The organism is Vibrio sp. B1REV9 (assembly GCF_905175395.2).
Taxonomy (GTDB): domain Bacteria; phylum Pseudomonadota; class Gammaproteobacteria; order Enterobacterales; family Vibrionaceae; genus Vibrio; species Vibrio alfacsensis.
This window is the reverse complement of the sequence record NZ_HG992745.1, coordinates 978,936-1,036,606: the sequence shown is the minus strand read 5'-3', so window position 1 is coordinate 1,036,606 and position 57,671 is coordinate 978,936. Positions and strand designations below refer to the sequence as shown.

Below are 57,671 nucleotides of genomic sequence, written 5' to 3'. Positions count from 1 at the left end.
CGTTACTCGCCGCGCTCACGGCTTAGATAAAACTCGGCTAACGCGAGATCTTCTGGCTGAGTGATTTTTATATTGTTCGCATTACCTTGAACCAGTGCCGGTTTTTCACCTAACCACTCCAAAGCCGAAGCTTCATCGGTAATGGTTACACCTTGTTCTAATGCGTCAGCCAGCGCTCGATTAAGTTGCTGAGTTCTAAACATTTGTGGGGTCAGTGCATGCCACAGTGCTTCTCTGTCTACCGTATGGTCAATATCTTGTGCTGCGTTCGCTCGCTTCATTGTATCTCTGACTGGAGATGCAAGGATGCCACCAGTTGGATGTTGACGACAAACCGCAATCAAACGGTCAATATCGGAAATTGAAACACAAGGTCTTGCGGCATCGTGTACCAATACCCAATCACACTCAAGCTGTGTATCTACATAGTTTAGCCCTGATAGCACAGAGTCCGCCCTTTCTTTGCCACCCGCGACTCGAATCACGTCCGGATGATGAGCAATCGGCAGTTCAGGGTAGTATGGATCGCCGTCAGTAATCGCGACAACAACCTTAGAAATTTGGGGGTGAGAAAGGAGTTTCTCTACAGTATGTTCAAGAACCGTTTTATCAGCAATCAACAAATACTGTTTAGGGCGATCGGCTTTCATGCGGCTACCAACTCCAGCCGCAGGAACGATGGCCACATAAGACGATGAGCAATTAGACATCAAATTACTTTTCCTCACCAATCATCCGATAGAACGTTTCGCCATCTTTGACTAACCCAAGTTCATGGCGAGCGCGCTCTTCAATCGCATCTAGACCTTGTCTCAAATCATCGATCTCAGCAAACATTTCATTATTGCGGGCTTGAAGCTTACTGTTCACTTGCTGTTGAACTTCAATCTCATTCTCTACTGTGTAGTAATCTGATACCCCATTTTTGCCAAACCAAAGGGTATATTGAAGCCAGCCAAACAGTAACGTAAGGGCTATTACAAAGATTCGCATATCGCAGCTAACATTCTGTTCCGGAGGGGGTTAATAAGGAGACATATATAGCACAAATGCGAAGTTGCCTCTAGGGGAGAAGAAGATAACTCAGTATCTCTTCCTAAATCAAAAACAAAACACTCTACACAATCGAGGTGTTTTTTAAAGCGTTAGTGCATTACTAATAGATCGGTATGATGGGCCTTTCACTTCTTTAAGACCACTTCTTTGCAATCATTCGTGGGAAGATAGAAACGCGCCCACAGTAAGCTTTGTTTCATAATAAAAACAGATAAAAAAACACCCCGCCAAAGCAGGGTGTTTTTAAAAGCTTTAAGTTAAGCAGTTAATTCAGTTAAGAATTAAGCTTGACCTTTCACTTCTTTAAGACCGTTGAAAGGAGCGCGCTCACCTAGAGCTTCCTCGATACGGATTAGTTGGTTGTACTTAGCAACACGGTCAGAACGGCTCATAGAACCAGTTTTGATTTGACCTGCAGCTGTACCTACCGCTAGGTCAGCGATAGTTGCATCTTCAGTTTCGCCAGAACGGTGAGAGATTACAGCTGTGTAACCTGCGTCTTTAGCCATCTTGATTGCAGCTAGAGTCTCAGTTAGAGAACCGATTTGGTTGAACTTGATTAGGATAGAGTTAGCGATGCCTTTCTCGATACCTTCAGCTAGGATCTTAGTGTTAGTAACGAATAGGTCGTCACCAACTAGTTGAAGCTTGTCACCTAGTAGTTCAGTTTGGTGCTTGAAGCCAGCCCAATCAGACTCGTCTAGACCGTCTTCGATAGAAACGATTGGGAACTTGCTAGCTAGGTCAGCTAGGTAGTGGTTGAACTCTTCAGAAGTGAAAGTTTTACCTTCGCCTTTCATGTTGTAGATGCCAGCTTCTTTGTCGAAGAACTCAGATGCTGCACAGTCCATAGCTAGAGTCACGTCTTTACCTAGTTCGTAACCAGCAGCTGCAACAGCTTCTGCGATAACTTCTAGCGCTTCAGCGTTAGACTTAAGGTTTGGAGCGAAACCACCTTCGTCACCAACTGCAGTGCTGTAGCCTTTAGACTTAAGAACTTTAGCTAGGTTGTGGAATACTTCTGCACCGATACGTAGAGCTTCTTTAAGAGTCTTAGCACCAACTGGTTGGATCATGAACTCTTGGATGTCAACGTTGTTGTCAGCGTGCTCACCACCGTTGATGATGTTCATCATTGGTAGAGGCATAGAGAACTGACCAGCAGTACCGTTTAATTCAGCGATGTGCTCGTATAGAGGCATGCCTTTAGCAGCAGCTGCTGCTTTAGCGTTTGCTAGAGAAACCGCTAGGATAGCGTTAGCACCGAATTTAGATTTGTTTTCAGTACCGTCTAGTTCGATCATCACTGCGTCGATTGCAGCTTGGTCTTTAGCGTCTTTACCAACTAGAGCTTCAGCGATTGGGCCGTTTACAGCTTCAATAGCTTTAAGAACACCTTTACCTAGGAAACGTGATTTGTCACCGTCACGTAGCTCAAGAGCTTCGCGAGAACCAGTAGATGCGCCAGATGGAGCTGCCGCCATACCTACGAAACCGCCTTCTAGGTGTACTTCAGCTTCTACAGTTGGGTTACCACGTGAGTCGATGATTTCACGACCTAGAACTTTAACGATCTTAGACATTGAATGTTTCCTTCTCGTTGAATATATAATGTCAAAATTAAAGGCAGCAACACAGCTTACGTTACTGCCCGTATTCCTTACTTACTTCTCGAAATCGCCGCGCTGGTATTCACCAGCTGCTTTCACGAAACCTGCGAACAATGGGTGACCATCACGCGGAGTTGACGTGAACTCTGGGTGGAATTGAGCCGCTACGAACCATGGGTGAGCTGGGTTCTCAATTACTTCTACCAGTTTCTTGTCTGCAGATAGGCCTGATACTTTCAGACCCGCTTTTTCGATTTGCGGACGAAGATTGTTGTTCACTTCATAACGGTGACGGTGACGCTCATGGATTGTCGCGTTGCCGTATAGTTCACGAGCTTTTGTGTCTTTTTCTAGGTGACACAGCTGTGAACCAAGACGCATAGTACCACCAAGGTCAGATTTTTCGGTACGTTCTTCAACTTTACCTTCGCCATCAACCCATTCAGTGATCAAACCTACCACAGGGTACTTCGTGTCTTTGTTAAATTCTGTTGAATGTGCACCTTCCATACCCGCTACGTTGCGCGCGTATTCAATCAGTGCCACTTGCATACCCAAACAGATACCTAGGTAAGGTACATTATTTTCACGAGCGTATTGTGCTGCGCGAATCTTACCTTCGATGCCACGATCGCCGAAGCCACCAGGAACAAGGATTGCGTCTAGACCCTCTAGGATCTCAGTGCCTTTGTTCTCTACATCTTGAGAATCAACGTACTGAATCTTAACATTCAGACGGTTCTTAAGACCTGCGTGTTTCAGTGCTTCGTTTACTGATTTGTATGCATCAGGTAGTTCGATGTATTTACCGACCATACCGATAGTTACTTCACCAGTTGGGTTCGCTTCTTCGTAAATTACTTGTTCCCACTCAGACAGATCAGCTTCTGGCGCATTGATACCAAAGCGAGCACACACAAGATCATCTAGACCTTGAGCTTTGATTAACTGAGGGATCTTGTAGATAGAATCTACGTCTTTCATTGAGATAACTGCTTTTTCTTGTACGTTACAGAAAAGCGCAATTTTCTTACGTTCGTTCGCTGGGATCATACGATCTGAGCGACAAACAAGAATATCTGGTTGGATACCGATAGATAGCAGCTCTTTAACAGAGTGCTGAGTTGGTTTCGTTTTCACTTCACCTGCAGCTGCTAGGTAAGGAACGAGTGTTAGGTGCATGAACATTGCGCGTTCACGGCCTAGCTCTACAGCAAGCTGACGAATCGCTTCCATGAATGGTAGTGATTCAATATCACCAACTGTGCCACCCACTTCAACGATAGCAACATCATGGCCTTCAGAGCCTGCAATTACACGGTCTTTGATAGCGTTAGTGATGTGAGGGATAACCTGAATGGTTGCACCTAGGTAATCACCGCGACGTTCTTTACGAAGTACGTCTGCGTAAACACGACCAGCAGTGAAGTTGTTACGCTTGGTCATCTTAGTGCGGATGAAACGCTCGTAGTGACCAAGGTCAAGGTCAGTCTCTGCGCCATCTTCCGTAACGAACACTTCACCGTGTTGAGTTGGGCTCATAGTGCCTGGATCAACGTTGATGTAAGGGTCAAGCTTCATCATAGTCACTTTAAGACCACGAGCTTCTAGAATAGCCGCAAGAGATGCTGCTGCAATACCTTTACCTAGAGAGGATACAACCCCGCCAGTAACAAAAATGTAATTTGTCGTCATGTTTAACCTGAAATTGGTTGAATGAGGGAAATGGAGTGCTTCTGGACGGGACGAAAATATACCAGAAGCTCCTTAACGCCACAACGTGAAATCTATCACACCGCAATTTTTTATTTTTTGCTTCAAATCAAAGTCGAGTGTTCATGCGAATTTCGCCCTATTCTTCCCTTTTAACTTCATCCCACATTGAATCTAGCTCAATCAAGCTGAAGTCCGTTAGTTGCTTACCTTTTTTGGCCACTTTAGCTTCTACACTTTTAAAACGCTTTGAGAACTTCAAATTTGCTTTCGCCAAGGCCACTTCGGGATCTTTACCTAAGTGCCGAGATAGGTTTACCGTTGCAAATAACAAATCCCCTAACTCAAGTTCAACCTTGGCTTCATCAGGCGTAATTTGAAGTGCCTCTTCCATGACCTCTTCAATTTCTTCCTGAACTTTTTCTACCACTGGTCCCAACGAGTCCCAATCAAAACCATACTTCGCGCATTTTTTCTGAATTTTTGTAGCACGAGAAAGCGCAGGTAGAGAGTTTGGTATTGAGTCTAGAATACTTTCTTCCGCTTTGCCTACTTGTGCTTTTTCTTTTGCTTTTTCCGCTTCCCAGTTGGCACTAATTTCGTCTTCAGAGGCAAACTCAACTTGAGAAAAAACATGCGGATGACGACGAGTCAGCTTTTCATTCACGGTATCGACCACATCCGAAAAATCGAACAGATTCTGTTCTTTTGCTAACTGACTATAGAAAATAACCTGATAAAGCAAATCCCCAAGCTCTTCTTTGAGGTTGTGCCAATCTCGATTTTGAATGGCATCCACCACTTCATAAGTTTCTTCAATGGTGTGAGGAACAATGGAGTCGAACGTCTGCTTCAAGTCCCAAGGACAGCCGCTCTCTGGATCCCGCAGCTTCACCATGATTTGTTCTAACTGTTCAATTGGATGACTCATTTTCTGTTCCTTTAAACCTTTCTATCTAAAGAAAAAGGTGAGCAGTAAAAACCACTCACCTTCTACATTATTTTATTTTCTCAGCGGCTTTCACTAAGTTATTGTTACTTTAACAAGGCAACAAGTTTTCGCGACTCCTGAGCATAGCTCGCCTATGTGATGGAGCAAGAAAATGCAGTTAACGCAGTAAAAGTGACAAGTACGACGTGAAAGTTAGCCTAAGCGTTTCACCGACATGACATCCTTGATCTGCTCGACTCGTTTCGAAACGCGCGAGAACACTTCCAAGTTTGTTACTTCGAGATCGAAGTCCATGATCGACATTTGCGTGCGGTAATCAACACGACTCTTCATACTGGTGACTTTGATTTTCTCGTTAGCAAACAGAGTGGTGATGTCTTTTAGTAAACCACCACGTTCCATCGCTTCTACGCGAACGGTTAGGATGTATGAACCAACATACCCTCCCCCCCATACGGTATCAATGATACGTTCCGGCGCGTGGTGACGAAGTTCTTCAAGCTGTTCACAATCACTTCGGTGCACTGAGATACCTCGACCTTGGGTGATGTAACCTGAGATCTCATCACCTGGGATCGGCTGGCAACAACGCGCTAGATGCGTCATCAGGTTATCAACCCCCTCTACGACAACCGCATCTTTTTGTGGTCGGCTTTGAGCGGGTGCTTTACTCTCTGCTTCTTGCAGCTTTTCAAGCGCTTGCTTATCCTCTTCCTCTGCGGTCGGCTTGTTAACTAATGCATTGATGTGATTGACAATTTGGTTGATACGCAAATCACCACTACCAATCCCGACATAAAGTTCATCGGCACTGTTCACATTAAAACGCTTAACCGCGTAATGCTCCGCGTCTTTAAGCGTCGCACCAATTTTCACCAGCTCATGTTCGAGAATTTCACGGCCTGCTTCTAGGTTCTTCTCACGGCTTTGCTTACGGAACCATGCGTTGATCTTCGCACGCGCGCGGCCTGAAGTAACAAAACCTAACGATGGGTTCAGCCAATCTCGAGATGGGTTAGGTTCTTTCTGAGTGATGATCTCGACTTGATCGCCCATTTGCAGTTTATGGGTAAACGGAACGATACGGCCCGCTACTTTTGCGCCGATACAACGGTGGCCCACTTCTGAGTGAATGTGGTAAGCAAAATCAAGCGGTGTCGCTCCCATAGGCAGATCAACAACATCACCGCGTGGGGTAAAGGCATAGACACGGTCATCAAATACCTGACTACGAAGCTCATCCAACATCTCACCGGAATCAGACATCTCTTCTTGCCAATCGAGCAGTTTACGCAACCATGTGATCTTCTCATCGTAACCACTGCGAGTGCTCGCACCTTCTTTGTATTTCCAGTGCGCAGCAACACCAAGCTCCGAATCTTCGTGCATCTCTTTGGTACGAATCTGGATCTCAATGGTCTTGCCTTCGGGGCCAAGAATCACGGTATGGATAGATTGGTAGCCGTTTGGCTTCGGGTTCGCAACGTAATCGTCGAACTCACTTGGTAAGTGTTTGTATTTGGTGTGAACTACACCTAGAGCGGCATAACAGTCTTGAAGTTTGTCAGCGATGATACGTACCGCACGTACGTCAAATAATTCATCAAACGCCAAACTCTTCTTCTGCATTTTGCGCCAGATACTGTAGATGTGCTTTGGACGACCACTGACTTCTGCGTTGATGCCGCATACGGTCATTTCTTGAGTAAGGTCGTCGACAAAGTCTTTGATGTATTGTTCACGGACAATACGACGCTCAGCCAATTGCTTCGCGATTTGCTTGTAGGTTTCTGGTTGTTGGTAGCGGAAGGCGTAATCTTCGATTTCCCATTTCAGCTGACCAATACCAAGGCGGTTTGCCAGAGGAGCATAAATGTTTGCACACTCTTTTGCCGCTGCACGACGAACTTCGTCCGGCGCTTTTTTTACTTCAATCAGGTTGCAGATGCGTTCTGCCAGCTTGATGACCACGCAGCGGAAATCATCCACCATCGCGAGCAACATTCGACGAACGTTATCCACTTGAGAGGATGCAGCCCCCCCTTCCATGGTGACGTTCAGTTGGCCGATGGCGGCCATTTCTTCAACACCATCGATCAGCTTCATGATCTCTTTGCTGTACTTTTCTTCTAGCAACTCTCTATCAAAAGCACCGCTCGAAACCAAAGGAAACAGTTGCGCAGCGACTAAGGTCGCTTTGTCCATGGATAAGGTGATCAATATTTCGATCATCTCTCGTCCACGCCATAACAAAAGCTCAGCCTGTTCGCTGTCTGCCAACATCGATTGGCAGTCACGATACACTTCTATTAAACGTTTTGATATGTTCTTGTCTTGTCCTAGGCTAGCCACCCAGCTTTCAAGTTCAAACTGTTCATTTTGGTTTAAATGCGCGCTTCTTACCGCAACCATCTCATCATCCTAATTATTATATTTGTGTGGTTTGACTAACACCATCCAGGTTAGTTCTAGTGCCCCGCGTTATGCGTTGGCTTTTTGGCCACTCACCACAAGTAAGTAACCAAAAGATTAAAAGTTATAACTTTTCAAATAGCGCCATCGATTCTAGATGACTGGTATGAGGGAACATGTCCAGCATACCTAATTTGGTTAATGTGTAGCCTTGCTCTAGTAAGCTCTGGCTATCCCTAGCAAGGGTAGCAGGATTACAAGAAACATAAACTACACGCTGTGCGCCAAGTTTTGAAACTTGATCAATGATCCCGCTCGCACCCGCGCGTGCAGGGTCTAGCAGTACTTTATCAAACTGTTCCGCTGCCCACGCTTGCCCCTCAAAATCTTGCTCAAGGTTAGCGTGATAAAATTGAGCGTTATTGATTTGGTTCAATGATGCGTTATTTGCCGCCTTTTCTACCATTTCAGCCACACCTTCAACACCAACCACATGCTTCGCTTTTTTTGCGATTGGTAAACTAAAATTACCCAGGCCACAGAACAAATCTAACACTCGCTCATCATTTTGAGGCTCTAACCACGCTACCGCTTGTGCAACCATTTTTTGATTCACAGTTTGGTTTACTTGAATAAAGTTATTTGGCGTGAATGGCACTTTTACACCCGTTTCTTGATAAAAAGGCGTGTCACCCTCAACCAAATCTAGCTGATCTGTTTCAGGCATCAGATAAAACGATGCATGATGACGCTTTGCTAATTCCACCAGCGTATTGGTTTCTTCTTCTGTCAACTTGCTCAAATGACGTAGCGTAATGCATGGGCCACTGTCACCTAGAACCAATTCGACGTGACCAAGTTTTTCTGGCTTCTTAAACGCCTTTAACGCCGAGTATATTTCAGGCAGTAACACATTCAATTCTGGAGCCAAAACTGGGCAGTCGGTCACTTGAGCGATTTGCTTACTTTGCTTCTTTCTGAAACCAAAATGCAGCTGGCGTGTCTTTTTATCGACGAATAAACTCACACGAGCACGACGACGATAACCCAGTGAAGCACCTAAAATTGGTTGTTCTAACTCGATATCACTGCCCGCGAATTTTCGCATCAACTGACGCAATGTTTGCTGCTTATGCGTCAATTGTTGGTCATAATTCAGATGCTGTAAGTCGCAGCCACCACATTCATGATAGTGCGGGCAAAATGGCTCTACACGCGCATCGCTTGGTTTAAGCACTTTGATCAATTTGCCTCGAGCAAATTTACTCTTTTCTTCGACCAATTGAGCGACCACTTCTTCGCCTGGCAACGCACCATCAATAAATACGGGTTTCTTATTAATGTAGGCAATGCCTGCGCCATGATGATCCAAACGCTCCACGCTCACCGCTTGGTGACGAGTATTCAGTTGCGTTTTCTTTTTAGGTTGAAAGATTCGTGCCATGCTTTGTGCCTGATTTTTATCTAATTGCCCAACAGCTTCACTATTCTTGATTGAGGCCGTTGTGTGATGCGAATGACTTGATTATGCTTACCGTTTATCCGGTAACGTCAATTTTTCTCGTATTGCTAATGAAAGCTTGAGAGTTATGTCGTTATTTTCCCATATCCAGACCCCAATGTAATCAGATAACATGACCAGATATGGCTTACGAGCTCGTGTAATTACCCTAACTCTCGCTCCGACACTTATAATTGGCTTATTACTAAGCGGATTTTTTTCATTTAATCGCTATCAAGATCTCGAGAAGCAAGTCATCACCACAGGTAATAGCATTATCGAACCACTTGCTATTGCCAGTGAAACACACCTTTTATCCGAAAGCCGAGAAGCAGTCCGCCGATTGATCAGTTATGCACACCGGAAAAATTCTAATTTAGTTCGTAGTATTGCGGTCTTCGATGAAAATCACGAACTCTTCGTTACTTCAAACTTCCATCCAAATTTTGAAGCACTGACATTCCCAAAAGATAAGCCTATCCCTCAATTGGGCAACTCAGAAATATTTGAACACTCACTGATTCTGCGCGTGCCTATCTTATCTGAAGGTCATTATCTATCAGAACTGTCTGCCGACAATCAAGGTACGAAAGCCATCGGTTATATTGCTGTTGAGATGGATCTATCTTCACTTCGTCTTCAGCAATATCAAGAAGTATTCTCCGCTTTTCTCGTTCTCATTTTAGGGCTTGGTTTAGCGAGTGTGTTTGCCTCTCGCTTGATGCACGACGTCACTCAGCCGATCACTCATATGAAGAATGTCGTGGATAGAATTCGTCGAGGTCATCTGGATGTGCGAATTGAGGGGAAAATGCACGGCGAGCTCGATCAACTTAAAAATGGCATCAACGCCATGGCCGTCTCGCTGTCGGAATACCACGTAGAGATGCAACACAGTATCGATCAAGCGACCTCAGACTTGCGTGAAACCCTTGAGCAACTTGAAATCCAAAACGTGGAGTTAGACATCGCGAAAAAACGCGCTCAAGAAGCTGCGCGGGTAAAATCGGAGTTTTTGGCAAACATGTCTCACGAACTTCGTACGCCACTCAACGGTGTGATTGGCTTTACTCGTCAGATGCTCAAAACTCAGCTATCTAATAGTCAAACCGATTACCTGCAGACGATAGAGAAATCTGCAAATAATCTACTTAATATCATCAACGACATACTCGATTTTTCAAAACTCGAAGCGGGGAAACTGGCGCTAGAAAATATTCCTTTCAACTTCCGTGAAAGTTTAGAGGAAGTGGTGAACTTGCAAGCCACCAGCGCTCATGAAAAAGGGTTAGAAATTACGCTGAAAGTGGATCCAAAAATTCCACCGGGCGTCGTTGGCGACCCTCTACGAATTCAACAGATTTTAACCAACTTAGTCGGAAACTCGATTAAGTTTACTGAACGCGGCAATATTGATATCAGTGTAGAGATGCGCTCACAGTCTGGTGACTCGGTCGAATTACAATTCATGGTGCGCGATACCGGTATTGGTATCTCCGAACGCCAGCAAGCGCAGTTGTTCCAAGCGTTTAGCCAAGCGGATGCGAGTATTTCACGTCGCTATGGCGGTACAGGGCTTGGTTTGGTGATTACCCAAAAATTGGTTAGCCAGATGGGCGGTGAAATCAGCCTAACAAGCCGTCTTCATCAAGGGTCTACGTTCTGGTTCACCTTGCGCTTAAACGCAACCGACATGCCAATGAACGATTTGATCGAAGTTGAATTGCTTTCTGGTAAGCAATTGCTCTTGGTTGAACCAAATATGCAAGCGGCTTCTATCACTCAGCAAATATTGAGTGAAGAGGGAATGATGGTTACCTATCGTTCATCACTGCCTGAAAACCATGAATACTATGACTACGTCCTTCTCAATTTGGCAGCAAACCAAACTTACGACGAGCAATCTGTAACCGCGTGGATTGAGCAAGCTAAAACAATGGCTCCAAGCGTAATCATGGCAACACCAAGTACTGAACTGGCGTTGGCTGACCAAATCATGAACGACTATCCAATTCAATGTCTAACCAAACCACTATCACGTCGTAAATTGCTGCAAAGCCTGATAACCGACCATGTTGAAACGCCTCAGGCTCCTGCGCCGATCGTCGAAAACATTGAAAATGAACGACTTCCGCTGTCTGTATTGGCAGTAGACGATAACCCTGCAAACTTGAAGCTGATCTCTGCCCTGCTCAAAGAGCGCGTCGAAACGGTAACCGCATGCAGCAATGGCCAGCAAGCCGTGAACCTTGCAACAGAAAAAAAATACGACCTGATCTTTATGGATATCCAAATGCCATTAATGGATGGCGTGACGGCTTGTCAGCACATTAAAGAACTTGAGTTAAATAAAGAAACCCCCGTGATTGCTGTCACCGCCCACGCAATGGCAGGCGAACGCGACAGATTGTTGGCCGCAGGTATGGATGACTACCTCACTAAGCCTATTGAAGAGCACGTGCTTCAACAAGTGCTCGTACATTGGAATCCGAATACATGCTCAGAACAAGTAGAGAAACTGACGCCATCTTATTTAGACATCGCAGAGTCTCTTGACCCCCTGCCCGCTCCTGAACCAAAAGATGTGATCATCGACTGGCAAGCGGCACTAAAACAAAGTGCCAATAAAGAAGACTTAGCCAAAGACATGCTGAGCATGCTAGTTGGCTTTATCCCGGAGGTTGAAGAAGTCGTCGATCAAGCGTTAGAGCAAGAAGACTTTTCTCGAGACGATCTTATCCATGTAATTCACAAGTTGCACGGCAGTAGCTCCTACTGCGGCGTGCCGAGATTGAAAGCGCTGTGTGCGACGCTAGAGCAAGCGCTACGTTCAGGAGCCAGTCTTGAAGAAGTCGAACCGGAAATGTTTGAGTTACAAGATGAGATGATTAAGGTCACTACAACCGCGAAGCTCTATCTCGAACAGTAAGCGGCAATTTAGCAAAACGCACCGATAAAAAAGCCAGAGCATCGACTCTGGCTTTTTTATCTTCAAATTTTATCCGCAATCAAGCGAGCTAAGATTCCAAAATCACGGTCGCTACGGCGTAATGACGTTCATCAGAAATCGATAGGTGGACGTGATGTACCCCCATTGACTCTGCGATTTGCTTGGCAACGCCAGATAACGTCAACACCGGTTTACCAAACTCATTATTCGAAACCGTAAAGTCATGGAAAGTCACACCGTTTGCGATACCGGTTCCCAAGGCTTTGGATGCCGCTTCTTTCGCTGCGAAACGCTTCGCGAGATAACGACCTTGTTGTTTCAGCTCTGCAAATCTTGCCATTTCTTGCTCAGACAATATACGTTTTGCAAACGGCTCACCAGTTCGACTTAGCGCTTTCTCAATACGCTCAATCTCAGCAATGTCTGTGCCTAGTCCTAAAATTGCCATGCTTAAATCTGATTATTTACGCGCAGCAACCATGATGGCTTTCATTTCTGCCACCGACTTTTCTAGACCATCGAATACTGCACGCCCAATGATCGAGTGACCGATGTTTAGCTCGTAGATTTCTGGCAGTGCCGCGATTGGTGCTACGTTGTGGTAAGTCAGACCATGACCTGCGTTTACGATGATACCAAGATCGTGTGCGTAGCTTGCACCTGCCGCAATTTTCTTAAGTTCATCAAGCTGATCTTCTTCTGTAGTCGCATCAGCGTAGTGACCCGTGTGAAGCTCAATGTACGGTGCGCCACAGGCTTTTGCCGCATCAATCTGTTGACGGTCAGCATCAATAAACAGAGAGACTTTGATGCCCGCATCGGTTAGCTTTTGCGTTGCCGCTTTCACTTTCTCAAGTTGGCCGACCACATCCAAGCCACCCTCTGTTGTCAACTCTTCACGTTTTTCAGGTACCAGACAAACGAACTCAGGCTTAGTTTGAAGTGCAATCTCAACCATCTCATCCGTCACTGCCATTTCAAGGTTCATTCGAGTCTGAATGGTTTCACGTAAGATACGTACATCACGATCATTGATATGACGACGATCTTCACGTAGGTGGATGGTAATACCGTCAGCACCTGCACGCTCTGCGATCTCAGCAGCATGAACTGGATCTGGGTATTTAGTACCACGTGCATTACGTAGAGTGGCAATATGGTCGATATTAACGCCTAAGTAGATTGAGCTCATTTTCCGTTACTCCGTGCTCGATATGTCTGAATGAATAATTCGCGACTTTTTAAAGGTTTGCCGCCAAGATACGGCTTTAATGCCAGTCGTGTAAAGCGTTTCGCCGCTTTTAATTGCTCTTTAGTGACAAATCGCCGTTCACTGATCGCAATCAATTCATTACCTAAAAATGTAAGGTTGTCGCGCCTTACTGAAGCGATGAATCCCTTTTGCTCACGATAACGGTAAGTCATCTCAGGATCGACTGGCTCACCAGTCCCGGCACAATGAAGAAAATCGACGCCATACCCCATCGCTGATAGAAGTGCCAATTCAAAACGGCGTAATCCGGGCTCTGGATTATCACACTGAGCAAGCTCTGTCAGTGCATGTAGATAATCGTGAAATAGAGCGGGCATTGGTACTTCTGCCATCAGCACACGACCAATTAACTCATTCACATACATCGCAGAATAAAGATGGATTCCACTCAAAGGTAAACCAAGGCTAATGGACTCTGCTTGACGCAAAGTCTTCATTGAGCCCTTACCTGACCATTTAAGCAATAAAGGGGTAAAAGGCTGTAATGCCCCTTTCAAATTTGAACGCTTACCTCGGGCACCTTTTGCCATCAAAGTGACACGACCATACTCCTCACTGAAAACATCAAGGATCAAGCTTGATTCACTGTATGGGCGACGGTGCAATACAAAGCAACGTTGGAACCCCTCTGAAGACAGGTTGCTCATTTCAATCTGTGTGCCTACAAATGTGGAATAAAAAATAAGGAGCCAAATGGCTCCTTATTCTAATCGATATTACATTTTAGTCGATGTTGGAACGAAGTGTCTTCGTTACCAAGCTACCGAGTAACCAAGCTTATAGGTCGTCAATGTAACCGAGTGAGCGCAATGCACGTTCGTCATCCGCCCAACCTGATTTCACTTTAACCCAAGTCTCAAGGTAAACCTTACGCCCGAACAACTCTTCCATATCTAGGCGTGCTTCACGACCAATGGTCTTGATCTTCTCACCACCTTTACCAATCACCATTTTCTTCTGACCGTTACGCTCAACAAGAATCAAAGCATTGATGTGGAAGCCGTCGGTTTCAGGGTTGTAATCGAAGCGTTCGATTTCAACTGTTACCGAGTAAGGGAGTTCTTCACCAGTAAAACGCATCAGCTTTTCACGTACGATTTCTGACGCCATGAAACGCTGAGAACGGTCTGTTACATACTCTTCTGGGAAGTGATGCGTCGCTTTCGGTAAGTGTTCACGCACATGCTTACGCAGTACGTCGATGTTCTTACCTTGCTTCGCAGAGATTGGCACAACATCAACAAAATCCATTTTCTTGGACATGTCTGCCATGTGCATCATCACTTCGTTACGATCTTGCACGTTATCGACTTTGTTTACACAAAGCACAACTGGGAAGTTCGATTTTTGAAGCTTAGTCAGAACCATCTCGTCGTCTTTGGTCCAATGCGTACCATCAACCAAGAAGAACACCAAGTTTACATCACTCAGAGAGGAGTTTGCCGCACGGTTCATCAAACGGTTAATGGCACGCTTTTCTTCAATGTGAAGTCCTGGTGTATCAACGTAAATCGCTTGGTAATCACCGTCCGTATCCACGCCCATAATTCGGTGACGTGTCGTTTGCGGCTTACGTGACGTGATCGAAATTTTCTGACCCAAAATTTTGTTCAGAAGCGTCGATTTACCTACGTTAGGGCGGCCAACAATAGCAATGAAGCCACAATGTTGGTTCTCTGGTGAACTTTGCTCACCAGGTGATGCAAAATATGCATCGATATCGAATTCGTTATCAGCCATTTGTTAATTGCTCAAGTGCTGTTTCTGCAGCCGCTTGTTCTGCCTTGCGGCGGCTGGTGCCTTTACCAATGACAGGCTTATCCACACCTGCTACTTCACACTCAACCGTGAACTCTTGGTTGTGCGCTTCACCTTTAATATTAGTCACTGTGTAAGCTGGCAGTGGTTTTCTTCTGCCTTGCAGGAACTCTTGTAGGCGAGTTTTTGGATCTTTCTGTGATACGCCTGGCTTAATCGCCTCAAGACGACTGTTGTACCAACTCAGTACAATACCACGCACAACTTCAAGATCACTATCAAGGTAAATCGCACCAATAATGGCTTCTACCGCATCGGCTAGAATAGAGTCTCGGCGGAATCCGCCACTCTTCAATTCACCTGGACCTAATTTTAAATAATCTCCTAGACCGAATTCACGACCCAGTTCCGCCAATGTGTGTCCGCGAACCAACGTTGCGCGCATACGGCTCATGTCACCCTCGTTTACTTTTGGAAAACGATGGTACAAATCATCAGCGATGACAAAACTTAAAATTGAATCGCCCAGAAACTCAAGACGTTCATTATGCTTACTGTTGGCGCTGCGGTGAGTCAGCGCCAGATGGATAAGCTCAGCATTATTAAACTGATAGCCAAGCTTTCTCTCTAATTTATCAATTGGAGAATTCATACTCTCTCGATATGTAGTGGTTAGTGAATACCACCGATGCGATTAAAACGCACACCGGTAGGAATCCATGAAGGTAGAACGCTGTCTGCACTGCGCTCAAACTCAAAGCTTATCCAGATAGCGACTGCTTTTCCGACTAAGTTTGCTTCTGGTACAAAGCCCCAGTAACGGCTATCAGCACTGTTGTCACGGTTATCACCCATCACAAAGTACTGACCTTGCGGTACAACCCACTCATTCACTCCAGGACGTGGCTGGTAGCTCTGCACTCGATCTCGAGACAGTGGGTTAACCAAAATTTGATGGGCTACGTCACCCAACTTTTCGTTCATTTGAATCAGAGGAATGCCGTTTTGAATAAATGGGCTTTCCTCTACATTACTCAATTTCACTGGCTTACAAACCGACTCACCTTTTGTTTTGATACACAGATCTTTACCCTCTGAGTAACGAACAGTATCGCCCGGTAGGCCAACAACACGCTTGATATAATCAATATTTGGTTGAGGTGGGTACTTAAATACCACAATATCACCACGCTCTGGTTTGCCAGTTTCTACTAGCTGAGTACGCCATACTGGATCTTTCAACCCATACGCGTATTTTTCCACCAAGATGAAGTCACCGACTAGCAGAGTTGGCATCATTGAGCCTGATGGAATTTGGAACGGTTCATAGATAAAAGAACGCAATACAAGAACGAATGCAATCACAGGAAAGATAGAAACGCTGTTCTCTATCCACCAAGGTTGGCTTTCAACTTTCTGAAGTGTCACCGCATCCAAACCATTAGCTGTCTGAGCTTGGATTTCCGCAACTTTGGCTTGACGCTTTTTCGCAAACACCAGTTTTTCAAGTAGCCAAACTACACCTGTTATCAGTGTCACGATAACGAGGATCAGTGAAAATGTATTCGCCATTAAATTCCCTTATCTAAAAATACGAAAGTGAAAGAGCCGAAACCCTTTCACTTATTTTATTATCTACGTCTTAGGACAGACAAGAGTGAGATAAAGTTCAACTCTAGTCTTTACCCACGTGAAGAATCGCTAGGAACGCTTCTTGAGGCAGCTCTACGTTACCGATCTGCTTCATACGTTTCTTACCTTCTTTCTGTTTCTTCAGAAGTTTCTTCTTACGGCTCACGTCACCACCGTAACATTTCGCGATTACGTTCTTACGTAGCTGTTTCACTGTCGAACGTGCGATGATGTGGTTACCGATTGCCGCTTGGATTGCGATGTCGAACATTTGACGAGGGATAAACTCTTTCATCTTCTCAACTAACAAACGACCACGGCTTTGTGCTTGATCTTTGTGAGTGATGATCGCCAACGCGTCCACTTTATCACCATTCAATAGAACGTCGACACGAACCATGTTTGATTCTTCAAAGCGTTGGAAGTTGTAATCCAATGATGCGTAACCACGAGACGTTGATTTCAAACGGTCGAAGAAGTCCAAAACAACTTCCGCCATCGGAATGTCGTATGTCACTGCAACTTGGTTACCGTGGTAAACCATGTCAACTTGCATGCCACGCTTTTCTACACATAGGGTAATAACATTACCTAGGTAGTCTGCTGGTACCAAGATATTACAGCGCGCAATTGGCTCACGAATGTGCTCGATATCATTCACGGCTGGCAGCTTAGCAGGGCTATCTACATACAGAACATCGCCATTGGTTTGTTCAACTTCGTAAACTACCGTTGGTGCGGTTGTGATCAAGTCAAGATCGTATTCACGCTCTAAACGTTCTTGAATGATTTCCATGTGCAACATACCAAGGAAACCACAACGGAAACCAAAGCCTAGTGCCGCCGAGTTTTCTGGCTCGTAGAACAACGACGCATCGTTTAGACTAAGTTTGCCTAACGCATCACGGAAGTTTTCATAGTCATCAGACGATACAGGGAATAGACCTGCATATACCTGAGGTTTTACTTTTTTAAAGCCTGGTAGTGGGCTTTCACTGCCGTTTTTCGCTAGGGTTAGCGTATCACCAACAGGAGCACCAAGGATGTCTTTAATACCACAAACCACCCAACCCACTTCACCAGTGTTAAGAACATCAGTATCGACTTGCTTAGGTGTGAAGATACCTAGACGATCTACGCCCCAAGTTTGACCTGTGCTCATGACTTTGATCTTTTCGTTTTTCTTCAGTGAGCCGTTTTTAATACGAACCAAAGAAACAACGCCAAGGTAGTTATCAAACCATGAGTCAATGATCAACGCTTGCAGTGGTGCGTCTGGATCGCCCTCTGGTGCAGGAATCGCTGAAACGATATTTTCTAGCACGTCATCAACACCTAGACCTGTCTTCGCAGAACAGCGGGTTGCTTCCATTGCATCAATACCAACGATTTCTTCAATTTCTTCCGCTACACGCTCAGGATCCGCAGCTGGTAGGTCAATCTTGTTAAGGATTGGCACAACCTCTAGATCCATTTCGATCGCGGTGTAACAGTTAGCGAGCGTTTGCGCTTCTACACCCTGACCTGCATCAACCACCAATAGCGCGCCTTCACAAGCGGCTAGAGAGCGTGATACTTCGTACGCAAAGTCAACGTGTCCCGGAGTATCGATGAAGTTCAGCTGGTATGTTTCACCGTCTTTAGCGGTGTAGTTTAGCGTCACACTCTGAGATTTAATGGTGATACCACGCTCACGTTCAAGATCCATAGAATCCAGAACCTGTGCGGCCATTTCACGATCGCTTAAACCTCCACATACTTGGATTAAACGGTCTGATAGGGTCGACTTACCATGGTCGATGTGGGCGATAATCGAAAAGTTACGAATGTGCTTCATAGATTTAGGGTGACTAACTCTTTACAAATAGGGACAGTAAGAAAGCCGTCAGCTGACGGCATTTCAATCAAGTTGGCAGATTCTACCCAATTTCGTGAACGGGCGCACCTGTTTTAAAGTATATACCGGAATGACTCAGAAATGAGGGGGCAACTATTGGATTGGCTCGCCAAGGATACGAATAAGCGTGACTTGTTTTTTGGACGCCTCTTCTAAGGGACGAGAAACGCGTTTTGCTACATACATCCCACCAACAACAAATAGTGCAGAAGTGAGAATAACCATTCCCTCGCCGCCTCCAATGAGCGGAGCAAAAAACAAATGACCAATAAGTGCACCCACGATTAACCCAAATAGAGGTAAAAGATACACCGCCATTGCTGATTTGATCAGGCTCGATTCTGGAAAACCAATTTCGACAACCTGACCGACTTTGACAGATTGCTCAGTTCGTAAATGCCATGACAGCGATTTATTGCCAATGGCTTTAGTGACAACGCCCGTACCACAACTTTTTTGCGATGAACAACTACTACAGCTGGTTTGCTGCTCGCAACTCAAATCAATATGGTAATGCTTACCGTGACGATGAACTTCCGTCACGGTAGCCAATGCTGTCATCATTGCACGTCACTCTTTGCAACATTAAACGTCACGGATTGAGCGATACGCTGCGCCGTTGTCGGTGGGATATCACCCACGACCGAAATCTCATGGTTGCCGCTCACAAAACTATGCAAAGTACGACGGCCTTGGCGAACCAATTGCCCTTTTAATGAATGCTCATCTTTGCTCGCGACATAAACAGAAAAGCTAAATAACCCATCAGAATACATTTGGCTTTCGACCAATTGGTCCGTCACTGCCATGCGGTAGCGATTCAGTTCATTTGGGTGAAAGCCGGCAGGTATCCATCCAACATGCCAATTGCTCGTACCAATATCACCTTTTGGCATTGTTAACACCGCCGGCAATTGAACGTCTTTCAATCCGCTCATCAGGTCGGCAATTTGAGGGGTCACCGTGTATGAGATCGTGCGATATTGCTCAAGCATTTCACCGTCTCTATCGACGAGATCGGCACGCAACGGCAGTTTACTTTTTTCGTCAATCCACAACATGTAGGAGTAACGTAAACCATCTTTTGGAACGATGCGTAGCACTTGCGTTGCAACACCCGCTTCACGCGCTCGGCCAACTTGAACATAGTCGTAGTAGAGATTTAAATCATCAATGTTGGTGTTCAACATTGGCATGATCGGTGCGACCATCTTGCCTGATTCAATCGTAAACGGCTCTGCTCCGGTTTCAATGTAACTCACTTCTGAGCCGCGACGAATCACTTCTCGTACAGGGCCACTCAAATACACAAGATGCGCGTATTGGTCGTCCCCATGAGTCGCGTGACGATACAGTAAAGGTTCTATACTGTTCTTTTTAATAAGGATATAGGAGAGCTCATAGCTTAAATTTTTGCTCGCCTCGCTCATTTGATGTAATAAAGCCTCCGCTGGTTTGTCACCAGCAAAGGCTTGCGAAGACATCAGACTGAACAGAGCGCAAGCGCTGAACAGAAGTTTTTTCATTCAATATCCGGAGTCAGATGTGCATCCTGCTGAGAGGCATCACTGTTAATTCGTAGCTGAAGTTCGTAGTCTCGAAGCATAGCATGAACGCGTTTACGCTGCTCTTGCATATTTGCTTCACCGACAGAGCGCTCAACCGATTCACGCGTCAAACTCACCGGCTCTGCACTGCCTGCAAACGGAATCGTTTGAAGCACAGGAAGTTGTTCCACCTGTGGCGACATTGGATCACTACCACCGTATTGCTGCACACCTAATATCACCGCAAGGGAGACGCAAGCAGCAACAGCCACTTGACCAAACTGAGTCAACCATGCGGGCAGTTGGCGTTTCGCTTTCTGTGGTTCAGGTTGTGACTCTTTTGGTGCGTCATGAATCGAAATCACATTTGCACTATGTGAATCGATAGCACGGTGCGCAGGTTCGTCTTCTAACGCTAACGCTACGCTTTCAGCAATATTCCACTCAGGTTTTGCTGGCGCTTCGCCTCGCATCACATCACCAATTAGATGATAGTTTTGCCAAGCATCACGGCTTTCTTGGTCCTGTTCTAGCTCTTGAATCAAAGCCTTATCGACCAATTCTCCATCCATGAGCGCTGAAAGTTTTTCTTTGTCAGCCATTATTTTCACCATAGTTATCACTTGTGTACTAGCGCTGTAAAAGAGGTTTTATTTTCTTTTCCACCGCCTCACGAGCACGGAAGATACGAGATCGTACCGTTCCCACTGGGCAATCCATTACTTCAGCAATTTCCTCATAACTCAAGCCATCGAGCTCGCGTAAAGTCATTGCCGTTTTTAAATCTTCAGGTAAGGCTTCTATTGCACTGAACACTACCCGTTGCAATTCTTTGGACAACGTTAAGTTCTCAGGGTTCGAAATTTCTTTTAGCGCATTACCTGTTTCGTAAAATTCAGCTTCTTCAGCATCGACATCCGTTGCTGGCGGTCTACGGCCTTGTGCAACAATGTGATTTTTCGCAGTATTCACTGCAATGCGATACAGCCACGTGTAAAACGCACTCTCCCCACGAAAACTAGGGATAGCTCGGTAAGCCTTGATAAACGCTTCTTGTGCTACATCTGGAACATCGCCAGGATTACTTACGTATCTGGAAATAAGATTGCATACTTTGTTTTGGTACTTCATTACCAACAGATTAAATGCTTGCTTATCGCCATTCTGAACTCGCTCAATCAATACTTGATCGGTCAGCTGCTCGTTCATTCGAGCGGATACTCCTATTTGTTATGCCCCTACTCTTCTCAGATATGGGTACTAATTATGCAAAACGTAGTATTGACACCACTGCTTACTTGAGCACTATTGTGACTGTGACATGAATAAGAAAGTTCCATGACTTTCTTATTTTTTTATCATTGCTTTTCCACAGTGTGATGCAACTAGCCAAATCCCTGTTCTAGCTTGACTTAAGTCGAATAATGACAAGCAAGCATAGTGTTGGGGAAATGGGTATAATGAATATTATCTGCTCCAGATTGTGCTAGGTAGGCACTAGAAAAGCAATGGCATTGACAAACTATTACTTTTCATTGGTATGGCGAAGAGCCATTCACCATCCAGTTTAAAATTGATTTAGGAAGTATTTGCATGTCACAGGCCTGCATATCAATAAGAGTGGCTTAAGTCACCAAAGTTACAGAGATATAAAACGCTCACTTAACTTAGCGCTTGGCGATGGATATCGCAGTAATGGAATGCACATGGTGTGCAATATATACACAAGGTAGCCTTGTTACCTTAGCTTGGGATTGTAAAAGTTATATGAACACAAATCGTGATCACGAATGTGACGTATTAGTGGTGGGAAGTGGTGCAGCAGGCTTGTCGTTAGCTCTGCGTGTTGCCAATCACTGTAAGGTAATTGTACTTAGCAAAGGTACTCGCAGTGAGGGGGCCACCTATTATGCGCAAGGTGGTATCGCTGCCGTATTTGATGAGTCAGACACCATTGAGTCTCACGTTGAAGATACGCAAATTGCTGGGGATGGAATCTGTGATGAAGAGACCGTTAAGTTCATCGCGGAAAACTCAAAAGAGTGCGTGCAGTGGCTGATTGATGGCGGTGTACCATTCGATCGTGAAGACGATGATTCCGACGATGAACCCCGTTATCACCTGACTCGCGAGGGCGGACACAGTCGTCGCCGAATTCTACATGCCGCAGATGCAACTGGCATGGCTATGCAAACTTCGCTACAAGATAACGCTCATAACCATCCAAACATTCATGTCTTTGAACGCCATAATGCGCTCGACCTGATCACTGAAGATAAAATCGGTGGCGATAAAAGCAAGGTGATCGGTGCTTACATCTGGAACCGTAATGCAGAGCAAGTAGAAACTGTTCGTGCAAAATTTGTGGTTCTTGCAACTGGCGGCGCTTCTAAAGTTTACCAATACACGTCTAACCCGGATGTATCATCAGGCGACGGTATTGCCATCGCATGGCGTGCAGGTTGCCGCGTTGCAAACCTAGAGTTCAACCAATTCCACCCAACTTGCTTATTCCACCCTGAAGCACGTAACTTCCTATTAACCGAGGCTTTACGCGGTGAAGGCGCTTACCTGCGTCGTCCTGATGGATCTCGTTTCATGCCGGATTTCGATGAACGCAAAGAACTCGCACCACGTGATGTTGTTGCGCGTGCTATCGACTTTGAAATGAAACGTCTAGGCGCAGACTGCATGTACTTGGACATCAGTCACAAACCAGCGGATTTTATCACCAAGCACTTCCCTACTATCTATTCTCGATTAATGGATTTAGGCATCGATATGACCAAAGAGCCGATCCCAATTGTTCCTGCCGCACACTACACTTGTGGTGGCGTGATGGTAGACCAAAACGGTCACACTGATCTAAAGAATCTATACGCGATTGGTGAAGTGAGCTACACAGGTCTACATGGTGCGAACCGCATGGCATCTAACTCCTTGTTGGAATGTGTCGTTTATGCTTGGTCTGCCGCAAAAGATATTTTAACGCATCATGCAGATGCCAAATTAGCAGCTCGTGTTCCTTGCTGGGATGAAAGCCAAGTGTCTAATAGTGATGAAGAAGTTATCATCCAGCATAACTGGCATGAGTTACGTCTTTTCATGTGGGATTATATGGGCATCGTTCGTACTGACAAACGCCTAGAACGAGCGCTTCGCCGCATTCAAATGCTGCAACAAGAGACGCACGAATACTACAGTCACTTCCGCGTTTCAAACAACTTATTGGAACTGCGTAATCTACTCCAAGTCGCCGAATTGATGGTTCGCTGTGCGATGCAACGTAAAGAAAGTCGGGGCCTGCATTACACCTTAGATTATCCAAATCAATTGGAAAATAGTGGCCCGACCATACTAACACCTAGCAAATAGGATTTAGCATTTAGCATTTAGCATTTAGGATGCACGCTTCTCATTCGGGAGCTTCGGCTCCCATTTTCCACTGATGTAAAATCAAACACAGTTGCCGATATTTGACATCATGACAACTGTCTCGCCAAATCGTGATCGAATCTTTCGATGCCAATACAAATGTGACTTTAATACCTGGAACAGATAGATCAGTGCTGGTAATAAAAGATGTGCTCTCATCTTGTCTAACAATGCCATTGCGATGCACATGCCAATTGCCTTGACTGGACGGTGCGATAAAGCCACCACATCTTTGAGCTTTGATAATCAGTAATAGTAGATAAATAGAGATGACTAGCGGGGCATGAGACAACAAAACGATCGCCCAAGTTAAAGCAAAAAGAAGCGTGCCGTTTAAAACTTGGGCGTATTGTGAGGAGTGAACGGTAAGGTTAACGAACCTTACTGAGGTTATGTGCGACAATTTTATCAACCATTGCAGCGTGGCCTAGGTTTTCACTACGACCATGTCCCATCACCCAAGTGAACAAATCGGGATCATCACATTCCAATAAAGAGACGAAATCACGCTGCTCTTGCTCAGTCAGCGTATCAAAACACTCTTCAAAAAACGGCATAATCACCACGTCAAGCTCGAGCATGCCACGACGACAAGCCCATTTAATACGTGCCTTTTCTTCCGCAGTGTACATTCAGTATTCCTTCATAGATGTCTTGTTCTTAGTGCGGAGTGTAACAAGGGATGTGCAACGCCACTAGTGTGCGGGTCACAATATATACCCAAGTAGCTCCAAATCTTTATGGCAATTGAGGATTAAGACTCTCGAACGCCCTAACCTACCCAAGTGACTCAGATTGATTGAAAGCTGACAAATACTGATTATGGAATTAACATAGTTGAAAAATATCTTCTAAAGGCATTGAATCATGGAATGGCAAACTCGCTTTTCACCTCTAAACCTATCAACACAAGACTCCTTACCCGAGTTATCTGTCTCTCTACTCAATAACTTTGGCATGATTACCATCGTTGGGGATGATAAAAAGTCTTACCTTCATGGCCAAGTCACTTGCGATGTCGTCTCTCTTGAGAAAGAACAATCAACGATGGGTGCTCATTGTGATGCAAAAGGCAAAGTGTGGAGTGTCTTTCGTTTGTTCCATCACAACGATGGTTACGGCATGATTCAGCCAAAATCAGCCATTGAAGTCGAACTAAAAGAAATTAAAAAATACGCCGTGTTTTCAAAAGTGACCATCGAAGAATCAAGCGATGTCATTTTGGGTGTCGCCGGTGAAAATGCGGATGCGTTTATCTCTACTTTAAGTGCAGAAACGGGTGATGTCCGTTCTATTGAAGGCGGTAGTGCCGTGAAAGCAGCGCCAAACCGTTGGTTACTGGTTCTTACGGAAGAAGCGACACAAACTTTGCTTGATAACAACCAAGCTACATTGACCACTCATGAACTTTGGACACGTTTCGATATTGAATCCGCGCTACCGTTCGTCGGTTCACAAGCGCAAAATGAACACATCCCACAAGCTCTCAATGTACAAGCACTTGGAGGGATCAGCTTTACTAAAGGCTGTTACACAGGCCAAGAAACGGTCGCTCGCGCGAAGTATCGTGGTACTAACAAACGTGCAATGTATATTGTGAGAGGTACAACCTCAGAAGCGTTGGAAGAGGGCGCAGTTGAATTGGAACGTAGCGTGGGCGAAAACTGGCGCTCAGTGGGTACATTGCTAACGCATTACCAATTCAACGATAACCAAGCGATGGGGCTAATCGTATTGCCAAATAACCTCGACGAGGACACTCGTCTACGTTTGGTTACCCAACCAGAGTGTGAATGGGAAATCGCAGCGCTACCATACAGCCTTAACGATGAGTAATGCCATTCATACCCCTTTGATGCAGTTTTTGGTGGATCAGAATATAGAGTTTCGTCTTCTGCCCCATCAAAGCCCAGCAACAACTATTGAGGATGCCGCCCAGCAACGCGGCATTCGCGCTTCTCAAATGGTTAAAGCCATTTTGTTACGTGATATGGGCAATCAATATGCCCTGGCTTGTACCCCTGGAGATCGCAGTGTCGACCCAAAGAAAGTCCGTGCGATATTACAATGCCGCAGGATGACCTGTGTAGATCAAGCGGATGTCGAGGCCATTACTGGCTACAAAGTAGGGACTGTGACCCCGCTATTGCTGAAACGTTATATGCCCATTGTTTTTGACCCAAGCCTACTGGAAGAAAAAGAAATTACCATCAGTAGCGGAGATCGAATGGCGGGTATTGCACTGTCTATCGATGATCTACTCCAATTGTGTCAACCAACCTTGGCTGATATCTGCCGCTAACTTCGGTTGAAAATGCAACAATATGCAAGGCCGCTAATCTAATGTGACTTCATTCATATCTATCGTAATTTTTTACCAGGATTTTTAGTCACATTAAAAACATAAATAGTCACAAGTAAAAATCTCATCTATGCTGATTATGTTGGTTGTGCTTTCAACAAACACTTAACCAACAAAAAGTGAATCGACTAACGTCAAGACAATCGTCAGCACGTTAGTTATCCACTTTTGTGTAATGCATCTGTGACTATTCGCCCGCCTTTGCGGGCTTTTTTTTGTTTTCTATTTTTTAAACCACCCAACTCTTTCTTAATGAACTAAGCAGCTTCTTCATAAACCAAGCGATTTCTTAAGAGACCAAACCATTTCTTAAGAGACCGAACTTTGTTTCTAAGCCAATCAAACTCACCACCGCACCGTAACGTATAAAGAATGAGTTTTAAGTTCCTTTAACCGTATATTTTTGGGGTAACTCTCACGTTATTTGAGGTATTGCTCTGTAATTTTGTCTAGTAAAGCACAAATCTCTAACTCAGCAGTTATCTCCTACATTTAATACTATTGCTGTCACAATAATTTTCACTCGAAAAACGTAGAATTACTTGGCTAGGTAAACGATAAGGAAAAGTAAATATGAGACTGTTTAAGCGCTATACACCAGGTATGATTGCTAAACATATAAGTCGTCTTTTTAAGGGAAGAATCTATATTTACGGAGTCGGCAAGTTCGAGTTTGATAACGGGAAGTTAATGCTGCCAGAGAAAGCTGAGAAGCGTCACTTTCAAGCAGTAAAAGAGATTAATCAAGAAATTATGAAGCTCAGATGCGCATACGCTTAGCAAAAACATCGATGAAATAACAAAGGCTGGGTCAACCAGCCTTTTTTGTGTTTTTCGCTTGGTGAAACAATGGCAGCATTTACTGACGAGCGAGCTCTGGTAAATTGCCTTTTAAGCCCAGCGCATGTTTCATGATTTCGTCTTTCGCCCCTGGTAATTGGCCCGCTAGGCTCAAACCAATACCACGTACGAATTTCTTAGCTGGGTTGTCACCAGAAAACAAATCTCGGAAACCTTGCATGGCCGCAATCATCTTCGCAGCTTCTGCTTTGCGCCAACGTTCATAACCACGCAAGTTCCGTTTAGTACCGATATCTTGCCCTTGTTTCCAAAGTGCTAATACTTCTTGTGCCAAACTCGCAGCATCTAATAAGCCAAGATTTACACCCTGCCCTGCCAATGGGTGGATCGTATGAGCGGCATCACCAACCAATGCCACACGCTCAACCACAAAATCACGTGCATAACGCATCTTCAGAGGAAATGCCGCACGTTCGCCGATCACTTCACACATGCCTAAACGCACGTCAAATTCACTGGTTAGTGCTTTATTAAAGTCATGTTCATCCATCGCCAATAGATGTTCAGCACGAAGTGGATCAGTAGACCACACTATCGAGCACATATTTGGCTCAGACATCGGTAGAAAAGCCAACGGGCCATTTGGGGTAAAAATCTGACGTGCAATGCCATCGTGCGCATCCGTTGTTTTTACGTTCGCAACTAAGGCACTATGGCCGTAATCCCAATGCGTAAGCGGAATATTCATTTGGTTACGTAACCAAGAGTTCGCTCCATCGGCTCCCACAACCAATTTTGCGGTCATTGCTTGGCCATTATCTAACGTTAGCCAGCTCTCTTGCTCACCAACGGCTAACGTTGCACAGCGTGCTGGCATAAACAGCGTCACGTTATCCAGCTTTTGTACTTGCTCTAACAACGCTAATTGAATCACGCGGTTCTCAACAATATGACCAAGGTCTGGCTGCGCCATGCTTTGCGCATCAAACGCTATTTTTGCAAAGCTGTCTTGTTCCCACACTTCCATTGCTTGGTATGGGGAAGCTCGACGTTGCTCGATACCTTGCCACGCCCCGAGTTTACGCAGCATTGTTTCACTAGAGCGACTCAACGCTGATACACGAATATCCGGAAGTTCGTTCAACGTATCGTCCGGCACAGAGCCTTCAATGACAGCCACACGTAGATCACTGTCTTTAAAAGCGGCGGCCAATGCCAATCCAACCATACCACCGCCGATGATGGCGACATCTACACTTTGCATCATTGATTATTGTTACCTAATTCGTTGCCGTTCATCGTTTCACTATACCAAGTGTATGGCGTAGCAGCGGCTGCTTAAAAGTAGAAAGGTTATCCATCGTTGCAAGAGCAAAATTCCGCCCTATTCGCATCGCGGGTAAGTCATTTGAAAATATATGCACTAGAGAGCTCGTTAGCCAAATGGTTTCTTGACGATCCGATTCACGTCTCACACTAAAACGCATTAGACCTTGATAGCGACCAACGTCATCACTCTGTTTGACGATTTCTTCCGCCAGTGACGCCACATCTCTAATGCCAAGGTTAAAGCCCTGTCCAGCAATAGGGTGAAGCGTTTGTGCCGCATTACCGACGATGGCAAATCGATGCGATATATTCTGTTTTCGATGACGCAATAACAGTGGATAACTCGCACGCTGGCCGACTTTTTTCATTGCTCCTAGTCGCCATCCAAAATCATTTTGTAATCGTTCTAAAAACTCGCCATCAGGCAATGCCATAACCCTTTTAGCTTCCTCTGGGCGCAAACACCAAACCAGTGACATTCGGTTGTCACTCATCGGTAGCAAAGCTACTGGCCCGTTTGGCGTGAAACGCTCAAAAGCACGACCTTGATGCGGCTCCTGAGTCACTATATTGGCAATCACCGCCACTTGATCAAAATCGTGTTCAGACAACTCTAAACCAATTTGCTGGCAACACTGAGAAACGGCCCCATCCGCAGCAACAAGAAGCTTTGCTTCTAACTTTTCGCCGCCACTGAGTTCAATGTGAACCTTATCTTGTTCCCGCTCAACGGAGGCTACCGAGTTTGGGCAAAACTGCGTGATAGATTGACTATGCTCGAATAAACCTTGATAAACACGCCCAACATCCGCTAGTTCCACCACATAACCAAGCGCTTCAATGCCAACGTCTTGCTTGGTAATTTCCGTCATTCCCGCGTGAGAACGATCTGAAACATGAATATGTTCAATGGGTGTTGCATGAGGTTCAATCGCTGGCCAAAGTTTTAAATGACGTAAAATATTGACCGTGCCATAAGACAGTGCAATTGAGCGAGAGTCAAAACCTGGGTGGCCCTCTGACTGCACTTTAAAAGGTTCAACGACTGCAATATTGAGCGTGCCTTTAGATAAATGTTCAATCGCCAACGCAAGCGTTGCCCCCGCCATGGCGCCACCAGCAATAACAACATCATATTGCATCATGCTAACCTCTAGAAGCTATTCAAAAAATGAAATCGGACTGATTAATGAATGGTTGCTTGGCTATCGCTACTTTCAGGGCGCGCGCCAAACTCTGCATGAATGGTTAACACGCAAGCTTTCACATGCTCAATGACTTGCTCTAGCAATTGAGCTTGTTCACCAAAATCGTCATCTTCATCAATGCCCAACTTAGCAATTTCTTCAAGATCCGCTAGGGCTTCTTTTGCATCATCAGATGCTTTATTTAGGGCAATGCCTGCTAAACCAAGACCTGAAATAAAGTGGTTAACAAACTCAGACAAGCTATCAGCCAATGCAAACAAACCCTCTTCACCAGGTTCATCAGGCAGCAAAAACTCCAGCTCCATAGAGGTGCCCGTAAGCTCTCTTACTGTTACTTTGAAAACGCTATCCGCACAAGCTAATGCCGTTGCTGGCCATCCCATGCCCTCGTTAGTGTAATCAAAAAGAATAGGTTGCCAGGTTTGATCATTAATCGCCAATCCACCACTTAACATACCGACAAGCAGGCCGTGTAATTCGGCAGGCGTCACAGCTAGGCTCGCTGATTTCAATTCGGCAGCAATGGTTTGGTATTCTGGAAGGGTGATTTCACTCATATCTCGGCTCATTTTTGCGTAATAATAGACGACATATCCTACCATCAAGCCCTGTCGGCTGAAACGGCTATCAATTTCAATTTTGGATAGGAATTACTCAATTTGTCCAATTCCTGTGTGATCACTTCACCATTTTTCTTTCTGTGATGGGAAATGCTTGAATCTTAATAGAGGTTTTTCTATAGTTTCCTCCTCGGCAGTTGTATGAAGCAATGCCTTAGATAGCGCGAATATAGAGTTTATTCATCATGAGCAATCAAGCGGTCGACGTTGAAATCCTTGGCAAAATGACACGAGTGAATTGTCCAACAGGGCAAGAAGAATCACTGATGACAGCGGCAAAAGATCTTGATCGCCGATTGCAAGAGATGAGTGAACGTACTAAGGTAACCAATGAAATTCAGCTATTAACGTTCGCGGCACTGAACATTTGTTATGAACTTCATACCAAGTCATACGAATCGAGTGGCCAGCAACAAGAAATAACGGAGCGAATGGAAAAGCTCACCGCGTCTTTAGAAAACGCACTTAGCAAAGTAACGCAAGGACAGCAGTAGATACCAAATTTACCCTGGGGTGTTTGTCAGTTGGATTTAAGTCCCTGAGCCGATAAGCAATACCAAAGGGTTAGTACTTGATAGCTATTGAGCAAGCTTGGCTCGTACCGAGAAGCCTACGGTTATCATTGCTGATCCGCCTTGAACCAGCTGTTCAAGGGCCACAATCCTCAACGGCACCCTGGGGTATTCCTCTATGTCAGACCTATCTCGACAAGATTTCCGCAAACTTATTCGTGAAAAACGCAATGCGCTGTGTAGTGACACTCAGTTCCAAGCTGGGCTCGATCTGATTACTCAGTTTTCACAATTGCCTGAAATTCAACGCGCTCAGCACATCGCACTTTACCTCTCAGCCGATGGTGAGCTTGACACCAAGCCGCTGATTGAATGGTTATGGCAACAAGGTAAGTCCATTTACCTCCCAGTGATCCACCCATTCTCTAAAGGGCAACTGCTGTTTTTACAGTATCTACACGATGACCAATTGGTTTACAACAAATACGGCATTCTGGAGCCTAAGCTCGATATTCGTCATCTTAAGCCTATCCACGAACTCGATTTAATCTGCACGCCTTTAGTGGGTTTCGATAGCCTTGGTCATCGCCTTGGAATGGGCGGAGGCTATTATGACCGCACCCTTTCCCACTGGTTTAATACCGGACTTGGAGCAAAACCTATTGGTATTGCCCACGATTGTCAGCGTGTCGATCTTTTACCTACTGCACATTGGGATGTTCCTTTACCTAAGATCGTGACTCCAAGCCAAATCTGGCAATGGGAAAGTGCCAAATAAGCCGCTATAATCACGCCGCAAACGTTAACGAACATCTATTCAGGAGATTGGCATGACCCAAGATGAAATGAAAAAAGCGGCTGGTTGGGCAGCACTTAAATATGTTGAGAAAGGCAGCATTGTCGGTGTTGGTACTGGCTCTACCGTGAATCACTTCATCGATGCCCTAGGCAGTATCAAAGATGACATCAAAGGCGCAGTCTCTAGCTCTGTTGCTTCAACTGAGCGTTTAAAAGAGCTTGGCATTGAAGTGTATGAGTGCAATGACGTTGCGATGCTTGATATCTACGTTGACGGTGCAGATGAAATCAACGCAGATCGCGAAATGATCAAAGGCGGCGGTGCTGCACTGACTCGTGAAAAAATCGTAGCCGCTATCTCAAACAAATTTGTTTGTATCGTTGATGGCACAAAAGCAGTTGACGTTCTTGGCCAATTCCCTCTTCCTGTGGAAGTCATTCCTATGGCGCGTTCTTACGTTGCTCGCGAATTAGTGAAACTTGGTGGTGATCCTGCATACCGTGAGGGTGTCGTGACAGATAACGGCAACGTGATCTTAGATGTACACAACATGCAAATCACGAATCCAAAAGAGATGGAAGATAAGATCAATGGCATCGCTGGTGTTGTGACAGTTGGCTTATTCGCTCATCGTGGTGCAGATGTGGTTATCACTGGCACACCAGAGGGTGCAAAAATAGAAGAATAATTCCTTTAGTGGTTTAAGTTTTCTGTTATTTCATTACAAACGGTGCTCAATGCACCGTTTTTTCTTCCCTTTTTCTAACAAACACCTACCTTATTCCGTAATTTTCTTACCCAAAGTGATTTTTTTTTGCTACTTTATTGAGCAGAATACGCACAGGGAAACGTTTGTCTTCCAACAAAACTGTTAATTATTCCCTCTTTAATGGTTTTGCTTTATGTGCGCCACATTAGCCCACCTTTCCATTTTAAGGACGAGAAAATGGCCAAAATTTCACTGGATAAAGAAAAAATAAAAATCCTCTTGCTCGAGGGACTTCACCCATCTTCTGTTGAAGTTCTTCAAGCGGCTGGCTACAGCAACATTGAATATCACAAAGGCTCCCTTTCTGAAGAGGAACTGATTGAAGCAGTCAAAGATGTTCATTTCATCGGTATCCGCTCCCGCACCAACCTTTCAGAAGAAGTCATCAATGCGGCAAACAAGTTAGTTGCGATTGGCTGTTTTTGTATCGGCACCAACCAAGTTGATCTAAACGCAGCAGCTCGACGTGGTGTACCTGTTTTTAACGCACCGTTCTCAAACACACGCAGTGTGGCGGAGTTGGTACTGGGTCAAATCCTGCTGCTCCTTCGTGGCATTCCAGAGAAAAATGCACTTGCACACCGTGGGGTTTGGAAGAAAAGCGCAGACAGCTCTTATGAAGCTCGCGGTAAGCGTCTAGGTATCATTGGTTATGGTCATATTGGTACGCAACTAGGGATCATTGCAGAAAACTTAGGGATGCGCGTTTACTACTACGACATTGAAAATAAACTGTCGCTCGGTAACGCTACGCAAGTCTTTACGATGAGCGAACTACTCAATAAGTGTGATGTGATTTCTCTGCACGTTCCTGAAACACCAGACACCAAAAATATGATGGGTGAAGAAGAGTTTGCCCGCATGAAGCCAGGCGCGATTTTCATCAATGCCGCTCGCGGCACGGTCGTCGATATCCCAGCGTTATGTCATAGCTTAGAGTCCGGACATATTTCAGGCGCTGCCATTGATGTATTCCCGGTAGAACCTCAGACAAATGCAGATTCATTTGAATCGCCACTACAAAAATTCGACAACGTCATCCTGACGCCACATGTTGGTGGCTCAACGCAAGAAGCACAGGAAAACATTGGCGTTGAAGTCGCAGGTAAGCTAGCGAAATACTCAGATAACGGCTCCACACTATCAAGTGTGAATTTCCCTGAAGTATCATTGCCAGAACATCGCGAATGTTCTCGCCTACTGCACATTCACAAAAACCGCCCAGGTATCCTGACGCAAATTAACACCATCTTCGCAGAAGAAAGCATTAACATCGCAGGTCAGTATCTACAGACAGCATCAGAAATTGGTTATGTGGTAATCGACGTAGAAACCTCTCGTGCAGAAGAGGCACTAGTGAAACTAAAAAGCATCGAGGGCACTATTCGCGCTCGCATCCTTCACTAATCACTAATAGGCGAACACACAAAAGGCAGGGGATACCCTGCCTTTCTACTTGTTGCTTTTATCTAAGCGTTATAACCCGCCAGAATGACCTGCTGTTTGCTATGGCTGAGATTACTTGAGCTTGTAAACCACATCCACTTGGTCGCGAATGACCAGTGTCGAGTCTTGGTAGCCATTAGAGCTTTGTTTTGCATCCATTGCCATTGAGCGCAACAAAATTGGACGAGTGTTCATTTGGTTATAGTTAATTTGCCAAACATCCCCAAGTTTCTTATCAAAACCTGTTGCTAAAGATGCCGCTTTACTCTGAGCATCTTTAATCGCTGCCATGCGCGCTTTTTGTTGGTACTCTTCCTGATTGCTCACTTTCAGTTGGATGTTATCGACTTGGTTGATGCCCGCTTTCAAAGCCATATCCAAGTATTGATTTAAGTTCGCTAGATCTTCTACCGTTACATCAATACTACGAGAAGCACGATAGCCGACTAATTCAGACTTCCCTGATTTCGGATAGTGATATTGCGGGGCCAAGTACAGATTAGAGCTGGTAATGTTATCTTTTGATAGACCCGCATCGGCTAAGCTATTCAGAAATGTCTCTACCGTTTTGTCGACAGATTGCTTTGCTTGCTCCGCCGTCATTGTTGTATCTACCACTTTTACCGAAAAGGTCGCCATATCAGGTGTGGCAACAACCTCTCCATAGCCAGTCGTGTTAACGTGCGCAAAGTTAGGTACATCGTAAGCAAATACAGAAGCACTAGAAAAACTCAGTGCTGAAGCCAATAAAATTGAAGACAGTTTCATTTGATACATCCATCCATATTGAAAGACGAAGATCACTCTCTCCAGCGTGCGGTGAATACCTAACGATGAGCTCTAGATGAGGCAGAGTGACGTTCTATAACTTCATCATAGAAACTTCTAATAATTATCCAAGTATCTTCATCGACTTCTAACACAACTTTGACTGTGTTACTTCGTGGTAAGTTATCGAAAATAAGGGAACTTATTGTGGCAAATGTGTTTGAGCATACCCCACAATCGCTTGAGATATTTCTTGCAGTACCCCTGTTTCTAACTGCCAATGATGCCAGTAGATTCGATAAGACATCAAAAATCCGGGCGTAATATCAATCAAAGTGCCTTTTTCTAGCTCGTCGGTAATCTGCAATCTAGGGATCAAACAATAGGCAACACTCGCCAAAGCCATCTTGAGAAAGGCTTCAGAACTGCTGATGTTATGGTGAATAACACTGTCAGGCCTAATGTTAAAGTGCTCAGTTAAAAACGTTTTATGCAAATCATCATATTGATCATAAGAAACCGCCGGTGCATTTAATAACGTCTGATTGTTCACTCCATCCATAAAGTAGCGCTGATAAAACTCCGGACTCGCGACACAAACGTAATCAATACGTCCAAGATAATCCGCTCTACAACCGGAAATTGCTTGCGATTCTAGGCTTATTGCTCCAGCTACTTCACCACTTTTCAGCTTTTCAATCGAACGCGATTCACCATATATCGTCAGTTTTAACTCTACTTGGCGTTGTTTCATGACATCCTGCAGAGCTGGTAATAACCACGTTGCTAAACTGTCAGCGTTAGTAGCTAAAGATAGCTGGACAGGCCGTGTAGTCGTATCATTTTTCAGCTCTGGTAAGATTTCATGCTCAAGCAACCTTACACGGCGATAGAGCCCGAGTAGTTTCTTTCCTATGGGGGTGGGTTTAGGTGGTTGTTCACGAATGAGTACGGGTTGCGCTAGGTACTTTTCAAGTTGTTTGATTCGTTGAGATATAGCCGATTGAGAAACAAACAAATGCTCTGCAGCCCTTTCAAAACTGCCTAAGTGCACTACCGCATCTAACGATTCTACCCATTTGTAATCCAATCCTCGCACGCGCTTTACCTCCGTATCAATACTTAATAAACCAAATAGATTTAACGAAATAAGTATCTCTAATAATATATTAAAATCATTAATTATACTTATTTATATGAAAGCGATATCTTCCATTCTTCTGCTGTTCTATTACTGATTTTTGAGGTGTATCGTGAGCTTTTGGGTGTTATTGCAAGGATTCGGATTAGGTGCGACGATGATCATTCCGATCGGTGCGCAGAATGCATATGTCCTTAACCAAGGTATTAAGCGCCAACATCATCTAACAACAGCAACCATCTGTAGCATTCTAGATATGATCTTTATCTCACTGGGTATCTTTGGTGGTGGTGCAATCCTATCGCAAAACGAAATTTTGCTTACATCGGTAACGTTAGGTGGTATCGCCTTTTTAAGTATTTACGGCATGCTATCACTAAAAAGCGCACTCAAACCGACTGATACATCTGAGTCGAAAGGAGAAGTCGTCGCTCGAGGCCGCCGTACCGTTATCCTTGGCGCACTCGCCGTCACCGTATTGAATCCGCATCTTTACTTAGATACTGTCGTGATCTTAGGTTCCATTGGTGGCCAATTTGAGGGTAACGATCGCATCGCTTTTGCAGTAGGTACCATTATGGCATCGTTTGTCTGGTTCTATACATTATCGTTAGGCGCAGCGAAACTAGGCCCTACACTATCAAAGCCGAAAGTGAAAAAAGGCATCGACATCGCTGTCGCTATGATGATGTTCGTAATCGCCTTTGCACTCGCAAGTGAGTTAATCACTAAATACGGTTAATCTCAGGAGCAAATCTAACTAGCATAAGAGTGTTAAAGCCCCACGGCGCTAACTCCCTATTTTCTCTATAAGATCAGTCAATACGTTTCTCGAGATATAAAAAAAGCGAGGAAAATACCTCGCTTTTTCATGTTCTTAATCGAAGTGATTAAGCTTCAACTTTATTCAAGTGAACATCCATTTGTGGGAATGGAATTTCGATGCCAGCTGCATCCAATGCTTCTTTGATTGCTTGAGTAGAATCGAAGTAAACATCCCAGTAATCAGCAGTGTTACACCATGGACGAACCACGAAGTTAACTGAAGAATCGGCTAGAGCTAGCACACCAATTGTCATATCTGGATCTTTCAAGATACGTGGGTCTTTTTCTAGAGTTTCGCGGATCACTTGCTTAGTTTGCTTTAGGTCTGCTTTATAAGACACGCCAATTACTAGGTCTACACGACGAGTCGCGTGACGAGAGTAGTTAGTAATAGGTGCGCCAATTACGCCAGAGTTTGGAACCACTACCATTTTGTTGTCTGGTGTTTTTAGAACCGTCTGGAAAATCTGAATCGCTTCTACACTGCCTGCCACGCCGCCAATCTCTACGTAGTCACCTGACTTAAACGGACGGAAAGCAACAATAAGAACACCCGCAGCAAAGTTAGACAGCGAACCTTGCAGAGCAAGACCAACAGCAAGACCTGCCGCACCAATTACCGCAACGACTGAAGCCGTTTGAACACCAATTCGGCTTAGTGCAGCAATAAGTACAATTACTAAAAGAAGGTAACGAACGATGCCGTGAATAAATTCAACAACGGCCTTGTCCATATTCTTCTTATCAAGCACTTTCGCTACGCTATTAGCAATCATTTTAACAATGATGTTACCAATAAATAGAATCAGTACTGCTGAGATAATGTTGATGCCATACTGCACTAATAGGTCTGAGTTATTGCTCAACCATGAATGCGCTTCATTTAGACCTTCTGTCAAAGAGGTATCGATGCTCACCGATTCACCTGCCATAATTTGTATCCTCAAAAATAAAAAGATATCAATCTAGTTGCTAATAAAATATGAATCGCAATTCTTATGCGTTCTTATTTGAAGTAAATTCGTTATAACTTTACTGAACTGCGTCAGAATTTTGGCACAATATCTCAATTCCAACATTTTGCAAAGTTAAAGTTTTGCAAAGAGAAGCAAAACAGTGTCTTACCAAAGATAATTGATGCTGACCTGTTACAGATTACGCAACAAAATTACAATTCGCCACATTTTTTCATTCATTTGACACCAGGTTGCAACAGACTACAAAATTTTGTTCAACTCACTCTAGTGCATATAAAAAGCGCACTAATTTATACCAATCAGAGACATTCAAAACTTAGAGTCAGCATAGATAAAACGTTTGAGAACAAAGCGCAGATTTGCGATAAGTCTAGATTCGATAAGCAAAATGCAGACACAAAAAACCCGCTCATGTGAGCGGGTTTAAAATCAATCTAATGTGACGAATTATAGTACGTCGATTGCGTTTAGGTCTGCGAAAGCTTTCTCTAGACGAGTAACCATTGACGCTTGACCAGCACGTAGCCATACGCGTGGGTCGTAGTATTTCTTGTTAGGCGCAGCTTCACCAGTTGGGTTACCGATTTGACCTTGTAGGTAATCACGGTTTTCAGCTTCGTAAGTACGGATACCGTCCCAAGTTGCCCACTGTGTATCAGTATCGATGTTCATTTTGATAACACCGTAAGAGATAGACTCTTTGATTTCAGCTTCAGTTGAACCAGAACCACCGTGGAATACGAAGTTTAGCGCGTTTGGTGCGATACCAAATTTCTCTGCGCAGTATGCTTGAGAGTCACGTAGGATAGTTGGAGTAAGTACAACGTTACCTGCTTGGTAAACACCGTGTACGTTACCGAAAGATGCCGCGATAGTGAAACGGTGGCTGATTGGGCTTAGTTTCTCGTATGCGTAAGCTACGTCTTCTGGAGAAGTGTATAGCTCAGACTGATCCATATCAGAGTTGTCTACGCCGTCTTCTTCACCACCAGTACAACCTAGTTCAAATTCTAGAGTCATACCCATTTTTTCCATACGCGCTAGGTATTGAGCACAGATTTCGATGTTCTCTTCTAGAGACTCTTCAGAAAGGTCAATCATGTGAGAAGAGAATAGAGGCTTACCAGTTTGAGCGAAGAACTCTTCACCAGCGTCTAGTAGACCGTCGATCCATGGAAGAAGTTTCTTAGCAGCGTGGTCAGTGTGAAGAATTACTGGCACACCGTAAGCTTCAGCTACAGCGTGAACGTATTTTGCACCAGCAACAGCACCAAGGATTTGAGCACCTTGACCTTCAAGTTTCACGCCTTTACCAGCGAAGAAAGCAGCGCCGCCGTTAGAGAACTGAACTACAACTGGAGCTTTAACTTTAGCTGCAGCTTCAAGTACGCCGTTGATAGAATCAGTGTTAACAACGTTAACTGCTGGAAGAGCGAAATTGTTTTCTTTCGCTACTTCAAAAACTTTTTGTACGTCATCGCCAGAGATAACACCTGGTTTTACGAAGTCGAAGATCTTAGACATGGATGTAATCCTATTTATCTGTCGTTTTTAAACAAAACTTATTAAATTAAAAATCTTGCAAACGTTTGCTCACAACTGAGGCCATTCTAGCAGACTTAGCTTCGCATTGCAGCAAACAAGAAAGCGGGAGATGTCTCCCGCTTTACTGAATATTACTTAGCTGCGCGTGCTTCTAGCATTTCAACCGCAGGAAGTACTTTACCTTCTACAAACTCAAGGAAAGCACCGCCGCCAGTAGAGATGTAAGAAACGTCAGCTTTAATACCGAATTGGTCGATAGCTGCTAGCGTATCACCACCACCTGCTACAGAGAATGCAGCAGACTTAGCGATTGCTTCAGAGATACCTTTAGTACCTGCTTCGAAGTTTTTGAATTCGAATACGCCTACAGGACCATTCCACAGGATAGTTTTCGCGTTTGCAATGATCTCAGCTAGAGCAGCCGTTGAATCTGGACCTAAGTCGAAGATCATGTCGTCATCTTGAACGTCAGCAACATTCTTGATTTCAGCTTCTGCGTTCTCATCGAAAGCTTTTGCACAAGCAACGTCAGTCGCAACTGGAATTGCACACTCTTTCATTAGTTTTTGTGCTGTTTCAACTAGGTCAGCTTCGTACAGAGACTTACCTACATTGTGACCTTCAGCTGCGATGAATGTGTTCGCGATACCACCACCAACAACAAGTTGGTCAGCGATTTTAGATAGCGACTCAAGAACAGTCAGTTTAGTAGAAACTTTTGAACCACCAACGATAGCAACTAGAGGACGCTCTGGGTTGCTCATTGCTTTGCCTAGTGCTTCTAGTTCAGCAGCTAGTAGAGGACCAGCACATGCAACTTCAGCAAACATGCCTACGCCGTGAGTTGAAGCTTGTGCGCGGTGAGCCGTACCGAATGCATCCATTACGAATACATCACATAGTGCTGCGTACTTCTTAGATAGTTCTTCTTCGTTTTTCTTTTCGCCTTTGTTGAAGCGAACGTTTTCAAGAACAACAAGCTCACCAGCGTTTAGTTCTAGACCATCTAGGTAATCTTTCGCTAGTTTAACTTCGCAATCTAGTGCGTCGTTTAGGTAGTTAACTACTGGTTGTAGAGAGAACTCTTCAGCGTATTCACCTTCAGTTGGGCGACCTAGGTGAGATGTCACCATTACTTTCGCGCCAGCTTCTAGACATAGCTTGATAGTTGGAAGAGATGCGATGATACGTGCATCAGAAGTTACTTTACCGTCTTTTACTGGCACGTTAAGGTCAGCACGGATAAATACACGTTTACCTGCTAGATCCAGGTCAGTCATCTTGATTACAGACATGATGTGTCCTCTCAAATATTTAATAATTAAAGTTTTTGAAAACTCGGCAATCCTGCCAAGCCCGTTAATTCTTCAAACTGATTACTGATATGGAGATACGTTTAATTTATTTCAAGGCTTGAAATAAAAATTTTCTCCATCGCTTCTTCAACATTATTGATCCACTTGTGAAGAAGCTTGCATTGCTAATGCGGTGTCTAACATCCGGTTCGCAAAGCCCCACTCGTTATCACACCAAACAAGCATTTTAACTAAATGCCCATTACTCACTCTGGTTTGCGTTCCATCCACAATCGCACTGTGCGGATCGTGATTGAAATCGATAGAAACAAGTGGCGATTCAGTATAGTCAACAATGTCACGTAATGTACACTGAGATGCGTTAACAATGGTTTGATTTACGTCATTAACTTTCACATTTGTACTAATTGTGACACTTAAATCCATCGCGGTCACATTTACCGTTGGCACTCGAACCGAAATTGCTTCAAATTTGTTAGAAAATTTCGGGAATATTCTTTCAATACCTTTATGCAACTTTGTGTCTACAGGGATAATAGATTGGCTTGCTGCTCGAGTACGTCTTAAATCGTTATGATAGGCGTCAATGACTTGCTGATCGTTCATTGATGAATGGATGGTGGTAATGGTTCCAGACTCGATTCCGAATGCCTCATCCAACACTTTAATGATCGGTACAATGCAGTTGGTGGTACATGACCCATTCGATACAACACGATGTTCATCTTTTAAGGTTTCGTGGTTCACACCATAAATAATCGTGTTATCGATATCACTTGCACCAGGATGTGAGAACAGCACTTTCTTGGCACCAGCTTCTATATGCGCTTGCCCATCAGCCTGAGAGCCGTAGACACCCGTGCAATCGAGGACAATATCAACCTCTAAGTCACGCCACGGTAACAGGTCAATTTCGGCAAGATGAAGAATTCGAATGGAATCATATTCGCCACTGTCATGGTGACAAGAACCGTGATGAACGTAGAGGTGTTCTTGATCGTGAGAGATTTTTTTTCCGAAGCGGCCATGACTGGTGTCATATTGAAGAAGATGCGCCATGGCTTCTGGTTGTGCGAGTTCATTGACCGCAACAACCTTAATTTGTTGATGCTTACCGCTTTCATATACTGCTCGCAGTACATTACGACCGATACGTCCAAATCCATTGATCGCAACCTTTAGCATGATTCCCTCGCCTCACCAAAAAATCGTGTCACAGATAGTAACTGATTGAACACGAGAACGCATTAATAGATTCGTTCCTCAATTTAAGACACAAAAAACCGAGCACTAACGCTCGGTTTTTCATTTCTAGCGCTAAATTACGCTAATAGTTCTTTTGCTGTGTTCACTACGTTTTCTACAGTGAAACCAAACATCTCGAACAATTGCTCAGCTGGCGCAGATTCACCGAATGTTGTCATACCGATGATGCGACCGTCAAAGCCAACGTACTTGTACCAGAAGTCTGCAATGCCCGCTTCTACCGCGATACGTGCTGTTACGTCTGATGGCAGTACAGATTCACGGTAAGCGGCGTCTTGCTTGTCAAATGCATCTGTTGATGGCATTGAAACAACGCGTACTTTCTTACCTTCAGCGGTTAGTTGCTCAGCAGCTTTCACTGCTAGCTCAACTTCAGAGCCTGTCGCGATAAGGATTAGCTCAGGCTTACCATCGCTGTCTTTCAGGACGTAAGCACCTTTTGCGATGTCCGCTACTTGTTCAGCTGTACGCTCTTGCTGTGCTAGGTTTTGACGAGAGAAGATAAGTGCCGATGGCCCATCTTTACGTTCAATAGCAAGCTTCCATGAAACTGCAGACTCAACTTGGTCACATGGGCGCCATGTGCTCATGTTCGGCGTCAAACGTAGAGACGCGATTTGCTCAACTGGTTGGTGAGTTGGGCCATCTTCACCAAGACCGATAGAGTCATGCGTGTAAACTTGGATGTTCTGAACTTTCATCAGAGCAGCCATGCGCATTGCGTTACGAGCGTATTCCATGAACATTAGGAATGTTGCGCCGTAAGGAACGAAACCGCCGTGTAGTGCAATGCCGTTCATGATCGCTGTCATACCGAATTCACGTACACCGTAGTGGATGTAGTTACCAGAGAAGTCGCTTGCTTCTAGAGACTTAGAACCAGACCACATAGTTAGGTTAGAAGGCGCTAGGTCAGCAGAGCCGCCCATAAATTCTGGAAGCATTTGACCAAACGCTTCTAGTGCGTTTTGAGATGCTTTACGTGATGCGATGTTCGCTGGGTTTGCTTGAAGATCAGCGATGATTGCCGATGCTTTTTCTTCCCACTGTGCAGGAAGTTCGCCGTTCAGACGACGCTTAAGCTCTGCCGCTTCTGCTGGGTAAGCTGCTGCGTATGCTTCAAATTTCGCGTTCCAAGCCGCTTCTTTCTCAGAACCCGCCGCTTTTGCATCCCACTCAGCGTATACATCTGCAGGGATTTCAAATGCTGGGTGTTCCCAACCTAGGAATTCACGCGCTGCTGTGATTTCTTCCGCACCTAGTGGCGCACCGTGACAGTCGTGAGAGCCTGATTTGTTTGGAGAACCAAAGCCGATGATAGTTTTAGTACAGATAAGCGTAGGACGAGGGTCCGCTTTTGCCGCTTCAATTGCAGCATTGATTGCTTCAGAGTCGTGACCGTCAACAGCTGGAATTACGTGCCAGCCGTAAGCTTCAAAGCGCTTAGGTGTGTCGTCAGAGAACCAACCTTCAACGTGACCATCGATAGAAATGCCGTTGTCATCCCAAAATGCAATCAGTTTGCCAAGGCCTAGTGTACCAGCAAGAGAGCAAGCCTCGTGCGAGATACCTTCCATCAAACAACCGTCGCCCATGAACACGTAAGTGAAGTGATCAACGATGTCATGGCCTTCTTTGTTGAACTGAGCCGCTAGTGCTTTCTCAGCCATTGCCATACCAACTGCGTTAGTGATGCCTTGACCTAGAGGACCCGTCGTTGTCTCGATACCAGGCGCGTAACCGTACTCTGGGTGACCTGGAGTCTTAGAGTGAAGCTGACGGAAGTTCTTAAGATCATCGATAGACAGCTCGTATCCGCTCAGATGCAGTAGAGAGTAAATCAGCATAGAGCCGTGGCCGTTAGACAAAACAAAACGGTCGCGGTCAGCCCACTCTGGGTTTGCTGGGTTGTGATTTAGGTGAGAACGCCAAAGAACTTCAGCGATATCAGCCATACCCATAGGTGCGCCTGGGTGGCCAGAGTTTGCTTGTTGAACGCCATCCATGCTTAGAGCGCGGATTGCATTAGCCAGATGTTTACGAGAAGACATGTCTGCTCCTGAGTGCATTAAGCGAATTAATAAAGGAATGTTGGCACAACCCCAAATCATGTTGGGCGTTAAAGTGCGAGCAATATTCTCTCAAAGCAAAAATCCGACTGCAAACGTTTTACTCACCATTTTTGAGGTTTTAGCGCAATCTTTTTCTAGTTATCCCGCTTTTTGTTTAAATTCACCACACTAAAAGCAAACGTTTGGGAAATATACTGTGTGAATTCAAACTGAAAAATAGCTTGTAATTCGAACACGGAAATTTAAAATAGACGTCTAGATGTAGAAACACCTACAAACAGTATTGAATTTTTCGTGGCCAGCTTGGGTTAGTTAGCCATGAGTAAACTTTTAGATTGGAGCTATCATGGCTAAGCACCTGTTCACTTCTGAGTCGGTATCAGAAGGTCATCCAGATAAAATCGCAGACCAAATCTCTGACGCAGTTCTTGATGCTATTCTTGAGCAAGACCCTAAGGCACGTGTTGCTTGTGAAACTTACGTAAAAACCGGCATGGTTATGGTAGGTGGTGAGATCACAACTTCTGCGTGGGTTGATATCGAAGAACTGACTCGTGAAACCGTACGTGAAATCGGTTACGTTCACTCAGACATGGGCTTTGATGCTAACTCTTGTGCTGTTCTAAACACCATTGGTAAGCAATCACCAGACATCAACCAAGGTGTTGATAAAGCCGATCCTAAAGAGCAAGGCGCGGGTGACCAAGGTATCATGTTTGGTTACGCAACGAACGAAACTGAAATTTTAATGCCAGCTCCAATTACTTACTCTCACTTGCTAGTGAAAAAGCAAGCTGAAGTACGTAAGAGCGGTAAGCTAGACTTCCTACGTCCAGACGCGAAGTCTCAGGTTACTTTCCAGTACGACCAAGGCAAGATCGTAGGCATCGATGCTGTTGTTCTTTCAACTCAGCACTGTGATTCAGTATCAACACCTGATCTACGTGAAGCGGTTATGGAAGAAATCATCAAGCCAGTACTGCCATCAGAGTGGATCAGCAAAGACACCAACTTCTTCATTAACCCAACTGGTCGTTTCGTTATTGGCGGTCCAATGGGTGACTGTGGTCTGACTGGTCGTAAGATCATCGTTGATACCTACGGCGGCGCAGCTCGTCACGGTGGCGGTGCATTCTCTGGTAAAGATCCATCGAAAGTAGACCGCTCTGCAGCATATGCAGCGCGTTATGTAGCGAAAAACATCGTAGCTGCAGGCATGGCTGACCGTTGTGAAATCCAACTTTCATACGCTATCGGTGTGGCGGATCCAACGTCTATCATGGTTGAAACGTTCGGTACTGAGAAAGTATCACACGACATCATCATTGAAGCCGTTCGTCAATTCTTCGACCTACGTCCATACGGTCTGCAAGAAATGCTGAACCTTCTTCAACCAATCTACAAGAAGACAGCAGCATACGGCCACTTTGGTCGCGAAGAATTCCCATGGGAAGCGACTGATAAAGCTGAACTTCTACGCGATTTTGCTGGCATCAAATAATCAAATCTCGCAAGAATCAATTAAGCCCTCACCGATTGGTGGGGGCTTTTTGTATCTGCACTCCTTCAGATTACATCGAACAAAACTTCAGCAATTATTTGTAAATTGCGCCAACTCCACCAATAGTTATCATAATGTTAAATGCACTTCGCGATGCATATAACTATTCGAAATAAGATGCAGACTCACGTGGCTAGAGGGGCATATATATAATGCGTCAGTCAGGCATCCGGTCCGTTTCATTCAAAATGAATTTGAGCCCGTAGGGGAGCAAATCAAGGAGGAATTATGCCTCGTACTGTGAATCCGTCAGACTTCCACAATAAACAAAAGGCAGTCCCTGACAACGAATATGCTAGAACCATCCCTTGCAATACCATTAACCTTACCGCGCCATTTCACTGGTTAGCGTTAGGGTTGAACGACTTCGTCCGAATGCCCATCATCAGTGCGTTCTACGGCATCTGTTTTATGGCTGCTGCAATTGGTATTGTGCTTCTTGTTCAGTGGCAAGGTACCCACCTCGTCGTGATGCCAAGTCTTATTGTTTACATGCTGATTGGGCCTTTTCTTGCACTCGGCTTATATGATGCAAGCTGGGAGAGAGAACGTGGGCATAAACCCAGCTTATTCCACTCAATGAAAGCCATCGGACGTAACTCAACGTCTCAATGGGCTTTCGCGGTAATGCTCGCGGTATGCATGATTTTCTGGATGCGTATCGCTGCCCTACTTCACGCTCTATACCCATCTGTACAAGGCGCTCCGCTAACTGAGTTCTTACCTTTCTTGGTTATTGGCTCACTAGTTGGTTTTGTATTGGCTTGTGTGGTTTTCAGTATTTCCGCATTCTCTATACCTTTAATGATGGAACGTCGCGTGGATATGATGACGGCCGTATTTACCAGCTTTAACGCGGTGAAATCCAACATTCCTGCAATGATTGTTTGGGCTGCGATTATTTGTGGCGGTATCTTAATTGGCTTTGCTACTTACGGTATTGGTATGCTGTTTACGATGCCAATCTTAGGCTACGGTACTTGGCATGCATACCATGCCATCATTAAGAAAAAACACACACCTTAGAAAACTGATGCTATGATCCGGCCCTCGCTCACGCGGGGGCTTTTTATTGATTAAATGAGGTGAGTCGTGGATATAGAACTGAGCTATAACGCCAAACAAGTGATGGCAGATTGCATCATGATGGCTGAGCAAGCATTCACACGTTCTTTTCCCATGCCATCACTCTCTTTTAGTGTTCGCGGCAAAGCGGCTGGCAAAGCTTATTTACAACTCAATGAGATTCGCTTAAATCCAAAGCTGTTCTCAGAAAATCCAAAGGCTTTTCTCCAAGAAGTGATTCCTCATGAAGTGGCACATCTTGTTACCTATCAAGTGTATGGTCGCGTGAGGCCACACGGCAAAGAGTGGCAAGGTGTTATGGAGGCCGTCTTTAACGTCCCCGCTAAAACCACTCATAATTTTAATATCGCATCAGTCCAAGGTAAAACCTTTGAGTACCGCTGCGCCTGTACGGTTTATCCACTATCGATACGCCGCCACAATAAAGTTCTCCGCAAAGAAGCGGTATATTCATGCCAAAAATGTCGCCAGAAGTTGAGCTTTACGGGAACTCAGCTTTCTTAACGCTTAGCTTGTTTCTTTATACTTAATTGTTTTCTTTACACTTAGCATCTTTTATCGCCCATTCTCCTAATTTTCAATTTTTGAAATACTTAAACATATTTCCCTTACTTAGCTCATCAAAAGCAGCTCATCAAAAGCGCATCACACTCCATACTCGGTTCTCCCTTTGAATTACTATTGTTAACATACTCATCACTAAAACTCTTTTTTGCGTGATAGAATTGGTAAAGTCATACTTTTTAAAGACTTTAATCATGAAATACCTGTTCTCTTTATTCCTACTTGCGCTTTCTAGTGCGGCAATTGCTGCGCCTCCTAGCTCTTTCTCCGCAGCCAAACGTGAAGCGGTAAAAATCTACGCCGATCATCCAACAAGTTTCTACTGCGGCTGTGACATCAAATGGCAGGGCCGAAAGGGCATTCCGGATCTTTCCTCTTGTGGCTATCAGGTTCGCAAGCAACAAACCCGCGCTTCTCGCATTGAATGGGAACATGTGGTCCCAGCTTGGCAATTCGGCCACCAGCTACAATGCTGGCAAGATGGTGGACGTAAGAATTGCTCTCGTCGTGACAAACAATTCAAATCAATGGAAGCCGATCTCCACAACCTGACACCAGCGATTGGAGAAGTAAACGGTGACCGTTCGAACTACAACTTCAGCCAGTGGAATGGTAAAGACGGCGTCAGCTACGGCCGCTGTGAAATGCAGGTCAACTTCAAGCAACGCAAAGTAATGCCACCCGATCGTGCTCGAGGCTCTATTGCTCGAACATACCTCTACATGAGCAAAGAGTATGGTTTCAAACTGTCCAAGCAACAAAGCCAGTTGATGAGCGCTTGGAACAAAACCTATCCTGTCGATAAATGGGAATGTAAACGCGATGAACGTATTGCCAAGATCCAAGGCAACCATAACCCATTTGTTCAAGAAGCTTGCCGTGCACTGTAATTTGTTCACTTAAACAAGCACTAGCCCGTTACCTAATCGAGGCGTGGATATTTACACGCCTCTTGCCCCTTGTTTTTTCGGTAGAAAGCATCCATGTTAGAGTTTAAATACTCGCGTATGCAGGAAATCGAAACGATGCGTATCCCTCGAATTTATCACCCAGAAACCATTTCACAACTTGGATCCCTTGCTTTAAGTGAAGACGCTGCAAACCATATTGGGCGCGTACTTCGCATGAAAGAGGGTCAAGAAGTACTGCTCTTTGACGGTAACGGTGCAGAGTTCCCTGCCCTTATTAGTGAAGTCAGCAAAAAAAATGTCATGGTTAACCTTACAGAGCGTGTAGATAACAGTATTGAGTCGCCTCTAGATCTACATCTAGGGCAAGTGATTTCACGTGGCGATAAAATGGAGTTTACCATTCAAAAATCCGTTGAACTCGGCGTCAACACCATTACTCCTCTCATCTCTGAGCGTTGTGGAGTCAAGCTAGATCAAAAACGTTTCGAGAAAAAACTCGCTCAATGGCAAAAAATAGCAGTAAGTGCTTGTGAGCAATGTGGTCGAAATGTCGTACCAGAAATTCGTCCAATCATGAGCTTAGAAGAGTGGTGCCAAGAAGAATACGATGGTTTAAAACTGAACTTGCACCCTCGCGCAAAGTATTCCATCAACACCCTGCCAACACCTGTTGAAAAGGTGCGCCTATTGATAGGCCCTGAAGGTGGTTTATCGGCAGATGAAATCGACATGACACGCGAATACCAATTTGAAGAGACGCTGCTCGGCCCACGCGTGTTGCGCACCGAAACGGCAGCTCTGACAGCAATTACAGCTTTACAAGTTCGTTTCGGCGATCTCGGTTAAAACGGAGAAACACAATGATCAAAATGGGTATTGTAATGGACCCTATCTCGTCCATTAACATCAAAAAAGACTCTAGCTTTGCCATGATGCTTGAAGCGCAACGCCGCGGCTACGAAATCCACTACATGGAAATGAACGACCTTCACCTAGACCAAGGTAAAGCGATCGCAGACACCAAAGTAGTCGAACTAAAAGAAGATCCAAACGGTTGGTACGAATTCAAATCAGAGCAAACCATCGAACTTTCTGAGCTAGATGCGGTTCTGATGCGCAAAGATCCTCCGTTCGATACTGAATACATCTATGCTACTTACATTCTTGAACGTGCAGAAGAGCAAGGCACTCTGATCGTGAACAAGCCGCAAAGCTTACGTGACTGTAACGAGAAACTATTTACTGCTTGGTTCCCAGAGTTAACACCAACCACCATCGTAACGCGTAAAGCAGAAAAAATTAAAGCGTTCCGAGAAGAGCATGGTGACGTGATCCTAAAACCACTTGATGGTATGGGTGGCGCTTCGATCTTCCGCGTAAAAGAAAACGATCCAAACGTATCTGTGATCATCGAAACACTCACCAATCATGGTCAAAACTACTCAATGGCACAAACGTTCGTGCCAGATATCAGCAATGGTGATAAGCGTATTCTTGTGGTCGATGGTGAACCAATGCCTTACTGCCTCGCCCGTATCCCAGCGAAAGGTGAAACGCGTGGTAACCTAGCGGCGGGTGGTACTGGAGAAGCTCGCCCACTAAGCGAAACTGACATGCAGATCGCACAAGCAGTTGCGCCAACACTAAAAGAAAAAGGGCTTATTTTTGTTGGCCTTGATGTCATCGGTGACAAACTAACGGAAATCAACGTAACGAGCCCAACTTGTATTCGCGAAATCGAAGCGGCTTTTGATATTTCTATCACCGGCAAGCTAATGGACGCGATAGAGCGCCGTGTAAAAGGCGAATAACTCAAACTGTAGTACAATTATACCCAAGCAACGTTAACGGGCTTGGGTATGTTGCGCAGCCCCTTGTTAACTTAACAAACTCAGATTCCACATCTTGATGTTTACTTAAGTGACCTCACTTTTCTTAAAGGTCAACCAGATGAACCTTAAAAACCACTTCTTAGTTGCAATGCCAGGAATGAAAGACCCTTATTTCCAAAATAGTGTCATTTACCTTTGTGAACATAATGAAGAAGGCGCTATGGGTTTTATCATCAATGCGCCTGTCGATATCACCGTGGGAAACATGCTAAAGCAAGTGGAAGTGCAACCTGTTCATCCTCGCCTGTTTGAAGCCAGTCTAGACAGACCGGTATATAATGGGGGGCCGGTTTCTGAAGATCGTGGTTTCATTCTGCATAAACCAAAAGATTACTATGAATCGAGCATCCAAATGACCGACGACCTGTCCGTTACGACCTCTCGTGATATTTTATCTGTATTGGGTACGGAAGCAGAGCCGAGCGACTATTTAGTTGCACTAGGATACGCAGGATGGAGCGCCGGACAGCTAGAAACCGAGTTGGCAGAAAACTCATGGTTAACCATTGAAGCCACACCAGAAATTATCTTCAATACTCCGATTACGGAACGCTGGAAGAAAGCGGTAGAGAAACTGGGGATCGACCCGAGCCAACTATCTTCTGATGCTGGTCACGCTTAATTCATTCAACATTTAGATTCGAGACTCGACATGTCACGCACAATTATGGCTTTTGACTTTGGTACAAAGAGTATTGGCAGTGCCATCGGCCAAGAAGTTACTGGTACCGCTTCTCCACTAAAAGCATTTAAAGCCAACGACGGTATTCCAAATTGGGATGATATCGAAAAACAGATCAAAGAGTGGCAACCCGATCTATTGGTTGTCGGCTTACCCACTGACCTCCATGGTAAGGATCTAGAAACCATCACACCTCGAGCCAAGAAATTCGCGAACCGCTTGCACGGGCGATATGGACTACCCGTTGAGTTACACGATGAACGCTTATCTACTGCAGAAGCGCGCGCGGAACTATTTAGTATGGGCGGTTACAAAGCGCTCTCTAAAGGCAATATTGACTGCCAGTCTGCCGTGGTCATCCTAGAGAGTTGGTTTGAAACCCTGTGGGGTGAATAACTCTTTTCCGCCAATGAGCATCAAACAAAAAAGGTTGGAATTCTCCAACCTTTTTAACAATTTATAATGCTTATAATGCTGTCTAGCTAAAGCAGCTCAATCCATATCGATCTTAACGTTTTCTAAGCTGCCCGATGAGAAAGATTCTCCGCGCTGAGTTTTCAACATTAAGCGAAGATCATTTGCAGAATCTGCACTGTGCAACGCATCCTCCTCACTGATCTTACCTTGCATCACCAACTTGTAGAGTGACTGATCGAACGTCAACATACCAAATTCATTCGAGCGTGCCATCGTCGCTTTGAGTTCATGTAAATCACCTCGACGAATTAAATCAGAAACTCGCGGGCTATTTAATAGAACCTCAAATACCCCATGTCGACCTTGACCATTTTTATCTCTGATAAGTTGTTGGCCTATCACACCTTTTAAGTTCATCGACAAATCAAACAGAAACTGCTCTTTTTGATCGTTTGGCACTAAATGTAAGATGCGCTCAAGAGCTTGGTTAGCATTGTTAGCGTGCAGGGTTGCCATGCAAAGATGCCCAGTTTCCGCGAACGTCATCGCATATTCCATCGTTTCTCGACTGCGAATTTCACCAATCAAAATCATGTCTGGCGCTTGACGGAGCGAGTTCTTAAGCGCCACCTCGTAGCTTTCAGTATCTAATCCCACTTCTCGTTGTGTGACGATACAACGCTTATGCTCATGCACAAACTCAATGGGATCCTCAACCGTTAGAATATGACCCGCTTTATTGTTGTTTCGATACCCCGTCATTGCAGCCATTGTCGTCGATTTACCCGACCCTGTCGCACCAACCACCAGCACTAGCCCTCGCTTAGCAACAGCAAGATCTTGCAAAACCAACGGCAGCTTTAATTGCTCAAAGGTCGGAATATTGGTCTCAATACGACGAATCACCGCACCTGGTAATTCACGCTGAAAAAAAGCGCTGACGCGAAAACGCCCACAGTCTCTTACTATGGCGAAGTTAGATTCACGGCTACTACGAAATTCTCGGCGACGATCAGGCTCCATGGCACTATCAAGCAACTGCGCTACATCATGCTCGGTCAGCTTCTCACCTTGTGGGCGGAGCTCTCCATCAACTCGAAAGAGTATTGGAGCACCGACCGTAATATAGAGGTCCGACGCTTTAAGCGTGAGCATACCCTCAAGAAATTTGTTCAGATCCATACCACGTATTCGCTATTTTCAAATTCATTACGAGAATTGTTGTGCTTCAAGGCCAACCTTTTTTTCGGCCTCATCATGAGAAACCATACCTTGAGCCATCAACTGACGCGCATTTTGTTCCATGGTTTGCATTCCATGAGCGGCACCCGTTTGAATAATAGAGTACATCTGAGCAACTTTATCTTCGCGAATAAGGTTACGAATAGCAGGGGTTGCCATCATGATTTCATGACAAGCAATCCGGCCGCCACCATTTCGCTTCAATAGCTTTTGGGCAATAACAGAGCGCAGTGATTCAGACAGCATTGAGCGTACCATGTCTTTATCGCTGCCTGGGAATACGTCAATAATACGGTCGATGGTTTTCGCCGCTGAACTAGTATGCAGCGTACCAAAAACAAGGTGGCCGGTTTCTGCGGCAGTAAGTGCTAGGCTGATGGTTTCCTTATCACGCATTTCTCCGACCAAAATCACGTCCGGGTCTTCACGGAGCGCGCTACGCAGTGCATTTTGGAAACTGTGGGTATCACGGTGAACTTCACGTTGGTTGATCAAACATTTGTTATTGGTATGAACAAACTCGATCGGATCTTCAATTGTTAAGATATGCTTGTTGTGATTGCGGTTAATGTAGTCAACAATAGCAGCGAGTGTTGTCGATTTACCCGAACCCGTTGGCCCTGTCACCAACACCAAACCTTTTTCAGCATTCGCTATTTTTTTGAAAATTTCTGGCGCTTCTAACTCATCCAAGGTTGGAATGCTACTTGGGATGGTACGAAAGACAGCAGCACAACCTCGAGATTGATTGAAAGCGTTCACACGAAAACGACCGACATTATGCATTTCAAAGGAAAAATCGACTTCGAGTTTTTCTTCGAATTCACTGCGTTGCGCATCGTTCATGATTTCAAAAACGAGACGATGCACTTCTTGGTGTGTAAACGCTGGTATGCCAAGCTTTCTTACGTCCCCATCAATACGTACCATTGGGGGAACACCGGCAGAAAGATGTAGATCTGATGCATTATGTTTTACACTAAAATCCAGTAACTCAGTGATATCCATTTAAAATCCTTAAGTCTAAAGTACAGCTATGAGTAGTATTCAACAAAATATTGAACATATCACCTCCCAAATTCGCCACGATGAGCAAAAATATGGTCGTTCTCCAGAGTCAGTGCAACTTCTAGCCGTCAGCAAAACAAAACCTGTAGACGCAATTCTAGAAGCTCACCACGCTGGCCAAATCGCTTTTGGCGAAAACTATGTTCAAGAAGGGGTCAGCAAAGTTCAACACTTCGCGGAACACTACCCTGATAATGCCATCGAATGGCACTTTATTGGTCCCATTCAATCCAATAAATCTCGCCCTGTCGCCGAACATTTCGATTGGGTTCATACCATTGATCGCGCTAAAATTGCTCAGCGTCTTAGCGACCAGCGTCCTAATGAACTCGCGCCATTGCAAGTGTTGATTCAAGTAAACACCAGCGGAGAAGAATCCAAGTCGGGCGTCAATGATACCGAGGTATTCGAGCTGGCAGAGTTGATTTCTCGCCTACCTAACCTCACGTTAAGAGGGTTGATGTCGATTCCTGCTAACGTATCCGATTACGAATCACAGCTTCGCGCTTTCAAACAATTGGCAACGTTAAAAGAAAAGCTAACTCAACAATACCCAGATGTCGATACGCTATCTATGGGTATGAGTGGTGATATGGATGCTGCTATCGAAGCAGGTAGCACCATGGTTCGCATCGGCACTGCTATTTTTGGCGCGCGTGACTACGGAACAAAGCCGTAGTTAAATAAAGCCATAGTTAAAAATTGCAAAAGTTAAATAAGCAATAACAGCACTACGTAATAACAGCGCCCCATCGTCAAACATGGTGACGCAATACCTTACTGCTCTTAGAGAAGTAAGGTGGAACAGGTGTCATTATACACCTGTGCACGCAACAAACTGTAAGCACTTATATTTGGAAATCAGACATATGGAACATAAAAAGATTGCCTTTATTGGCGCGGGCAATATGGTAAGAGCGATTGTTTCAGGTCTAGTAGCGGATGGCTATCCAGCCCAAAACATCGTTGCAACTGCCCCATCAGAGACGCGTCGCCAACCTCTTGAGCAAGATTTTGGTATCCGAACCACCAGCGATAACATCGCAGCCGCAGAAGATGCGGATGTTGTGGTATTGTCTGTGAAGCCTCAAATGATGGAAGAAGTGTGTAAACCACTGCAATCTATCGACTTCAGCAATAAACTGGTTATCTCTATTGCGGCTGGCATCAACTGTTCACGTTTGGATGACATGCTAACGACTAATCTCAACTTGGTTCGTGTGATGCCAAACACACCTGCACAACTTGGTTTGGGTATGAGTGGTCTGTATGCGCCTGAACATGTGCAAGAACAAGATAAAGCTTTCGCGGCAGAGCTAATGAAAGCTTGCGGTGAGGTATGTTGGGTTGAACAAGAATCTGGTATCAACAACGTCATTGCTGCAGCGGGCAGCGCACCTGCTTATTTCTTCCTATTTATGGAAGCAATGCAAGCAGAAGCAATGGCTCAAGGGTTTGATAAAGACACTGCTCGTATGTTGGTGCAACAGTCTGCTCTTGGTGCGGCAAAAATGGTCGTAGAGAATCCAAATACTGAGCTGTCTACACTGCGCGAAAACGTAACATCAAAAGGTGGAACAACCGCAGAGGCCTTACGCACATTCAACGAGCATCAACTGTCTGATATTGTAGCTAAAGCCATGCAAGCGACGGTTGCTCGTGCTGAAGAAATGGAAAAACTGTTTTAATTAACTGTGCGACAAAATGAGATCTGTCGTTCATTACTGTTAAGGGTATCTTATGAATTCAATGAGTTTTCTCATCTCAACCCTATTCGACCTCTATATTATGGTCGTTATCTTGCGTATTTGGTTACAAGCTGCACGAGCAGACTTTTACAACCCGTTCTCGCAATTCATTGTTAAGGCGACGCAACCCGTTGTGGCTCCACTGCGCAGAGTGATTCCATCAGTAGGCGGAATTGACTTAGCAACCGTACTGTTTGCTTATGTTTTATGTGTACTAAAATTCGTCGCACTGATCCTTATCGCATCCAATGGTTCGGTCTCTTTTAGTGCTGACTTCTTATTTTTAGGTTTGCTCTCGCTACTTAAAGCCGCAGGGGGCTTACTATTCTGGGTACTATTGATCCGCGCAATCCTGAGCTGGGTAAGCCAAGGCCGCAGCCCTATTGAGTATGTATTCCATCAACTGACTGAGCCAATGCTTGCGCCAATACGTCGCATTATTCCAGCTATGGGTGGCTTTGACCTAAGCGTGCTAGTGCTTTTCATCGTGCTACAATTCGCCAACTTCTTAATGGGTGATATCATTGGTCCTATCTGGTACCAATTATAATGACAACTGCTGTCTGGCATGATGGTGAAGATGTAATACTCAAGCTCTACATTCAACCGAAAGCAAGCCGAGATAAGATCGTCGGCTTGCATGGTGAAGAGCTAAAAGTAGCCATCACTGCCCCGCCTGTCGACGGGAAAGCAAACGCTCACTTGACCAAGTTTCTAGCCAAGCAGTTCAAAGTTGCTAAAGGCTTGGTTCACATAGAGAAAGGTGAACTGGGGCGTCACAAGCAAGTTCGAATAGAATCCCCAGGACAAATACCCACCGAGATTAAAGCCATCATTTGATGGCTTTTTATTTACGATAATTCATTTCAAACTAACAACGGATATCGATTTAAGGAAGAAGCAATGAGTAAATGGATAACAGCCCTACTGATCAGTCTTGTGTCTTTACCAAGCATTGCTGGTCAGTTCAAAACAATGAAAGACATCGAAGTACACTACATTGCGTTTAACTCAACCTTTCTAACGCCTAAAATCGCACGTAGCTACGATATCAAGCGTAATGGCTACAATGCAGTGATAAACATCAGCGTATTAGACAGGGCGTCACTCGGTAAACCTGCGGTTAGTGCGATGATCAGCGGCCAAGCAAAAAACTTAATTGGTCAAACACAAAAGCTCACATTCCGTGAAGTGAAAGAGGGAGAGGCGATTTACTACCTTTCTGAGTTAAACATCAGTAACGAAGAAACCTTTACTTTTGATATTGATATTAAAGCTGGAAACAAAGGTTCAGGTAAGCTTAAATTTACCCAAAAATTCTATGTCGAAGAATGATTGATTAGAAATCGCCTCATTCACTTTTAGACTAGGATAAACATAGACTCTGAAGAGCATCAAACTCTTCTTTTTGCTACAAAACGAGATGATCATGAAAAAAATAGTGCTAGCAACAGGCAACCAAGGCAAAGTGCGTGAGATGGCAGATCTACTGTCTGACTTCGGTTTCGAAGTATTAGCGCAAAGTGAATTCAACGTATCTGAAGTAGCAGAAACTGGCACGACATTCATCGAAAACGCGATCATCAAAGCTCGCCATGCAGCACAAGAAACGGGCCTCCCTGCGATTGCAGATGACTCCGGCTTAGAAGTGGATTACTTAAAAGGTGCGCCAGGTATTTACTCTGCGCGCTACGCAGGTGAAAAAGCCTCTGACCAAGAGAACCTAGAGAAACTGCTTAAAGCAATGGATGGCGTACCGGAAGCCGAACGTACCGCTCGTTTCCACTGCGTATTGGTTTTGATGCGTCATGAAAACGATCCAACTCCTATTGTTTGTCACGGTAAGTGGGAAGGTCGTATTCTAACTGAAGCACACGGTGAAAACGGCTTTGGCTATGATCCTATTTTCTTCGTACCAGAAGATAACTGCGCATCAGCAGAGCTTGAGCCAACTCGTAAGAAACAACTTTCTCATCGTGGTAAAGCATTGAAATCTTTATTCTCTCAATTGTCTGAGCACGTTTCTCAGTAATATGTTTCTCAGTAATATAGAGCGAAAATAACCATGCTAACGCCACCAGCACTGAGCCTATATGTCCATATCCCATGGTGTGTGCAAAAGTGCCCGTATTGCGACTTTAACTCTCACGCGCTTAAAGCCGAGATTCCAGAAGAAGAGTACATCAATGCCCTTCTCGAAGACTTGGATACTGACATTGAGAAATACCGCCTCAACGATGCGCCACGTCCACTGCATTCGATCTTCATTGGCGGTGGTACGCCTAGTCTGATTTCGGCAGAAGGCATCGAACGTCTACTTAAAGGTATTGAAGCGCGTATTCCGTTCAAGCCTGAAATTGAAATCACTATGGAAGCTAACCCTGGCACCATCGAAGCAGAGCGTTTTGCTGGCTACCGCAAGGCTGGCGTAACACGCATCTCTATCGGTGTGCAGAGCTTTGAGCAGCAGAAGCTCGAGCGTTTGGGGCGCATTCACGGTCAAGATGAAGCCGTCAATGCTGCTAAGCTGGCGCACCAAATCGGTTTGAACAGCTTTAACCTCGACCTCATGCACGGCTTACCAGATCAAAGCATCGAACAAGCCTTAGCAGATTTGGACAAAGCGATTGAGTTAGCGCCACCGCACTTGTCTTGGTATCAACTGACCATCGAACCAAACACTATGTTCTACTACAAGCCACCGACTCTGCCAGATGACGATGACTTGTGGGATATCTTCGAGCAAGGACATGAGAAACTCGCAGCGGCAGGTTACGTTCAATACGAGATTTCTGGTTACAGCAAGCCGGGCTATCAGTGTCAACATAACCTGAACTACTGGCGCTTTGGTGATTACCTTGGCATTGGTTGTGGATCTCACGGCAAGCTGAGTTTTGCTGATGGGCGCATCGTTCGCACTACTAAGGTCAAACACCCACGTGGCTATCTGATGGCATACCAAAACATGGTGAAGCCGTATCTGGATAGTGAACAGATTGTGGCTGATG

At 44.9% G+C, this 57,671-nt stretch carries 58 protein-coding genes and 1 other RNA gene (1 of these 59 only partly in view); 27 read left to right on the top strand and 32 right to left on the bottom strand.

Annotation, left to right across the window (positions count from 1 at the left end; genetic code table 11):
* Positions 1 to 2: 2 nt before the first annotated feature.
* The 7 genes from ispD to rlmD all read right to left on the bottom strand — a co-directional run bounded on the left by ispD (position 3) and on the right by rlmD (position 9,187).
* The gene (gene ispD, locus KHN78_RS10365) at positions 3 to 710 is read right to left on the bottom strand and encodes a 2-C-methyl-D-erythritol 4-phosphate cytidylyltransferase (protein WP_211915974.1); all 708 of its coding nucleotides are present in this window, start codon (positions 708 to 710) and stop codon (positions 3 to 5) included.
* A 4-nt stretch (positions 711 to 714) separates the two neighbouring features.
* Positions 715 to 993, bottom strand: a complete 279-nt coding sequence (gene ftsB / locus KHN78_RS10360; protein WP_128810181.1) for a cell division protein FtsB — start codon at positions 991 to 993, stop codon at positions 715 to 717.
* 344 nt (positions 994 to 1,337) lie between these two features.
* Complete coding sequence (gene eno / locus KHN78_RS10355; protein ID WP_211915973.1) at positions 1,338 to 2,639, bottom strand: phosphopyruvate hydratase; 1,302 nt, start codon at positions 2,637 to 2,639, stop codon at positions 1,338 to 1,340.
* A gap of 81 nt (positions 2,640 to 2,720) precedes the next feature.
* On the bottom strand, positions 2,721 to 4,361 hold the full coding sequence (locus KHN78_RS10350) for a CTP synthase (RefSeq protein WP_211915972.1): 1,641 nt from the start codon (positions 4,359 to 4,361) through the stop codon (positions 2,721 to 2,723).
* 157 nt (positions 4,362 to 4,518) lie between these two features.
* Positions 4,519 to 5,310, bottom strand: a complete 792-nt coding sequence (gene mazG / locus KHN78_RS10345; RefSeq protein WP_128810179.1) for a nucleoside triphosphate pyrophosphohydrolase — start codon at positions 5,308 to 5,310, stop codon at positions 4,519 to 4,521.
* 213 nt (positions 5,311 to 5,523) lie between these two features.
* Positions 5,524 to 7,743 (bottom strand): GTP diphosphokinase, encoded by a 2,220-nt coding sequence (gene relA, locus KHN78_RS10340; protein ID WP_211915971.1) that lies wholly within the window; start codon positions 7,741 to 7,743, stop codon positions 5,524 to 5,526.
* Between the two features lie 124 nt (positions 7,744 to 7,867).
* Positions 7,868 to 9,187: a 23S rRNA (uracil(1939)-C(5))-methyltransferase RlmD gene (gene rlmD, locus KHN78_RS10335; protein WP_211915970.1), complete on the bottom strand. Its 1,320-nt coding sequence runs from the start codon at positions 9,185 to 9,187 to the stop codon at positions 7,868 to 7,870.
* A gap of 190 nt (positions 9,188 to 9,377) precedes the next feature.
* Between rlmD and barA the strand changes: the two genes are divergently transcribed.
* Positions 9,378 to 12,173, top strand: a complete 2,796-nt coding sequence (gene barA / locus KHN78_RS10330) for a two-component sensor histidine kinase BarA (protein ID WP_211915969.1) — start codon at positions 9,378 to 9,380, stop codon at positions 12,171 to 12,173.
* An 88-nt stretch (positions 12,174 to 12,261) separates the two neighbouring features.
* Here the strand turns inward: barA and acpS are convergent, their stop codons facing one another.
* From acpS to rpoE, 11 genes are all read right to left on the bottom strand, one after another.
* The gene (acpS, locus tag KHN78_RS10325) at positions 12,262 to 12,642 is read right to left on the bottom strand and encodes a holo-ACP synthase (protein ID WP_128810176.1); all 381 of its coding nucleotides are present in this window, start codon (positions 12,640 to 12,642) and stop codon (positions 12,262 to 12,264) included.
* A gap of 12 nt (positions 12,643 to 12,654) precedes the next feature.
* The gene (gene pdxJ / locus KHN78_RS10320; protein ID WP_128810175.1) at positions 12,655 to 13,386 is read right to left on the bottom strand and encodes a pyridoxine 5'-phosphate synthase; all 732 of its coding nucleotides are present in this window, start codon (positions 13,384 to 13,386) and stop codon (positions 12,655 to 12,657) included.
* Positions 13,383 to 14,114, bottom strand: coding sequence for a DNA repair protein RecO (recO, locus tag KHN78_RS10315; RefSeq protein ID WP_211915968.1), 732 nt, complete (start codon positions 14,112 to 14,114; stop codon positions 13,383 to 13,385). Before recO ends, pdxJ begins: the two co-directional genes overlap by 4 nt.
* A gap of 130 nt (positions 14,115 to 14,244) precedes the next feature.
* Complete coding sequence (gene era, locus KHN78_RS10310) at positions 14,245 to 15,207, bottom strand: GTPase Era (protein WP_128810173.1); 963 nt, start codon at positions 15,205 to 15,207, stop codon at positions 14,245 to 14,247.
* Entirely contained in the window at positions 15,200 to 15,877 is a 678-nt protein-coding gene (gene rnc / locus KHN78_RS10305) for a ribonuclease III (RefSeq protein WP_128810172.1), read from the bottom strand. Before rnc ends, era begins: the two co-directional genes overlap by 8 nt.
* 20 nt (positions 15,878 to 15,897) lie before the next feature.
* The gene (gene lepB, locus KHN78_RS10300; protein ID WP_211915967.1) at positions 15,898 to 16,797 is read right to left on the bottom strand and encodes a signal peptidase I; all 900 of its coding nucleotides are present in this window, start codon (positions 16,795 to 16,797) and stop codon (positions 15,898 to 15,900) included.
* Positions 16,798 to 16,900: 103 nt separating this feature from the next.
* Positions 16,901 to 18,694, bottom strand: coding sequence for a translation elongation factor 4 (gene lepA / locus KHN78_RS10295; protein WP_128810170.1), 1,794 nt, complete (start codon positions 18,692 to 18,694; stop codon positions 16,901 to 16,903).
* A gap of 153 nt (positions 18,695 to 18,847) precedes the next feature.
* Entirely contained in the window at positions 18,848 to 19,318 is a 471-nt protein-coding gene (locus KHN78_RS10290; protein ID WP_128810169.1) for a SoxR reducing system RseC family protein, read from the bottom strand.
* Positions 19,315 to 20,280: a sigma-E factor regulatory protein RseB gene (rseB, locus tag KHN78_RS10285; protein WP_128810168.1), complete on the bottom strand. Its 966-nt coding sequence runs from the start codon at positions 20,278 to 20,280 to the stop codon at positions 19,315 to 19,317. Before rseB ends, KHN78_RS10290 begins: the two co-directional genes overlap by 4 nt.
* Positions 20,277 to 20,903: a sigma-E factor negative regulatory protein gene (locus KHN78_RS10280; RefSeq protein WP_211915966.1), complete on the bottom strand. Its 627-nt coding sequence runs from the start codon at positions 20,901 to 20,903 to the stop codon at positions 20,277 to 20,279. Before KHN78_RS10280 ends, rseB begins: the two co-directional genes overlap by 4 nt.
* Before the next feature lie 28 nt (positions 20,904 to 20,931).
* Positions 20,932 to 21,510: an RNA polymerase sigma factor RpoE gene (gene rpoE, locus KHN78_RS10275; RefSeq protein WP_128810166.1), complete on the bottom strand. Its 579-nt coding sequence runs from the start codon at positions 21,508 to 21,510 to the stop codon at positions 20,932 to 20,934.
* Between the two features lie 558 nt (positions 21,511 to 22,068).
* On the opposite strand from rpoE, the gene nadB reads away from it, so the two are divergent.
* Positions 22,069 to 23,676 carry an L-aspartate oxidase gene (gene nadB, locus KHN78_RS10270; RefSeq protein ID WP_211915965.1) on the top strand — a complete coding sequence of 536 codons (1,608 nt, stop codon included), beginning with the start codon at positions 22,069 to 22,071 and terminating at the stop codon, positions 23,674 to 23,676.
* 40 nt (positions 23,677 to 23,716) lie between these two features.
* Here the strand turns inward: nadB and KHN78_RS22150 are convergent, their stop codons facing one another.
* Together KHN78_RS22150 and KHN78_RS10265 are read right to left on the bottom strand one after the other, a co-directional pair.
* Positions 23,717 to 24,139 (bottom strand): protein YgfX, encoded by a 423-nt coding sequence (locus tag KHN78_RS22150; RefSeq protein WP_411912344.1) that lies wholly within the window; start codon positions 24,137 to 24,139, stop codon positions 23,717 to 23,719.
* Positions 24,108 to 24,368: a succinate dehydrogenase assembly factor 2 gene (locus KHN78_RS10265; RefSeq protein WP_128810164.1), complete on the bottom strand. Its 261-nt coding sequence runs from the start codon at positions 24,366 to 24,368 to the stop codon at positions 24,108 to 24,110. Before KHN78_RS10265 ends, KHN78_RS22150 begins: the two co-directional genes overlap by 32 nt.
* 235 nt (positions 24,369 to 24,603) lie before the next feature.
* Between KHN78_RS10265 and ygfZ the strand changes: the two genes are divergently transcribed.
* The 3 genes from ygfZ to KHN78_RS10250 all read left to right on the top strand — a co-directional run bounded on the left by ygfZ (position 24,604) and on the right by KHN78_RS10250 (position 26,878).
* Positions 24,604 to 25,572 (top strand): tRNA-modifying protein YgfZ, encoded by a 969-nt coding sequence (ygfZ, locus tag KHN78_RS10260; RefSeq protein WP_211915964.1) that lies wholly within the window; start codon positions 24,604 to 24,606, stop codon positions 25,570 to 25,572.
* Complete coding sequence (locus KHN78_RS10255; RefSeq protein ID WP_211915963.1) at positions 25,565 to 26,038, top strand: aminoacyl-tRNA deacylase; 474 nt, start codon at positions 25,565 to 25,567, stop codon at positions 26,036 to 26,038. Before ygfZ ends, KHN78_RS10255 begins: the two co-directional genes overlap by 8 nt.
* Before the next feature lie 633 nt (positions 26,039 to 26,671).
* Complete coding sequence (locus KHN78_RS10250) at positions 26,672 to 26,878, top strand: DUF1107 domain-containing protein (protein WP_005449772.1); 207 nt, start codon at positions 26,672 to 26,674, stop codon at positions 26,876 to 26,878.
* A 79-nt stretch (positions 26,879 to 26,957) separates the two neighbouring features.
* On the opposite strand, the gene KHN78_RS10245 is transcribed toward KHN78_RS10250, so the two are convergent.
* From KHN78_RS10245 to KHN78_RS10235, 3 genes are read right to left on the bottom strand one after another with little or no spacing between them, the layout of a single operon-like run.
* Positions 26,958 to 28,166, bottom strand: coding sequence for an FAD-dependent 2-octaprenylphenol hydroxylase (locus KHN78_RS10245; protein ID WP_211915962.1), 1,209 nt, complete (start codon positions 28,164 to 28,166; stop codon positions 26,958 to 26,960).
* 28 nt (positions 28,167 to 28,194) lie between these two features.
* Entirely contained in the window at positions 28,195 to 29,373 is a 1,179-nt protein-coding gene (gene ubiH, locus KHN78_RS10240) for a 2-octaprenyl-6-methoxyphenyl hydroxylase (RefSeq protein WP_211915961.1), read from the bottom strand.
* Positions 29,374 to 29,414: 41 nt separating this feature from the next.
* Positions 29,415 to 29,993: a YecA family protein gene (locus KHN78_RS10235; RefSeq protein WP_128810160.1), complete on the bottom strand. Its 579-nt coding sequence runs from the start codon at positions 29,991 to 29,993 to the stop codon at positions 29,415 to 29,417.
* A 248-nt stretch (positions 29,994 to 30,241) separates the two neighbouring features.
* Here KHN78_RS10235 and KHN78_RS10230 point away from each other — a divergent pair, with 248 nt between their 5' ends.
* The 5 genes from KHN78_RS10230 to serA all read left to right on the top strand — a co-directional run bounded on the left by KHN78_RS10230 (position 30,242) and on the right by serA (position 33,543).
* Positions 30,242 to 30,550 (top strand): cell division protein ZapA, encoded by a 309-nt coding sequence (locus tag KHN78_RS10230; RefSeq protein WP_128810159.1) that lies wholly within the window; start codon positions 30,242 to 30,244, stop codon positions 30,548 to 30,550.
* An 8-nt stretch (positions 30,551 to 30,558) separates the two neighbouring features.
* A non-coding RNA gene (ssrS, locus tag KHN78_RS10225) (6S RNA) lies at positions 30,559 to 30,742 on the top strand.
* A 4-nt stretch (positions 30,743 to 30,746) separates the two neighbouring features.
* Complete coding sequence (locus KHN78_RS10220) at positions 30,747 to 31,346, top strand: 5-formyltetrahydrofolate cyclo-ligase (protein WP_211915960.1); 600 nt, start codon at positions 30,747 to 30,749, stop codon at positions 31,344 to 31,346.
* 52 nt (positions 31,347 to 31,398) lie between these two features.
* Positions 31,399 to 32,055, top strand: coding sequence for a ribose-5-phosphate isomerase RpiA (rpiA, locus tag KHN78_RS10215; protein WP_211915959.1), 657 nt, complete (start codon positions 31,399 to 31,401; stop codon positions 32,053 to 32,055).
* Between the two features lie 258 nt (positions 32,056 to 32,313).
* Positions 32,314 to 33,543, top strand: a complete 1,230-nt coding sequence (serA, locus tag KHN78_RS10210; RefSeq protein ID WP_211915958.1) for a phosphoglycerate dehydrogenase — start codon at positions 32,314 to 32,316, stop codon at positions 33,541 to 33,543.
* Between the two features lie 111 nt (positions 33,544 to 33,654).
* On the opposite strand, the gene KHN78_RS10205 is transcribed toward serA, so the two are convergent.
* Complete coding sequence (locus KHN78_RS10205) at positions 33,655 to 34,350, bottom strand: oxidative stress defense protein (protein WP_211915957.1); 696 nt, start codon at positions 34,348 to 34,350, stop codon at positions 33,655 to 33,657.
* A 202-nt stretch (positions 34,351 to 34,552) separates the two neighbouring features.
* A complete protein-coding gene (locus tag KHN78_RS10200; protein ID WP_211915956.1) occupies positions 34,553 to 35,449 on the bottom strand; it encodes a LysR family transcriptional regulator ArgP in 897 nt (298 codons plus the stop codon).
* A gap of 154 nt (positions 35,450 to 35,603) precedes the next feature.
* Between KHN78_RS10200 and KHN78_RS10195 the strand changes: the two genes are divergently transcribed.
* Positions 35,604 to 36,233: a LysE/ArgO family amino acid transporter gene (locus tag KHN78_RS10195; RefSeq protein ID WP_211915955.1), complete on the top strand. Its 630-nt coding sequence runs from the start codon at positions 35,604 to 35,606 to the stop codon at positions 36,231 to 36,233.
* Positions 36,234 to 36,381: 148 nt separating this feature from the next.
* Here KHN78_RS10195 and mscS read toward each other — a convergent pair whose 3' ends face one another.
* The 5 genes from mscS to tkt all read right to left on the bottom strand — a co-directional run bounded on the left by mscS (position 36,382) and on the right by tkt (position 43,471).
* Positions 36,382 to 37,248, bottom strand: coding sequence for a small-conductance mechanosensitive channel MscS (mscS, locus tag KHN78_RS10190; RefSeq protein WP_128810152.1), 867 nt, complete (start codon positions 37,246 to 37,248; stop codon positions 36,382 to 36,384).
* Between the two features lie 492 nt (positions 37,249 to 37,740).
* Positions 37,741 to 38,817: a class II fructose-bisphosphate aldolase gene (gene fbaA, locus KHN78_RS10185; protein WP_128810151.1), complete on the bottom strand. Its 1,077-nt coding sequence runs from the start codon at positions 38,815 to 38,817 to the stop codon at positions 37,741 to 37,743.
* Between the two features lie 152 nt (positions 38,818 to 38,969).
* Positions 38,970 to 40,133: a phosphoglycerate kinase gene (locus tag KHN78_RS10180; protein WP_128810150.1), complete on the bottom strand. Its 1,164-nt coding sequence runs from the start codon at positions 40,131 to 40,133 to the stop codon at positions 38,970 to 38,972.
* A 153-nt stretch (positions 40,134 to 40,286) separates the two neighbouring features.
* On the bottom strand, positions 40,287 to 41,339 hold the full coding sequence (epd, locus tag KHN78_RS10175; protein WP_211915954.1) for an erythrose-4-phosphate dehydrogenase: 1,053 nt from the start codon (positions 41,337 to 41,339) through the stop codon (positions 40,287 to 40,289).
* A gap of 137 nt (positions 41,340 to 41,476) precedes the next feature.
* A complete protein-coding gene (tkt, locus tag KHN78_RS10170) occupies positions 41,477 to 43,471 on the bottom strand; it encodes a transketolase (protein ID WP_211915953.1) in 1,995 nt (664 codons plus the stop codon).
* Between tkt and KHN78_RS10165 the strand changes: the two genes are divergently transcribed.
* The 9 genes from KHN78_RS10165 to ruvX all read left to right on the top strand — a co-directional run bounded on the left by KHN78_RS10165 (position 43,470) and on the right by ruvX (position 50,584).
* Entirely contained in the window at positions 43,470 to 43,664 is a 195-nt protein-coding gene (locus KHN78_RS10165; RefSeq protein ID WP_128810147.1) for a hypothetical protein, read from the top strand. The two genes, tkt and KHN78_RS10165, sit on opposite strands and share 2 nt — an antisense overlap.
* A 174-nt stretch (positions 43,665 to 43,838) precedes the next feature.
* Positions 43,839 to 44,993, top strand: coding sequence for a methionine adenosyltransferase (gene metK, locus KHN78_RS10160; RefSeq protein WP_128810146.1), 1,155 nt, complete (start codon positions 43,839 to 43,841; stop codon positions 44,991 to 44,993).
* A 288-nt stretch (positions 44,994 to 45,281) separates the two neighbouring features.
* Entirely contained in the window at positions 45,282 to 46,079 is a 798-nt protein-coding gene (locus tag KHN78_RS10155) for a DUF2189 domain-containing protein (protein ID WP_128810145.1), read from the top strand.
* 66 nt (positions 46,080 to 46,145) lie between these two features.
* Entirely contained in the window at positions 46,146 to 46,643 is a 498-nt protein-coding gene (locus KHN78_RS10150; RefSeq protein ID WP_211915952.1) for a SprT family zinc-dependent metalloprotease, read from the top strand.
* Positions 46,644 to 46,897: 254 nt separating this feature from the next.
* Entirely contained in the window at positions 46,898 to 47,593 is a 696-nt protein-coding gene (gene endA / locus KHN78_RS10145; RefSeq protein ID WP_128810143.1) for a deoxyribonuclease I, read from the top strand.
* A 135-nt stretch (positions 47,594 to 47,728) separates the two neighbouring features.
* Positions 47,729 to 48,460: a 16S rRNA (uracil(1498)-N(3))-methyltransferase gene (gene rsmE, locus KHN78_RS10140; protein WP_128812237.1), complete on the top strand. Its 732-nt coding sequence runs from the start codon at positions 47,729 to 47,731 to the stop codon at positions 48,458 to 48,460.
* Positions 48,461 to 48,474: 14 nt separating this feature from the next.
* A complete protein-coding gene (gene gshB / locus KHN78_RS10135; protein ID WP_211915951.1) occupies positions 48,475 to 49,425 on the top strand; it encodes a glutathione synthase in 951 nt (316 codons plus the stop codon).
* Between the two features lie 139 nt (positions 49,426 to 49,564).
* Positions 49,565 to 50,128, top strand: a complete 564-nt coding sequence (locus KHN78_RS10130; RefSeq protein WP_211915950.1) for a YqgE/AlgH family protein — start codon at positions 49,565 to 49,567, stop codon at positions 50,126 to 50,128.
* A gap of 30 nt (positions 50,129 to 50,158) precedes the next feature.
* A complete protein-coding gene (ruvX, locus tag KHN78_RS10125; RefSeq protein WP_128810140.1) occupies positions 50,159 to 50,584 on the top strand; it encodes a Holliday junction resolvase RuvX in 426 nt (141 codons plus the stop codon).
* Between the two features lie 96 nt (positions 50,585 to 50,680).
* On the opposite strand, the gene KHN78_RS10120 is transcribed toward ruvX, so the two are convergent.
* Both KHN78_RS10120 and KHN78_RS10115 read right to left on the bottom strand, forming a co-directional pair.
* Complete coding sequence (locus KHN78_RS10120) at positions 50,681 to 51,787, bottom strand: PilT/PilU family type 4a pilus ATPase (protein ID WP_211915949.1); 1,107 nt, start codon at positions 51,785 to 51,787, stop codon at positions 50,681 to 50,683.
* 27 nt (positions 51,788 to 51,814) lie between these two features.
* Positions 51,815 to 52,855, bottom strand: a complete 1,041-nt coding sequence (locus KHN78_RS10115; protein WP_128810138.1) for a type IV pilus twitching motility protein PilT — start codon at positions 52,853 to 52,855, stop codon at positions 51,815 to 51,817.
* A gap of 28 nt (positions 52,856 to 52,883) precedes the next feature.
* Between KHN78_RS10115 and KHN78_RS10110 the strand changes: the two genes are divergently transcribed.
* The 7 genes from KHN78_RS10110 to hemW all read left to right on the top strand — a co-directional run.
* Positions 52,884 to 53,594, top strand: a complete 711-nt coding sequence (locus KHN78_RS10110) for a YggS family pyridoxal phosphate-dependent enzyme (RefSeq protein ID WP_211915948.1) — start codon at positions 52,884 to 52,886, stop codon at positions 53,592 to 53,594.
* A gap of 190 nt (positions 53,595 to 53,784) precedes the next feature.
* Positions 53,785 to 54,603: a pyrroline-5-carboxylate reductase gene (proC, locus tag KHN78_RS10105; protein ID WP_211915947.1), complete on the top strand. Its 819-nt coding sequence runs from the start codon at positions 53,785 to 53,787 to the stop codon at positions 54,601 to 54,603.
* A gap of 52 nt (positions 54,604 to 54,655) precedes the next feature.
* Positions 54,656 to 55,213, top strand: a complete 558-nt coding sequence (locus tag KHN78_RS10100; RefSeq protein ID WP_128810135.1) for a YggT family protein — start codon at positions 54,656 to 54,658, stop codon at positions 55,211 to 55,213.
* Positions 55,213 to 55,503 (top strand): DUF167 family protein YggU, encoded by a 291-nt coding sequence (gene yggU / locus KHN78_RS10095; RefSeq protein WP_211915946.1) that lies wholly within the window; start codon positions 55,213 to 55,215, stop codon positions 55,501 to 55,503. The genes KHN78_RS10100 and yggU overlap by 1 nt, the downstream gene beginning before the upstream one ends.
* Before the next feature lie 63 nt (positions 55,504 to 55,566).
* Positions 55,567 to 55,998, top strand: a complete 432-nt coding sequence (locus KHN78_RS10090; RefSeq protein ID WP_211915945.1) for a DUF4426 domain-containing protein — start codon at positions 55,567 to 55,569, stop codon at positions 55,996 to 55,998.
* 94 nt (positions 55,999 to 56,092) lie between these two features.
* The gene (locus tag KHN78_RS10085) at positions 56,093 to 56,695 is read left to right on the top strand and encodes an XTP/dITP diphosphatase (protein ID WP_211915944.1); all 603 of its coding nucleotides are present in this window, start codon (positions 56,093 to 56,095) and stop codon (positions 56,693 to 56,695) included.
* Positions 56,696 to 56,728: 33 nt separating this feature from the next.
* Positions 56,729 to 57,671 carry the 5' portion of a radical SAM family heme chaperone HemW gene (gene hemW, locus KHN78_RS10080; protein ID WP_211915943.1) on the top strand. The gene runs 230 nt beyond the window's last position, so the window shows 943 of its 1,173 coding nt (coding positions 1-943); its start codon is at positions 56,729 to 56,731; its stop codon lies off the right edge, out of view.

Coding starts and splice junctions, on each gene's coding strand:
- ispD (WP_211915974.1), bottom strand. CDS start 710: ATGTCTAATTGCTCATCGTCTTATGTGGCCATCGTTCCTGCGGCTGGA.
- ftsB (WP_128810181.1), bottom strand. CDS start 993: ATGCGAATCTTTGTAATAGCCCTTACGTTACTGTTTGGCTGGCTTCAA.
- eno (WP_211915973.1), bottom strand. CDS start 2,639: ATGTCTAAGATCGTTAAAGTTCTAGGTCGTGAAATCATCGACTCACGT.
- KHN78_RS10350 (WP_211915972.1), bottom strand. CDS start 4,361: ATGACGACAAATTACATTTTTGTTACTGGCGGGGTTGTATCCTCTCTA.
- mazG (WP_128810179.1), bottom strand. CDS start 5,310: ATGAGTCATCCAATTGAACAGTTAGAACAAATCATGGTGAAGCTGCGG.
- relA (WP_211915971.1), bottom strand. CDS start 7,743: ATGGTTGCGGTAAGAAGCGCGCATTTAAACCAAAATGAACAGTTTGAA.
- rlmD (WP_211915970.1), bottom strand. CDS start 9,187: ATGGCACGAATCTTTCAACCTAAAAAGAAAACGCAACTGAATACTCGT.
- barA (WP_211915969.1), top strand. CDS start 9,378: ATGACCAGATATGGCTTACGAGCTCGTGTAATTACCCTAACTCTCGCT.
- acpS (WP_128810176.1), bottom strand. CDS start 12,642: ATGGCAATTTTAGGACTAGGCACAGACATTGCTGAGATTGAGCGTATT.
- pdxJ (WP_128810175.1), bottom strand. CDS start 13,386: ATGAGCTCAATCTACTTAGGCGTTAATATCGACCATATTGCCACTCTA.
- recO (WP_211915968.1), bottom strand. CDS start 14,114: ATGAGCAACCTGTCTTCAGAGGGGTTCCAACGTTGCTTTGTATTGCAC.
- era (WP_128810173.1), bottom strand. CDS start 15,207: ATGGCTGATAACGAATTCGATATCGATGCATATTTTGCATCACCTGGT.
- rnc (WP_128810172.1), bottom strand. CDS start 15,877: ATGAATTCTCCAATTGATAAATTAGAGAGAAAGCTTGGCTATCAGTTT.
- lepB (WP_211915967.1), bottom strand. CDS start 16,797: ATGGCGAATACATTTTCACTGATCCTCGTTATCGTGACACTGATAACA.
- lepA (WP_128810170.1), bottom strand. CDS start 18,694: ATGAAGCACATTCGTAACTTTTCGATTATCGCCCACATCGACCATGGT.
- KHN78_RS10290 (WP_128810169.1), bottom strand. CDS start 19,318: ATGATGACAGCATTGGCTACCGTGACGGAAGTTCATCGTCACGGTAAG.
- rseB (WP_128810168.1), bottom strand. CDS start 20,280: ATGAAAAAACTTCTGTTCAGCGCTTGCGCTCTGTTCAGTCTGATGTCT.
- KHN78_RS10280 (WP_211915966.1), bottom strand. CDS start 20,903: ATGGCTGACAAAGAAAAACTTTCAGCGCTCATGGATGGAGAATTGGTC.
- rpoE (WP_128810166.1), bottom strand. CDS start 21,510: ATGAACGAGCAGCTGACCGATCAAGTATTGATTGAGCGAGTTCAGAAT.
- nadB (WP_211915965.1), top strand. CDS start 22,069: ATGAACACAAATCGTGATCACGAATGTGACGTATTAGTGGTGGGAAGT.
- KHN78_RS10265 (WP_128810164.1), bottom strand. CDS start 24,368: ATGTACACTGCGGAAGAAAAGGCACGTATTAAATGGGCTTGTCGTCGT.
- ygfZ (WP_211915964.1), top strand. CDS start 24,604: ATGGAATGGCAAACTCGCTTTTCACCTCTAAACCTATCAACACAAGAC.
- KHN78_RS10255 (WP_211915963.1), top strand. CDS start 25,565: ATGAGTAATGCCATTCATACCCCTTTGATGCAGTTTTTGGTGGATCAG.
- KHN78_RS10250 (WP_005449772.1), top strand. CDS start 26,672: ATGAGACTGTTTAAGCGCTATACACCAGGTATGATTGCTAAACATATA.
- KHN78_RS10245 (WP_211915962.1), bottom strand. CDS start 28,166: ATGATGCAAAGTGTAGATGTCGCCATCATCGGCGGTGGTATGGTTGGA.
- ubiH (WP_211915961.1), bottom strand. CDS start 29,373: ATGATGCAATATGATGTTGTTATTGCTGGTGGCGCCATGGCGGGGGCA.
- KHN78_RS10235 (WP_128810160.1), bottom strand. CDS start 29,993: ATGAGTGAAATCACCCTTCCAGAATACCAAACCATTGCTGCCGAATTG.
- KHN78_RS10230 (WP_128810159.1), top strand. CDS start 30,242: ATGAGCAATCAAGCGGTCGACGTTGAAATCCTTGGCAAAATGACACGA.
- KHN78_RS10220 (WP_211915960.1), top strand. CDS start 30,747: ATGTCAGACCTATCTCGACAAGATTTCCGCAAACTTATTCGTGAAAAA.
- rpiA (WP_211915959.1), top strand. CDS start 31,399: ATGACCCAAGATGAAATGAAAAAAGCGGCTGGTTGGGCAGCACTTAAA.
- serA (WP_211915958.1), top strand. CDS start 32,314: ATGGCCAAAATTTCACTGGATAAAGAAAAAATAAAAATCCTCTTGCTC.
- KHN78_RS10205 (WP_211915957.1), bottom strand. CDS start 34,350: ATGAAACTGTCTTCAATTTTATTGGCTTCAGCACTGAGTTTTTCTAGT.
- mscS (WP_128810152.1), bottom strand. CDS start 37,248: ATGGCAGGTGAATCGGTGAGCATCGATACCTCTTTGACAGAAGGTCTA.
- fbaA (WP_128810151.1), bottom strand. CDS start 38,817: ATGTCTAAGATCTTCGACTTCGTAAAACCAGGTGTTATCTCTGGCGAT.
- KHN78_RS10180 (WP_128810150.1), bottom strand. CDS start 40,133: ATGTCTGTAATCAAGATGACTGACCTGGATCTAGCAGGTAAACGTGTA.
- epd (WP_211915954.1), bottom strand. CDS start 41,339: ATGCTAAAGGTTGCGATCAATGGATTTGGACGTATCGGTCGTAATGTA.
- KHN78_RS10165 (WP_128810147.1), top strand. CDS start 43,470: ATGTCTGCTCCTGAGTGCATTAAGCGAATTAATAAAGGAATGTTGGCA.
- tkt (WP_211915953.1), bottom strand. CDS start 43,471: ATGTCTTCTCGTAAACATCTGGCTAATGCAATCCGCGCTCTAAGCATG.
- metK (WP_128810146.1), top strand. CDS start 43,839: ATGGCTAAGCACCTGTTCACTTCTGAGTCGGTATCAGAAGGTCATCCA.
- KHN78_RS10155 (WP_128810145.1), top strand. CDS start 45,282: ATGCCTCGTACTGTGAATCCGTCAGACTTCCACAATAAACAAAAGGCA.
- endA (WP_128810143.1), top strand. CDS start 46,898: ATGAAATACCTGTTCTCTTTATTCCTACTTGCGCTTTCTAGTGCGGCA.
- rsmE (WP_128812237.1), top strand. CDS start 47,729: ATGCGTATCCCTCGAATTTATCACCCAGAAACCATTTCACAACTTGGA.
- gshB (WP_211915951.1), top strand. CDS start 48,475: ATGATCAAAATGGGTATTGTAATGGACCCTATCTCGTCCATTAACATC.
- KHN78_RS10130 (WP_211915950.1), top strand. CDS start 49,565: ATGAACCTTAAAAACCACTTCTTAGTTGCAATGCCAGGAATGAAAGAC.
- ruvX (WP_128810140.1), top strand. CDS start 50,159: ATGTCACGCACAATTATGGCTTTTGACTTTGGTACAAAGAGTATTGGC.
- KHN78_RS10120 (WP_211915949.1), bottom strand. CDS start 51,787: ATGGATCTGAACAAATTTCTTGAGGGTATGCTCACGCTTAAAGCGTCG.
- KHN78_RS10115 (WP_128810138.1), bottom strand. CDS start 52,855: ATGGATATCACTGAGTTACTGGATTTTAGTGTAAAACATAATGCATCA.
- KHN78_RS10110 (WP_211915948.1), top strand. CDS start 52,884: ATGAGTAGTATTCAACAAAATATTGAACATATCACCTCCCAAATTCGC.
- proC (WP_211915947.1), top strand. CDS start 53,785: ATGGAACATAAAAAGATTGCCTTTATTGGCGCGGGCAATATGGTAAGA.
- KHN78_RS10100 (WP_128810135.1), top strand. CDS start 54,656: ATGAATTCAATGAGTTTTCTCATCTCAACCCTATTCGACCTCTATATT.
- yggU (WP_211915946.1), top strand. CDS start 55,213: ATGACAACTGCTGTCTGGCATGATGGTGAAGATGTAATACTCAAGCTC.
- KHN78_RS10090 (WP_211915945.1), top strand. CDS start 55,567: ATGAGTAAATGGATAACAGCCCTACTGATCAGTCTTGTGTCTTTACCA.
- KHN78_RS10085 (WP_211915944.1), top strand. CDS start 56,093: ATGAAAAAAATAGTGCTAGCAACAGGCAACCAAGGCAAAGTGCGTGAG.